A 57,671-nucleotide genomic window follows, 5' to 3' on the forward strand; every position below is an offset into this window, starting at 1 on the left:
CGATCCAGATGGTCAGCATGCCCCGCTCGGCGGGCCAGCCCACCAGCTGGGCCATCGCCACGAACAGCAGCAGCAGCGACAGACCGGTGATCACCTCGGGCATTACCAGCGGCGCCGTCACCATGCCGCCAAACAGAGTGCGACCACGGAAGTGGGGAATACGGGTCAGCACGAAGGCGGCCACCGTCCCCAGCGCCACCGCGGCAATCGCGGTGTAGAAGGCGATCTCCAGCGAGCGGAACACCGAGCCAATCAGCTGCTTGTTGTCGAGCAGGCCGAAGTACCACTTGAGCGACCAGCCACCCCACACTGTCACCAGCTTGGAGGCGTTGAAGGAGTAGATCACCATGATGACCATGGGCAGGTAGATAAACAGCAGCCCCAGCCAGAGCATCAATTTGGCAAAACCGAAACGTCTCATCATGCCTTGCCCTCCAGCTCTTTGGCCTGATTACGGTTGAACAGGATGATCGGAATGATCAGCACCGCCAGCATCACCACCGCCAACGCAGACGCTACCGGCCAGTCGCGGTTGTTGAAGAACTCCTGCCACAGCACCTTACCGATCATCAGGGTCTCCGGGCCGCCCAGCATTTCCGGGATAACGAACTCCCCCACCACCGGAATAAACACCAGCATGCAGCCGGCGATGATGCCGTTCTTCGAAAGGGGCACTGTGATCTGCCAGAACCGGGTCAGATTGCGGGCACCCAGGTCGGAGGCTGCCTCCAGCAGGCTCTGGTCATGCTTGACCAGATTGGCGTAGAGCGGCAGCACCATGAACGGCAGGTAGGAGTACACGATGCCGATATAGACCGCCAGGTTGGTGTTGAGGATCTGCAGCGGCTCGTCGATCACCCCGATCCCCAGCAAGAAGCTGTTGAGCAGACCGTTGTTGCTGAGGATCCCCATCCACGCATAGACCCGGATCAGAATGGCGGTCCAGGTCGGCATCATGATCAGCAGCAGCAGTACTGTCTGAGTCTCTTTGTTGGCCCGCGCGATGGAGTAGGCCATCGGATAGCCAATCAGCAGGCAGAGCAGGGTGCTGATAAAGGCCATCTTGAGGGAGCCCAGATAGGCCGCGATATAGAGCTCATCCTCCTGCAGCAACAGGTAGTTGCCCATGTTGAGCAGGATAGTGAGCTGATTGTCGGCCCAGCTCACCACGTCGGTGTAAGGGGGGATCGCCACATCCGCTTCGGCGAAACTGATCTTCACCACAATGATGAAGGGCAGCAGGAAGAAGAGGAACAGCCAGAAGAAGGGGATGCCGATCACCAGCCGGCGCCCCCCAACCCGCTTCAGTCGTTGCACGAACGTCATGATTGCAGCACCACGCCGCTGTCATCTTCCCAATAGAGGAACACCTGGTCATCCCAGGTTGGCCGCTTGCCGTGGCGTTCGGCATTGGCGATGAAAGCCTGAACGATTTTGCCCGAAGGCAACTTGATATGATAAACCGAGTGACCGCCCAGATAGGCGATGTCATAGACCTCACCCTTGGTCCAGTTGAAGTCCGGGTGCTCGATCTCCTCCGGCTTTTGCAGACTCATCAGCAGTTTTTCCGGCCGCAGGGCGTAGGTCACCTTCTTGTTCTCAGCGCGGGAGCTGATGCCGTGGCCCACATAGATGGGCTGATCCAGATCGGCGCAGGCGATGATGGCATGATCCTGCTCATCTTCGACCAGCAGGCCGTCGAACAGGTTGACGTTACCGATGAACTCGCACACCAGCCGACTGGCCGGAGTCTCGTAGATATCCATCGGGCTGCCGATCTGCTCGATGCAACCGAGGTGCATGATGGCGATCCGCTCCGCCATGGTCATGGCTTCTTCCTGATCGTGGGTCACCATGACGCAGGTCACGCCGACCCGCTCGATGATCTCCACCAGCTCCAGCTGCATCTTGGAGCGCAGCTTCTTGTCGAGTGCTCCCATCGGCTCATCGAGCAGCAGCAACTTGGGACGCTTGGCCAGCGAACGGGCCAGTGCCACCCGCTGGCGTTGACCACCGGAGAGCTGGTGCGGCTTGCGACGGGCATACTGGGCCATTTGCACCAGCTTGAGCATCTCCTCCACCCGGGCATCGACCTCCGCCTTGGGCAGGCCATCCTGCTTGAGGCCGAAGGCAATGTTCTGCGCCACCGTCATATGGGGGAACAGGGCGTAGGACTGGAACATCATGTTGATGGGGCGCTCGTACGGCGGCATGTCGGTGATGTCGACCCCGTCGAGGAACAGCCGCCCCTCGGTCGGGCGTTCGAAACCGGCCAGCATCCGTAGCAGGGTCGATTTGCCGGAGCCGGAACCGCCGAGCAGGGCGAAGATCTCCCCCTTGTGGATATTGAGCGATACGTTATCGACCGCCAGCGTTTCATCGAACTGCTTGCTTACCCGATCAATCTTCACCAGCACTTCTTTGCGCTGCTGGCTGCCCTCAAGGGCTTTCTTATAGGCACTGGAGGCTATCGCCATTACCAAACTCCCCAACGTGATACCGACCTCGTGGCCGATCCATAAAAGCGATTTGGCGCCCCCGAACGGGCACCAAGGTTAGGTACCGGACTTGATCTTGGTCCAACTCCGGGTGATTAAACGCTGTACCGAGCGGGGATGTGCTTGCTGCACATACAGCCGCTCGAGCACGGCCTGAGGGGGATAAACCTCCTCGTTGTTGCGCACCGCCTCCTCCATGAACTTACCCGCCCTTGAGTTGGGATTCGCGTAGCCCACATAGTCGCTGACCTTGGCGATCACCTCGGGCTGGAGGACGTAGTTGATGAGGGCGTGCGCCTCTTTGACATTGGTGGCATCGGACGGGATCGCCATCATGTCGAACCACAGATTGCCCCCCTCTTTCGGAATGCTGTAGGCGATCTTGACCCCCTTGCCAGCTTCATCGGCGCGGGCAGCGGCTTGCAGGATGTCGCCGGAAAAACCGGCCGCCACGCAGATGTCGCCATTGGCGAGATCGCCAATGTATTTGGAGGAGTGGAAGTAGGCCACATAGGGCCGCACCTTGAGCAGCAGTGCCTCGGCCTGCTTGATATCTCCCGTCGCATGACTGTTGGGATCGAGTCCGAGGTAGTTGAGGGCGGCAGGGATCATCTCGTCGGCAGAGTCGAGGAAGGCGACGCCGCAGCGAGAGAGTTTCGCCATGTTTTCCGGTTCGAAGATAGTGGCCCAGGAGTCAATCTTGTCGACCCCCAGCACCGCCTTGATTTTGTCGACGTTGTAGCCGATGCCATTGGTCCCCCACAGATAGGGCACCGCGTACTGATGACCCGGATCCACCTTGTCGAGCTGTTTGAGCAGCACGGGATCCAGGTTGGCCATGTTGGGCAGCAGGGATTTATCCAGCTTCTGGAAAGCTCCTGCCTGGATCTGCTTGGCCAGAAAATTGTTGGAGGGCACCACCAAATCGTAACCGGTACGCCCCGTCAGCAACTTGCCTTCCAGGGTCTCGTTGGAGTCAAACACGTCGTAGACGGTCTTGATCCCGGTCGCCTGCTGGAAATCGCTGAGAGTGGTCTCGCCGATATAGTCTGACCAGTTGTAGAAGTGCAACACAGGCTCCGCCTGAGCTGCACTCACCCATCCCATGGTCAGCGCGAGGGTTATCGACTTGGTTGTGTTCACGGGGTCAGTTCTCCTGTTCAGTGGTTAACCGTCTGCGCATCCATTCGCGCGGCCCATCCAGTTGGATGGCATCACTATCCTCCCGGCCGAACCGCAGACCGGGAGGGGCACTCGTCACTTACTTGCCGGACTTGATCTTGGTCCAGCTGCGGGTCATCACCCGCTGCACCTTGGCCGGCAGATCCGGGAAGGTGTAGATCTTCTGCAGGGTCGCCGCATCGGGGTAGATACCCGGGTCGGTGCGGATCGCCTCATCCACCAGCGGGGTCGCCGCCTTGTTGCCGTTCGGGAACTGCACCACGTTGGTGATACTGGCTATGACCTCCGGCTTCATCAGGTAGTTGATGAAGGTGTGGGCCGCCTCGGCGTTCTTGGCATCCGCCGGAATGGCGATCATGTCAAAGAAGCTGCCCGCCCCCTCTTTCGGAATGGTGTAGGTCAGCGTCACGCCGTTGTTGGCCTCTGCCGCCCGCGCCTTGGACTGCTGCAAGTCACCGGAGTAACCGACCGCTACGCAGAGGTTGCCGTTGGCCAGATCCGAAATGTACTTGGAGGAGTGGAAATAGGCGGTATAGGGGCGGATGGAGAGGAACAGCGCCTCGGCTTGCTTTAACTCGTCCGGTTTCTGGCTATCTGGCTTGAAACCCAGATATTGCAGGGCAGCCGGCAGCATTTCGGTCGGTGAATCGAGGAAGGAGACGCCGCACTCTTTCAGCTTGGCCATGTTCTCCGGCTTGAACACCAGATCCCAGGAGTTGACAGGAGCATCGGCACCCAGCACGGCCTTCACCTTCTCGGCGTTGTAGGCATAGCCGATGGTGCCCCACAGATAGGGGATGGAGTACTGGTTACCCGGATCGCTCGGCTCCAGCGCCTTGAGCAGGTTGGGGTCCATATTTTGCCAGTTGGAGAGCTTGGACTTGTCCAGTTTCTGGAACACGCCCGCCTTGATCTGCTTGGCCAGGAAGGGGTTGGACGGCACGACGATATCGTAACCCGAGCTACCCGCCAGCAACTTGGCTTCCAGCACCTCGTTGCTGTCGAACACGTCATAGACCACCTTGATGCCCGTCTCCTTCTGGAAGTTATCCAGGGTATCCGGCGCGATATAGTCGCTCCAGTTATAGACGTGCAGCACCTTCTCTTCAGCCATTGCTCCGGCACTTGCCATGACCAGAGCCACAGAGGCAGCGATCACTCCTGTTTTGAAAGACATCATCCTTGTCTCCTAAGCAAATTGTATGCGCATGCCAACCTGCCCGACCCACCTCAACCTTTCAGCTTTGCGGCTGTCAGATCCAGACTGCGCCTGGCCAGATCGACCAATTCATCAACCTGTTCCTCGGTGATGACCAAGGGGGGCGATATGATCATGGTATCGCCTACCGCCCGCATCACCAAGCCATTGTTAAAGCAGAACTCCCGGCAAGTCATCCCCGCATTTGCCTGGGCCGGGAAACGCTGGTTGGTCTGCTTGTCCTGCACTATTTCCAGCGCGGCCACCAGCCCGCGGCCACGGGTTTCCCCCACCAGCGGATGATCGGCCAGCTCCGCCCAGCGGCGCTGCAAATAGGGGCCGATGGTATCATGCACTCGCTTAACTATGCTCTCTTTCTGCATAAGCTGGATATTGGCCACCGCCACGGCGCAGGAGACCGGATGACCCGAGTAGGTGAAGCCGTGATTGAACTCGCCCCCCTCCTCCACCAGCCCCTTGGCAACCCGGTCGCTCACCATCACAGCGCCGAGCGGCAGGTAGCCGGAGGTGATCCCCTTGGCCAGGCACATCAGATCCGGCTTGATGCCAAACCCTTCGCTGGCAAACCAGTGGCCGGTGCGGCCAAAACCGCAGATAACCTCGTCGGCGATCAGCAGAATGCCGTAGTGATCGCAGATCCGCTGGATCTCCGGCCAGTAGCTGTCAGGCGGAATGATGACGCCGCCCGCCCCCTGGATCGGCTCGCCGATAAAGGCGGCCACCTTGTCCACCCCCAGCTCCAGAATCTTCTGCTCCAGCTGACGGGCCCGCTCCAGCCCGAACTCGTGGGCACTCATCCCCTGCCCCTCACCGAAGTGATAGGGCTGATCGATGTGCACTATGCCGGGAATGGGCAGGCCACCCTGGGCATGCATCCCCTTCATACCGCCGAGACTCGCCCCCGCCACGGTAGAGCCGTGGTAGGCGTTGTGGCGACTGATGATCACCTGTTTGTCAGGCTGACCCTTGCTGGCCCAGTAGTGACGCACCATCCGCAGCACGGTGTCGTTGCACTCGGAGCCGGAGCCGGTAAAGAAAACACGATTGAGATGAGCTGGGGTCACCTCGGCCAGCAGGGTCGCCAGCTCGATCACTGGCGGGTGAGCGGTCTGGAAGAACAGGTTGTAGTAGGGCAACTGCTGCATCTGGCGAGTGGCTGCATCCACCAGCTCTTGTCGGCCATAGCCCATGTTGACGCACCACAGGCCCGCCATGCCGTCGAGAATGCGGTGGCCGTCGGAATCTTCGAGATAGACGCCGCTGGCCTTGGTGATGATGCGCGAGCCCTTCTTGTTCAGGGCCTGAAAGTCGGTAAAGGGGTGCAGGTGGTGGCTGGCATCCAGCTGTTGCCACTCACGGGTTGTCTGCTGCATGTATTGCTCCTCGGTTCCTTCGATTTAGCAGGATTATTTTGTCAATTCATCAGGAGGGCTGGCATATCCGCAGTCACTGCCACTCACGGGTGTCAGCTGCATGTATTGCTCCCCTGCGCCTTCGATTTAGCAGGATTCTGGCGTCAAATAGTCAGGCGGGCTGGCACGTTCGCAGCCACTGCCACTCACAGGTGGCATATCGCCACCTGGCTCGTTTCCGGTGTCTTGGATACAGGGACCGGAGAGGCCGACTCTGGCCTCCCCGTTACAGGGGCTGGCCGCCCCCGGGGTCAGACGTTGAGCAGCAGGAACTCCCGCTCCCAGCGACTGATAACCCCGAAGTAGGTTTCATACTCTTTGCGTTTTACCGCAACGAAGGCACGGATAAAGCGCTCACCCAGCATCTCCTTGATGGGTTCGCACTGCTCGAGATGACTGAGCGCCTCCTCCAGCGAACGGGGCAGGCTATAGGGCAGCTCGTAAGCGCTCGACTTCATCTCCGGCAGCGGCTCCAGCTTCTCCATCATGCCGAGGTAGCCACAGGCCAGAGTGGCGGCTAGCGCCAGATAGGGGTTGGCATCGGCACCGGCAAAGCGGTTCTCTACCCGACGGGCGCTCGGATCGGAGAAGGGCACCCGCAGGCCGCAGGTACGGTTCTCTACGCCCCACTGGACGTTGCGCGGCGCGCTCTCACCGAAAGTCAGGCGGCGGTAGGAGTTGACGTTGGGGGCCAGCAGCGCGGTCACCGCTGGCGTGTATTTCTGCAGACCGGCGATAAAGTGCATGAACTGCTCGCTGTTGCCGCCGTTATCGGTACCAAACAGGTTGCGACCATTCGCATCTTCCAGGCTCTGGTGGATGTGCATGGCGGAGCCCGGCTCATCGCTCATCGGCTTGGCCATGAAGGTGGCATAGATACCGTGCTTGTGGGCCGCTTCACGCATGGTGCGCTTGAACAGGAACACCTGATCCGCCAGATCGATGGCATCACCATGCAGGAAGTTGATCTCCATCTGGGCAGCACCCGACTCGTGGATCAGGGTGTCAACCTCCAGCTCCTGCGCCTCGCAGTAGTCATACATATCTTCAAAAATCGGGTCGAACTCGTTGACCGCATCGATACTGAACGACTGGCGGGCGGTCTCCGGGCGGCCGTTGCGACCGACCGGTGGCACCAATGGATAATCGGGGTCTTCGTTGCGCTTGACCAGATAGAATTCCAGCTCGGGGGCCACCACCGGCTTCCAGCCCTGCTTCTCGTAAAATGACAAAACCCGACGCAGCACTGAGCGTGGCGCTATGTCGATCAACTTGCCGTTGATGTCAAAACAGTCGTGGATAACCTGCGCGGTGGGCTCCAGCGCCCAGGGGACAAAACGGATGGTGTTGGGGTCAGGATAGAGCTGCATGTCCCGCTCCAGCGGGTCGATCATGCTGTCATCATCCGGATATTCACCGGTCACCGTCTGGGTGAAAATCACCTCGGGCAGACGCATGCCCCCTTCGCGCAAAAACTTGTTGGCTGGGATGATCTTCCCCCGGGCATTGCCGGTGAAATCCGGGAACAGGCACTCCACTTCCGTGATGCGATTGCTCTCCATCCAGCCTTTGATACTGTCCATGTTAAACCCCGACTTTACGGTTGCCATTGGCAAGGGTGTCTAATATATGGAACACCCTTGTTATAAAATTGTAATCAACATCACCATAAAAGCCCGCCATCAAGGGCAATGTCAAGCGGGCGTGTTTAAAAAACTATAAATAACGGCGCATATAATGACCAAGTCGGCACCAAATACTAAACACATACTGTCCGACCGAGCGGGTGTTAAACCACCATCCCATTAACTGCAAAGCGGATGCCAACACCCGGGGTGCCGGATGGCAAAATCTGCTCAATTCCCCGCCAGAATGGGCCATTTTTTTGCAAGGGCGCACAATCCTTATGCTATTTGCTTTGCTTGGCTGCATTTTTTTGGTACAAGGCCCGCCCTGATTTGCACTCTCTTGCATGGAACTGGTGCAAATCGGGATACAAGGGCTTGGTCTGTAGGCAGACAGCCCCCATAAACAGGGATTATTGGGTTAGCAAACTGACTGGTAGTTAATCGTATGTGTGATTTCATGACTGAAGACCAACTGGCCTTTTACAAGGGGCAGATCGAGCGACAGATCGTCGAGCTCGAAGAACGCCTCAGCTCTCAGGCTAGCCAGGCCATCGCCACCGACACCAACGAGATGGCTGATGAAATTGACCGTGCCAGTATCGAGGAAGCCCGCCGTCTGGAGCTGAACCGCATCGAGCACGACAAGCTGCACCTGCGCAAGTTACGGGGCGCGTTAAAGCGAATGAACGAAGGGGACTTCGGTTACTGCGAATCTTGCGGTGACGAGATCTCCCTCAAGCGGCTGCATGCCCGTCCGGAATCCCGTTTCTGTGTCGAATGCCAGAGCACCAAGGAATTTAACGATACCCACGTGTTCCGCCGCGTCGCCTGATCCCGCCAGGCACTGTCACTGGTCTCTGGCGAACCCTCGTCAGCAAGATAGTGGCAAGTTCTGTTAGACTCCGGGCACGTCCCGGAATCGACAGGAGAACTGCGCGTGAAATGGCTCATCAAACTGTGTTTGTGTCTGCCGCTGCTGGCACAAGCACAGGTTTTGACGGTGAAAGTCCCCAGCCGTCCCATCAACAATCTCGATCAAGAGTACCAGCTCAAACTGCTGGAACTGGCGCTGACCCGTGCCGGGCAACCCTTTCGCATCCAGCCTGTCGACCTCGATCTCAACCAGTTCACCCTCCAGCAGCAGCTGAGCAAGGGCAAGACCATCAACGTGTTCTGGATGGGTACCTCCAGCGCACTCGAATCCTCCCTGATCGCCGTCCCCATTCCGCTGTTTCGCGGGCTGGAAGGATTGCGGCTGTCGTTCATCCACGCTGAAGCTCAGGAGAAGTTCAACCAGATCAACACCCTGGCCGACCTCAAACAGCTAAAGGCGGGGCAAGGGGTGGGCTGGGCCGATAACAAAATTCTGGAAAATGCCGGCATTCCCACCTACGCCGGCCGTTACAGCAATCTGTTTCGGCTGATCAACGACGGCGACAAGCTCGACTTCTTCCCGCGCTCGCTGGTGGAGATTTACGCCGAGCGCAGCGAACTGGTGGCGCAGTATCCCAACCTCGCCATTGATCAGCACCTGCTGATCCGCTACCCCTTTGCCCAGTTCTTCTTCGTCAGCCCCGAATACCCCAAGCTGGCCAAGGCGATCCAGACCGGGCTGGAGCGGGCCTACGCCGATGGCAGCTTTATGCAGTTCTTCCATGAAAATCCGAAGATCCGCGAAGCACTGGCCAGCGCCAACCTCGACCAACGGGTCACCATAGCACTGCCCAATCCGGACATGACCCCATTGCTAAAAAGCATTCCGGCCCAATATTGGGAGTATCCACCTCAGTGATGGCGCAGGATGATGATTATCACGCCCATGCAACTCGTTACTGAGGCCCGCAACCTGCTGGCGAGGAACAACATGAACAGATTACAAGGGTCGCTGCTGCTGGCGAGCTGTTTACTGGCGATGCCCGCCATGGCTGACAAGGCTGACCCCATCGGTGAGGTGAGCACCTCTTTCAAGCTGTTAGGCCCCAACCACAAAATTTTGGTAGAAGCCTTTGATGACCCGCGTATCGACGGGGTCGCCTGCTATCTGGCGCGCCCCAAGACCGGCGGCGTAAAAGGCGGACTGGGGCTGGCGGAAGATCCCTCCCACGCCTCCCTGTCGTGCCACCAGATCGGCCCCATCACCCTGCCCGAGAAGTTGAAAGCGGGGGAAGAGGTGTTCGACGTCAGCACCTCGCTGGTGTTCAAGGAGCAGAAAGTGGTGCGTTTTTACGACAAAAAACGCAATGCGCTGGTTTACCTGACCTACAGCACCAAACTGGTGGATGGTTCGTACAAGAGTGCAGTCAGCGCGGTTCCCATCATGCCATGGGGACAATGACCTGCCGGTTTGTCCGGTGATAGCTGACCCATTTTGTTGTAATTTAACGACACACACGCTGCGGAGCACACACCATGAAGGTCGCCGTATTCAGTACCAAGAGCTATGACAAAGAGCATTTCAACCAGGCCAACAGCCAGTACGGCTTCGATCTGGAGTTTTTCGATGTGCGGCTGGAGGCCAAAACGGCCCGACTGGCTCACGGCTTCCCGGTGGTGTGCCTGTTCGTCAATGACGATGCCGACCGCGAGGTATTGACCGAACTGGCCGCCAACGGCACCAAGGTCATCGCCCTGCGCTGCGCCGGTTACAACAACGTGGATCTGGCCGCCGCCAAGGAGTTAGGACTGAAAGTGGTGCGGGTGCCCGCCTACTCCCCCGAAGCGGTGGCCGAGCACGCGGTCGGCCTGATGATGACCCTCAACCGCCGCATCCATAAGGCCTATCAGCGCACCCGCGATGCCAACTTCTCGCTGGAGGGGCTGGTCGGCTTCAACATGTTCGGCCGCACCGCCGGCATTATCGGCACCGGCAAGATCGGCATCGCTACCCTGCGCATCCTCAAGGGCTTCGGCATGCGCCTGCTGGTGAGCGACCCCTACCCCAATCAGGCGGCCATCGAGCTGGGGGCCGAGTATGTGGATCTCGATACCCTGTTCCGTCAATCCGATGTCATCAGCCTGCACTGCCCGCTGTTCAGTGAGAATTACCATCTGCTGAACAAGGAGGCGTTCGCCAAGATGAAGGACGGGGTGATGATCATCAACACCAGCCGTGGCGGCCTGCTCGACTCCAACGCCGCCATCGAGGCACTCAAGACCTCCCGCATCGGCGCGCTGGGGTTGGATGTCTACGAGGAGGAGGAAGATCTGTTCTTCGCCGACAAGTCCAACGAGGTGATCACCGATGACGTGTTCCGCCGTCTGTCGGCCTGCCACAACGTGCTGTTCACCGGCCATCAGGCGTTCCTGACCCGCGAGGCGCTGCACGCCATCGCCGATACCACCCTCGGCAATATCCGCGCCATCGAGAGCCAGGGCCACTCCGACAACGAAGTGGAATAAGGGCTCATCCCTTCATCCTGTTCTTCATTGCTGTGCGCCGGGTTGTGAGACCCGGCGCCTTCGGGTAGGCTAGCCCCCCTTTTTTATTCAGGAGTCTGGCGCCCATGTTGATCGGATTTGCTCACTGTACCTCCGACTGTGCGTCGGGTTGTGAGACCCGGCACCTTCGGGTAGGCCAGCCCTCCTTTTTTACTCTGGAGTCTGGCACCCATGTTTATCGGATTTGATTACGGCACCTCCAACTGTGCCGTGGCCGTGATGGAACAAGGTAGCCCCAGGCTGCTCAATCTCGGCGCATCCCGCTATCTCCCCTCCACCCTGCATGCGCCCCACCGGGATGCCATCGCCGGTCTGTTGGCCGAAGGGCTGGCACCCGCCCAGCAGGCGGAGTACCTCAAGCTGCGTGGCCCCGTGGTCACCCGCGCCCAGATGGTTCGTCGCCAGATGCGTGAAGAGGGGCTGATCGACGAGCTCTGCTTTGGTGGCGCTGCGCTGGAGCGCTATCTGGAAGAGCCGGATGACGGCTACTACATCAAATCGCCGAAATCCTTCCTCGGTGCCTATGGCCTCAAGGCCCCCCAGATAGCCCTGTTTGAAGACATCGTCTGCGCCATGATGCTCCACGTCCGCCAGCAGGCGGAGCAGCAGCTCGGTGCCCCAATCCGCCAGGCGGTGATCGGCCGTCCGGTCAACTTCCAGGGTCTGGCAGGGGAAGATAGCAACAGCCAAGCCATCGCCATCCTGACCGAGGCGGCCCGTCTGGCCGGGTTCGAGCAGGTGGAGTTTCTCTATGAGCCGGTGGCCGCCGGTTTTGAATTCGAGGCGCGCCTCAGCGAAGACGCCGTGGTGCTGGTGGTGGATATCGGCGGCGGTACCACCGACTGCTCCATGCTGCGGATGGGCCCCAGCTACCGCGATCAGCTGGATCGCAGCGGCGACCTGCTCGGTCACAGCGGCCAGCGGATCGGCGGCAATGACTTCGATATCCGCCTGACGGTGGAGGGGATGATGCCGCTGCTCGGCATGCACGAGACCCTCAAAACCGGCAAGCCGCTGCCCCACCCGCTGTTCTGGGACGCCGCCGCCATCAACGATGTCAGCGCCCAGAGCCGTTTCTACAGCCTCGACACCGCTCGCCAGTTGCAGGATCTGCAGCTCGACAGCCAGCCCGGCAGCAAGCTAAAGCGCTTGGCCAACCTGCGGGCCCACAAGCTCAGCCACCAGCTGGTATGGCGCGCCGAGCAGGGCAAGATCGCCCTCTCGGAGCAGCCGCTGAATCGCCAGTCGCTGGCCGAGCTGGAAAAAGGACTGGAAGCGGAGCTGACCCGCGAGCAACTGGCCAACGCCTCTGCCCTGTTGCTGGAGAAAATTGGCGAGCTGATGGATGAAGCCATTGCCAATGCCGGTGTGCAACCGGATCGCATCTTCGTCACCGGCGGTAGCGCCCGCTCGCCGCTGATCGCCAGCTTTATCCGCCAGAAGCTCCCGGCTATCCCGCTCGAGGGTGGTGATGACTTCGGCTCGGTTGCTTCGGGTCTTGCCCGTTATGCCGAGCGGTTGTTCGCACAATAAGCAAACCGATGGCAACATCCACCCGGGTGTTGCCATTTCGCGACAGTGGTGCGGGACAAGGGGCGACAGAAGCAGTCGGTCACCCCCTCTAGCCCCCTGCGCCACAGCCAGTAAACAGGGTATTCTGGGCACTCCACCAACCGGAGCCCCCTCATGCCCAGATTGCTATCCCTGCTGCTCTCCCTGCTGCTGCTCGCGGGCTGCAGTTCAACCGCCTTTGTCCGGCAGGATCTGCAACATCACCACTGGGTACTGAGCAAGCTGGATGGCGAACCGGTCGCCGCCTTGCGCGACAATCCCCCCGATTTCGAGATAGGTGAACACTTCACCGTCAACGGCATCGCCGGTTGCAATCGCTACTTCGGTCAGGGCCATCTGAAAAATGACCGGCTGTGGGTCACCAGCATGGGCAGCACCGAGATGGCCTGCATGCCACCGCTGAACACCATAGAGCAGGCCGTGCTGACCACTCTTACCGAGGGCGCCACCGTTAGCGGATCCAGCCAGACCCTGATCCTGCAGGGCAAACAGCACCGTTTGGAATACACCTTGCGCGACTGGGTGCTCTAGCGCCCACAATCCCCATCACAAAGCCGCATCACAAACAGGAACATGTTGTCCGGCTGTGGCACACTATGAGGCAGAGTTCGCAATGGAGGCTGCCTCAGCCATGTCGATGGATCGCCTGTTTGACAAGATCAAACAACTCCCCACCATTCCCCAGCTGCTGCATGAATTGATGCAGAGCTTCAATGATGAAAATGCCCGCATCGACGAGATTGCGGCCAAAATCGCCATGGATCAGGTGATCAGCGTCAAGGTGCTGCGGATGGCCAACTCGGCTGCCCTGCGCCGGGGCAACGAAGTGACCTCCATCGAACAGGCGGTGATCCGGCTTGGCTTCAACCGGTTGCGATCTGTGGTGGTTGCCTCCGGCATCATCGGCAGCTTCAAAGCCCCTCCCAGCTTCAACAAAAACAAGTTCTGGACCGAGACCTTTCAGGTCGCCACCATTGCCAAGACCCTGGCGCAAGAGACCAAGGCACTGGATCCCGAGACGGCCTTTACCTGCGCCCTGATCCACAACATCGGTGAACTGCTGATCCAGAGCACCCTGCCGGAAGAGGCAGAACTGATCAATATGTCGATCCAGAACGGCAGTAGCCGGGTGGAGGCCCAGCGGGAGATGCTCGGCTACGACTATTCCCAGCTTGGCGCCGAACTGGCGCGACGCTGGAACCTCTCCGAGGCCTTCGTTGATGCCATTTCCCAGCAGCTTGACCCGCTCTCCCACGATCCGGTCAGCAAGGAGGCGGTGCTGATCCGCCTCGCCGTGTTTATCTCCTTCGCCTGGAATGCCGGGGTGCCTGCCCAGGCCATCATTGCCCGCTTCCCCAAACCGCTCGCCGACCAGTTGGGACTGGATCCCAAGTCACTGGCAGGCCAGCTCGAAACGCTTCACGAACAGGGTAATGCCCTCGCCGATCTTCTGACTCAATAAGCATCATGACCCATCCGTTTCTGTTTCATCCCCAGGTGGCGCCCTGGTTCAAAGAGAGCGCCGACGCACTGCAACTCACCCTCTTTAGCGAACTGGACGCCCCGATCCGCAAGGTGTGGCTACGCCACGAGCCGGACAACGAGGAGTACCTGATCCCGATGACACCGGTCTCCACCCGCGACCGGCTGCAGGTGTGGCAGGTCGAGCTGCCACTGGCCAAGGGGCAGGATACCCACCTCTACAGCTTCAAGTGCCTCACCGACGAAGGGCAGTGGTGGTTGCATGGCGCGGGCGTCAGCCCCGCCATGCCGCCACGGGAGCAGCATTTTCGCTTCAACAGCCTGCACCAGCCGCCGGCCTGGGTGCAGGATCAGGTGTTCTACCAAATCTTCCCCGACCGCTTCTGCAATGGCGACCCGTCGCTGAGCGTCAAGCATCACGAATATGAGTACCGCGGCAAGGCGGTGGTCAGCAAAGGGTGGGGGGAGCCGGTCAGCCGTCATGAAGAGGGCCACGGCGCCTGCGAATTCTATGGTGGCGATCTGGCTGGCATTGATGCCAAGCTGCACTATCTGCAATCCCTCGGGGTGACGGCGCTCTACCTCAACCCCATCTTCGATTCGCCGAGCAACCACAAGTACGACACCCAGGACTACTTCAAGGTCGATGCTCACCTCGGCAGCAACGAGCAGTTCGCCGAGCTGACCCGCAACCTGCACCAGCGCGGCATGAAGATCATTCTCGATGCGGTGGTCAATCACACCTCGACCGAGCATCCCTGGTTCTGCCCGCCGCTAGGGGCCAACAGCAACTCGGATTCCCCGTGGCGCAGCTTCTACACCTTTGACAACGAAGGGGATTACGTCAGCTGGAAGGGCATTCGCAGCCTGCCCAAACTCGACTTTGCCAGCGAACAGGTGCAGGACGCCATCTATCGCGCTGATGACGCCATCCTGCGCTACTGGATGCGGCCGCCCTACCATATCGACGGCTGGCGCTTTGACGTCATCCACATGCTGGGGGAGCGCGGCACCGCCGAGGGCAACCGCAGTCATGTGCGGGCCATTCGCGGGGCGGTGAAGCAGGAGAACCCGGACGCCTATGTGCTCGGCGAACACTTCTTCGAGGCGAGCCAGTGGCTGCAAGGGGATCAGGAGGACGGCGCCATGAACTACTACGGCTTCGCCCACCCGATCCGCGCCTTCCTGGCAGGACAGGATATCGCCTATCACCCCATCAAGATCAGCGCCGAAGAGCTGGACCGCTGGCTCAAGCTGGCGCGGGCCCACATCCCGTTCAAGAACCAGCTGGCCCAGTTCAACCTGCTGGACAGCCACGACACCGCCCGATTCCTCCACCTGCTGGGAGAAGACAAACAGCGGATGCGGCTGGCGGCGACGCTGTTGCTCACCTATATCGGTACACCCTCCATCTACTACGGCGACGAAGTGGGACTCTCTGGCGGCAACGACCCGGACTGCCGCCGCTGCTTCCCGTGGAATACCACAGACTGGGATCATGTGCTGCACGATTACTACCGCCGCCTGATCCAGATCCGCCGCCAGCGCCCCTCCCTGCGCCGTGGCGATATCCAGACCCTCTATGCCGGGCCCCACAGCTATGTGTTTGCCCGCACCCTGCAAAGCGATCAGGTGGTGGTTGCCTGCAACCGTCACCCGAGCGAGCCGCGCACCATCAGCCTGCCGCTGTGGCAAACCGCCAGCCCGGCCAGCCGCTTCACCGACGCCTTCAACGGCGACAAGTTCGAGGTGGTGCAGGGCGAGGTGCAGCTCACCATCCCGGCCAACTCGGCCAGGGTGTTGATCTCCAGCTGAGTGGGCCGCTGGCGCACTGAAACGCAAAACCGGAGCCCAAGGCTCCGGTTTTTTATTCCGCTCAATCCACGATGGCCTCTGGCCCGTTACGCAGCGGGGTCAGTAGTTGATGCTGACGTAGGGCACTTCCGGCACCTGCCAGCGCTGCTTGAGGTAGACGGTGAGCACAAAGAAGAAGTTGGCCAGCAGGTTGGCGAAGCGATAGAGAATGGGATCGAAGGCCACCTCGCTCTCCTCCAGCCTAACCAGCAGCCGCACCACCTTCTTGCTGCCGCAGCGGCACAGATGGAGGGTGGGAATGGGCTGCGGCCCCTGTGGCAGCACGAAACCGGTGACGCTCCCCCGGCTTGCCTCGTTGTAGTGGTCGTAACGGGCCTTGAGCCACTCAAGGTCTGCATCGAAGATCCCCAACTTACCGCGCACCGAGCCGTTGAGGTTGTAGATAAGCCGCTGCAACACCGCGAGATCCGCCAGCATGGGCTCGGTATCGGCATCCGGCGCAAGGTGTGACAGCACAGCCCCAACCTGACAGCAGAGTTCGTCTGTGGCGATTTCAAAATCACATTTGAGCGAGGTTTCGAAGATAAAGGGGTAGCAAAGCTCGCGCTTGTCTCTTGGCTTCTTGGGGTTCATGGGGCAACCTGATTGGAGAAAAAGCCAGTTTGCCAGCCCCGGGAAGGGCTGGCAAACGGCAGGTCATTACTTGCGTTACGCGCTGTGGCTCAGGCGTTCTTACTGGCGGGCTCTGTTGATGGCTGGAACTGGTTAATCATCCGCAGCGCCTCCAGCATCCGCTGGTTGAAGCTGGTGAAGCGATCGACCTGCAGCGGGTCCGCTTCACCTCTCGCGGCCAGCACGGCAGGAGTCAGCGCCTGTTGCTGGGATGCTGGCAGCAGGGTATCCGCCTGTTTCTGTACCTGATCCAGCTTGGGCAGGTAGTCGGCAAACGGCTTGATCAGATCCTGCAGGGAGTGCGCCCCCTGATAGGTCTGGCTCAGCTTGACGCTCTGCTTGAGCTTGAGGGAATAAGAAGCCAGCTGGCTGTCATCCAGTTTCAGCTCGCTCGCCTTATCCAGCAGATCCTCGAAGTTGCCGGAGAAGAAATTCCCGGCCAGCTCGTCGATTCCCTTGACCAGCTTGCCGATGGACTCCATCTCATCGCTGCTGAGATCCCCCTCCAGCGAGAAGCTGAAGCTTTGGCTCGACTTGAGGCTGAACTGGCTGCCACTCTCACTGCTCTGGGACTTGCTCTGCCAGCTGTCGTTGAAGCGCAGCACCACCTTGTCGCCATCCTTGGTCTGGATCTCCAGATAGCCCTGCTGGCGACTGGCCATCTCGGCTGCCCCCATGTCGGTCGGAGAGACCTTGCCGAAGAACTCCTTCTCGAACTCGTCGAGCCCCTTCTGGATCAGCTTGTAGCTCTGATCGATACCGGTCTTGATATCCTCATTGTCGGTTGCCCAGTCGCCGAGCTGCTTGCGGGCATCACCGAACCCCTTGTCTACCCCTTTGCGCGCCTGCTCCATCATGCCGGTCAGATCCTCATCGGATTTGCCATCGGCTCGCGCAGCGCCAAGTCGGCCAGTGACAAACTGCAGCACGTTGTCCGCCACCGACTGGAAGTCGAACAGGGTCTCCGGCGTGATCACCTCCGGCTCCTGTACCTTGGGCGCTTTATAACCCTGGCCATTGATCTCCAGCGAGAACTGCAGCGCCTGCTGGATAAGCACCTGCGCCCATTTGGGCGGCTTGTGTAAAGAGACCTCTTCCTCGTTCTTGACCTGTTTCGACTCCGCCTGTTGAGGCGATTTGGGAGAGACACCCACTCCCTTGGGTTGGGCTGCGCCCATGCCTTCGATCTGCATAATGTGTCCTCCCACCATGCTTGTAGATCTACTATCGGCCTGACTGAACACTTCTTGACCACAAAATACTGGACAATCTACTGCGGCCTTTTAAAATCCACACCCTTTGGGTGGCCTGTTGCCTTCCCCCGATTTCGATCCGGCCTGGCCGGTGTGCATGTGAGGTATATCATGACCCAATCCCAACGGGCTGACGCAGATTCTGTGGCGCCAAGAACCCCTGCCGACTATCAGGCCCAGCTCGATGAAAAGAGCGCTCGCCTCACCGAGCTGTTTGCCGGATTCACCCTCCCGGCGCTGGAGGTTCATGCCTCACCGGCAGAGTACTACCGGATGCGGGCCGAATTTCGCATCTGGCATGAGGGGGATGATCTCTTCCACTGCATGTATGCCCCGGCAACCAAAGAGATTATTCGGGTTGAGCACTTCCCGACCGCCAGCCGCCTGATCAATCAGCTGATGCCGGTACTGCTGGAGGGGCTGCGCCCCCATCCGGTGCTGCGCCGCAAGCTGTTCCAGATCGACTACCTGTCGACCCAGTCTGGCCAGCTCATCGTCAGCCTGCTCTATCACCGCAAGCTGGAAGCCGAGTGGCAACAGGTCGCCGACACCCTGCAAGCCGACCTGCGCGCCCAAGGGTTTGATCTGCGGCTGATTGGTCGGGCTCACAAACAGAAAATCGCTCTGGGCGATGACTTTGTTATCGAGCAGCTCAACGTGGCGGGTCGCCAGCTCACCTACAAGCAGGTGGAGAACAGCTTCACCCAGCCCAACGCCGTCATCAATGAGCAGATGCTGGCCTGGGCGCTGGCTGTGACCAAGGGGAGCGAAGGGGACCTGCTGGAGCTCTATTGCGGCAACGGCAACTTCTCCATCGCGCTGGCGCAGAACTTCCGCAAGGTGCTGGCTACCGAAATCGCCAAGCCAAGCGTCGACTCCGCCCAGTTCAACATCGCAGCCAACGGCGTCGACAACCTGATCATCCTGCGCATGTCGGCCGAGGAGTTCACCATGGCGATGCGTGGCGAGCGGGAGTTCAACCGCCTCAAGGGGGTCGACCTCAAGAGCTACCAGTGCAACACCATCTTCGTCGACCCGCCCCGCGCCGGTCTCGACGATGCCACCGTCAAGCTGGTGCAGGAGTACGACAATATCCTCTACATCTCCTGCAACCCCGAGACCCTGCAGGCCAACATGGCGGTATTGGGCGAGACCCACGAGATCGCCCGTTTCGCTCTGTTCGACCAGTTCCCCTGGACCCATCACATGGAAGCCGGGGTCTATCTGCGCCGCAAGGCCGGTTGATTCAAGCTGACGGAAAACAAAAACAGGGCCGCATGGCCCTGTTTTGCTATCTGGTCGCTCGCCGCCAAAAAGGGGCGCCCGCTTTGTTGTTATCTGGATGGTGCAGCTTGCAACACCCGTTGCCGAATGATCTGGGTAACCCCTTGTTCATCATTACCCGGCGCGATAAAACGAGCTAATTTTTTAATTTCAGGGTGAGCATTGGCCATGGCATAACTGTGATAGGTCTCTTTTAGCATTTCGACATCATTAAAAAAATCACCAAAGCTCATGCTCTGCTCGTAGTTGAAATCAAAAACAGTTTGCAGCTTTTTAATGGCCGCCCCTTTCGAGGCATCTTTGTGCATAAAATCGAGCCAAATTTCGCCGCTCACCACCACCTGATGGCTATCGCCAAAATGCGGGAATACCACTGGGTAAACATGCTGTTCAGCACCATTGAAATTAAGCACGGCGACCTTGATAAATTCATCGTCAATTGCCAATAAATCATCCACTTGCACCAGTGAGTGATAATAGTTGTTCATTTCATCAAGGGCCGCCTGACAGGTTGTTTCGGTATAGGCGGTATGCTTGCCACACAACACCAGATGAGAGCCCGCGATTTGACGCACTGCGGTAATCATCTGATAGGCATCTTGCTGGTCAATCAGGCTGCTATGTAACTCGTTCCCCTGATAGACCACATAAGTGCCATTTTCAGCAATAAATACCATCTGGTCTTTGATTGGCGAAAAAATATCCAGCAAGCTGTGATATTGCCGACCCGATGCCGCCGCAAACAGCACTCCCTGCTGTTGCAGCAAGGCGAATACTTCAAAAAAATCCACTGGCAACGCTTTCTGGCTATTTAATAAGGTGCCATCCATATCGACGGCAATAAATTTAATCTGCGTACTCACAAGCGCTCCTGTCGTCATTATTCATAAAAACATCGCAATAAAAATCAACGCCACCACATCCATGGCGGCGCCCCTAAATGGCGGCCTCAAGTCTACTGCTGTTAGCTGCCAATGCAGGAGGGGGCAAATCTTGAGTGACCACCGAACCAGTGGCAACCGGCGCAATAGTCACCATCGAGGTGGGTGAAGATAAACTCGGCGGGTATTCTTGTCACTTGAGTCGCGATTTTTATCAATAACGGCGGGAGGCTGCTGAAGTCTTGCGGGGCGTGCCATTGAGACGATTGGCGGGGAAAATGGGTGGCTCACCCTGACGGTGAGCCACGGCCATTATTTCTTCTTGGCGTACTTCATGGAGTCCAGCGCCACCGCCAGAATGATGATGCCGCCCTTGATGATGAACTGCCAGTAAGGGCTGACCCCGATATAGGTCAAACCGTAGTTGATCAGGGTGAAGATCAGCACGCCGGTGATCACACCCGCGACCGTCCCTACCCCGCCGGCAAACGACACGCCACCCACCACGCAGGCCGCGATGGCATCCAGCTCATACATGAAGCCGAGGTTGTTGGTGGCACTGCCCACCCGCCCCGCTTCCAGCATGCCGCCGAAGGCGTAGAAGACCCCTGCCAGCGCATAGATCATCACCAGATTGACTGCCACGTTGACGCCGGAAACCTTGGCCGCCTCGGGGTTGCCGCCGATGGCGAAGATGTTTTTGCCAAAGCGGGTCTTGTTCCACAGCACCCAGACAAAGACGCTGGCGATGGCCGCATAGAAGGTCAAGTACGAGAGCTTGAATCCTCCTATCCGGATAAACCCTTGGGCAAAGCTGGAGAAGCGGGGGTCAAACCCGGCCACCGGCGAAGCCCCTACCGAGTCAAAGTAGAGGGAGTTGATGCCGTAGACGATGATCATGGTGCCCAGGGTGGTAATGAACGGGGTGACGTTCAGATAGGCAACGATGAGACCGTTAACCAGTCCGATCAGCGCCCCCACCGCACACACCAGCAGGATCACCACCGGAATGGGCACCTCCCCCAGCGTGGGGAACACCTTGTTGACGTTGGTCAGCGCCTGCAACATGGTTGCCGCGATAAGTGCCGCCAGACCGACCTGACGACCGGCCGAGAGATCTGTCCCCTGAGTGATGATGATGCCCGCCACCCCCAGCGCTATGATGACCCGCACCGAGGACTGGGTCAGGATGTTGCTGAAGTTGGTGAGGCTCAGGAAGGAGGGCTCCTGGATCACGATGACCATGAGCAGCACCAGCAACACCAGGTAGATAGCGTTTTCCTTGAGCGCCTGCATCAGATTGAAATTTTTAGCCGACTCCATAAATGTCTTCCTGTCTCTAGAGGTACAGAGATGCCAGGCGCAGTATCTCGCTCTGGTCAGTTTCTTTGGTATTGACGATCCCGGCGACCCGGCCATTGCTCATCACCATGATACGGTCGGTGATCCCCAGCAATTCCGGCATCTCTGACGAGATGATGATGATCCCCTTCTCCTTCTTCGCCAGCTCCAGGATCAGCTGATAGATCTCGAACTTGGCGCCCACGTCGATGCCGCGGGTGGGCTCGTCGAGCATCAGGATCTCCGGCTGGGTCAGCAGCCAGCGACCGATGATCACCTTCTGCTGGTTGCCCCCGGAGAGAGAACCGATCTGGGTCTGCTGGGTCGGCGTCTTGACCCGCATGGAGTCGATCACCCACTGGGTATCGCTCTTCATCTTGGTGTCACTGAGCAGCCCCATGGAGCCTTTGTAGCTGTCCATGTTGGCGATCAGGGAGTTGAAGGCGATATCGAGACGGGAGTAGATACCGGTGGATCGACGCTCTTCCGTCACCAGCGCAAAGCCGTTGTGAATCGCTTCGTGGGCGTTGTGGTTGGCCACCTCTTTGCCATGCAGCTTGATGGTGCCCTGACTGCGATCGCGAATACCGAACAGGGTCTCGACGATGTCAGTGCGCTTGGCCCCCACCAGTCCGGCGATGCCGAGGATCTCCCCCTTGTGCAGGTTGAAGGTCACATCCTTGATGGAGGGCTGGTTCTTCGCCGTCAGGTGTTCGATCTCGAGGATCACCTCTTGCGGCTGGTTGGTTTTTTCCGGGAAGCGCTGGGTCAGTTCACGGCCGACCATCATGCCGATGATCTGATCCATGGTCATCCCCTTGAGCGGCCGGGTTGCCACCCACTGGCCATCCCGCAATATGGTGATCTCGTCACAGAGCTGGAAGATCTCCTCCATCTTGTGAGAGATGTAAACGATGCCGCACCCCTTATCCTTCAACTTGTTGATGATCTTGAAGAGGTGGTTCACCTCTTTCTCGGTCAGGGAGGAGGTGGGCTCGTCCATGATGACGATCTTGGCATCGTAGGAGAATGCCTTGGCGATCTCGATCATCTGCATCTGGGAGACCGACAGGGTCGCGACCTTCACCTTGGGGTCGATGTCGATGTCGAGCTCGTCAAAGATGCGTTTGGTATCGTCATACATCTTGCCGTGGTCGATGAACCACCCCTTGGTGGGGTAGCGGCCGAGCCACATGTTGTCCATCACGGTACGCTGCAACACCAGGTTGAGCTCCTGATGCACCATGGAGACGCCATTTTCCAGCGCCTGCTTGGAGGAGCTGAAGTTGATCTCCTGTCCCTTGAAGAAGATCTTGCCCTCATCCTTCTCGTAAATGCCGAACAGGCACTTGAGCAGGGTGGATTTTCCCGCTCCGTTCTCGCCCATCAACGCATGCACAGAATGAGGACGGACCCGTAAATTGACATTATCGAGTGCCTTGACGCCGGGAAAGCTCTTACTGACGTCAATCATCTCCAACAGCCATTCTGATTGTTGCTGTGTTGTCATATCAGCCATCACATCTGGTTGAAAAAAGGGCAAGGGGATCGCCCTTGCCCTGGAGGGGGGAATTACTCGAATTGAGACAGGTTGTCTTTATCCACACCAACGTAGGCAACGCGCACCACCTTGTTGTCGATCTTCCAGTTGGTGCCTTCACCCGCCGCTTTGCCTTCAGCCAGGTTCTTGGTCAGCTCGAAGGTGGCTTTGGCCTGGTTGGCCGCGTCGTTCAGCACGGTTCCCGCCATGGCGCCGCTCTTGACCATGGCCAGCGCTTCCGGCAGCGCATCGACGCCGAACACCGGAATGGCGCTCTTACCCTGGGCTTTCAGTGACTCGACTGCGCCCATTGCCATACCGTCGTTATTGGCGATGACCACTTCGATCTTGTTGGCGTTGGGGCCGGAGATCCAGGCATCCATCTTGTCTTTGGCCATGGCGGTATCCCACATACCGGTATCCATGTGCAGCTGCTCCGTCTTGAAGCCACCATCATTCAGGGTCTTGATGACATAGGAGGTACGGGCTTCTGCATCCGGGTGGCCCGGCTCGCCCTTGAGCAGCACGAACTGGATCACGCCATCCTTGTTCAGATCCCACTCCGGATGAGCTTTCCAGTGTTTGGCAATCAGCTGACCCTGGATGATCCCTGACTCCTTGGAGTCAGTGCCCACGTAGTAGGCCTTGTCATAACTGGCCAGATCGGTAGCGCTCGGCTCCTTGTTGTAGAACACCACCGGGATATCTTCACCGCGGGCCTTCTCGATCACCACAGGGGCGGCAGCGGGGTCAACCAGGTTGATGGCCAGCGCCTTCACCCCTTTGGCCAGCAGCACGTCGATCTGGTCGTTCTGCTTGGACTGGTCGTTCTGGGAGTCATTCATCAGCAGCTCAACCCCGGGGTTGGCCGCCGCTTCCTTCTCGATCGCCTTACGCACGACCGCCATGAAGTTGTCATCGTATTTGTAGACAGTTACCCCGATGCGGGTGTCAGCCTGAGCATTGGCACCAGCCATCATGCCCATCAGCAGGGCGGCAACTGTGGTCAGTTTTTTCATTATGTGTGCTCCGATGTGTCTATCTGTGTTGTAGGGTGGCGAGCAATTGAACAATCGCCTATCAATGTAATCAGTTTGTTGTCATTTCTTCTGTGATCATGACGACAAAATGAAAACGATTACACTCTGTTACACTGCGTCTTTTTATTTATTTTTCAAATGCATACAAACAAAAACAAGAATTGAGACTCAAGCAACCCCTTTTCATAATGGGCCAGTCGTTACCGGCCTGTTGTCAAAACGGTTCAACGAAAGGTGCAAAACCAGCGGTAACAACGTTCAAGCAACTGATACTCAGGCCGCACGCTCTGACTCCAGGAGTCATCTCCGCCCACCCCCATGTGGGCGCCATCGAGGCAGACCCACAACCCCTCTTCAGCCACCAGATCGCTCTGGTGACGGGCGGCCGCCAACTGTTGCTGACTGAAGCGGCTGGCACTGAAATGAAACGCCCCGCTCACCGTCATGCTGCCCAGCTGCAGCTGGCGGGTATCGCAGCGCAAGCCGTTGTCGCTAGGGAAAACATAAGGGGTGTGCATGGCCTCCAGCGGCAGGCTCCAGCGACCCAGATCGGCGCCCAACAGGCGATCCGGATAGTTCTCGTGCGGGCCGCGACCCAGCCATTCGGCCCGCGCCGGCACCTCGGCCAGATGGATCAGCAGGCCGATCCGTGGCAGCGAGGGCAACGCCTGCGCCAGCTCGGTCTCGATCTCCAGACTCATGGCACCGTCGTCGGCAAAGCGGTGATGCCAGTGACTCACCAGCAGCAACTCATCGTGGTGGAAGTAGCCGTGGCTGACCCGGATATCCCCTCCGGCGGCTGTGATCCCCAAACAGCGGTGCTGCCACTGCTCGAGGCCGCAACCCTGCCAGCGGGCAAGCCAGGAGTTGGGGTCAGCGTGATCCGCTTCGCTGGTGCCGATGTCGTTGTCGAGCGGCGCGCGGTAGAAGTGATCCATGATCGGTGCCAACAACTGCTCCTGCCCCGATTTTTGCCAACTGGTGATGCGGCCGCTCTGCTTGTCGAGCCGCCACTGACTGTTTGCGGCGCTGACCCGCCAGCACTCCGGTTGCTCGGTCAGGGTGGCGGCAGCGGCGGGAGCTGGCAGGGCAAGGGGGGTCGGCAGGGTGAACTGCTGACGGGCGACCTTGTGATCCGCCTGCGACCAGAGGGTGGCCTGTGGCTGAGCGATGGCCAGATCGAGCCAGGCCAGTGAGCCTGCAGCAAAGGCGGGCAGTGTCTCGCTCAGGGTCAACTCGATCACCCCTTGCGGCATCAGCGTGAGGGAGAGCTCCCCCTGCTGCTGCACATGGCCGTTCTCGCACAGCTGCCAGCAAAGCCGCTCGTTATCGGTTTCCCGGAACAGGTATTCGCTCTCGATCCGCACCCGCAGCGGGGTGTGCTCAAGCAGGGTGAAGCGAAACGGCTGCTGGGCTCGCTTTGCCTCAAACAGGGCGGGATGGGGGGTGCGATCCGGGAACAACAGGCCGTTGCAGCAGAACTGGCGATCGTTTTGCAGATCGCCAAAGTCGCCGCCATAGCCCCAGTAGTGGCGGCCATCGCTGGTGTATTTGTCGAGCCCCTGATCGACCCAATCCCAGACAAACCCGCCTTGCAGGCGTGGATGATCGCGAAAGGCCTGCCAGTAGTGGGCGTAGCCCCCGAGGCTGTTGCCCATGGCGTGGGCATATTCGCAGAGGATCAGCGGCCGGCTCTCGCCGGGCAGGCCGATCCACTTGGCCAGCGCCCACTTGGGCACCGCCGGGAAGGGTTGATCCTGATGGGTTCTGGCATACATGGGGCAGATGATGTCGGTGGCCGGAGTATCGGCCCCGCCCCCCTCATACTGCACCGGACGGCTCGGGTCGCTGCGCTTGATCCAGCCATACATGGCATCGTGGGCCGGGCCGTAACCCGACTCGTTGCCCAGCGACCAGATGATGATGGAGGGGTGGTTGAAATCCCGTGCCACCATGCGGGTGGCCCGCTCCAGAAAGGCATTGCTCCAGGCGGGATCCCGCGCCAGCCGCCCCATGGGGGTCATGCCGTGGGTCTCCAGATTCGCCTCGTCCACCACATAGAGGCCGAGCCGATCGCAGAGGCGATAGAAGTCGGGGTGGTTGGGATAGTGGGAGCAGCGCACCGCGTTGAAGTTGTGCCGCTTCATCAGCAGCAGATCCCGCTCCATGGTGGCGCGATCGATGGCATAACCTTTGGCGGGGTGGTGTTCATGGCGGTTGGCACCGCGAATGAGCAGCGGCTGCCCGTTGACCCGCAGCAAGCCGCCACGGATCTCCACCACCCGAAAGCCCACATCGCACGCCTCGCTCTCGATGGCTTGGCCCTGCTCATCCAGCAAGGTCAGGGTCAGACGATAGAGATGGGGTGTCTCGGCGCTCCACTTGCGCGGCGCAGCCACGTCGAGTAACAGCTCGGCGCGATCGTCGTAAGCCCCTTTTTCGTCAATGGCTTGGGTGCCGATCGGCTGGCGCAGGGTCGCAACCCGCTCGCTGCCGTCATAGAGATTGGCCTCCACTGACAGACCGGCCCCATTGGCCACTTGCAATGCAATCTTGAGACGGCCATCCCGATAGCAGGCATCCAGCTCAGGCGTCACCCGCATATCCATCAGATGGCGGGTCGGTTTGTGCAGCAGGCTGACGGAGCGGAAGATCCCCGACAGCCACCACATATCCTGATCTTCCAGATAGGAGCCATCGGACCAGCGCAGCACCAGCACCGCCAGCCGGTTGCGACCGGCTTGCAGGTAAGGGGTCAGATCGAACTCGGCGGGCAACCGGCTGTCCTGGGAGTAACCGACCCAGTGGCCGTTGCAGAAGAGGTGGAAGGCGCTGCTCACCCCGTCGAAGATGATCCGGCTCTGGCCGCTAGCCAGCCAGTCGGCAGGCAGCTCAAACTCGCGGGAGTAGCAGCCGGTGGGGTTCTCTGTCGGTACCCGCGGCGGATCGCAGGGAAAGGGATATTTGATATTGGTGTAGATGGGGCCATCGGTGAGCGGCCGCGCTGCCGGGTAGGCGGCATCCAGCTGCCAGTTGCCCGGCACGGTAATGGGGCTGGCATCCGCCAGATCCTGCTCCAGCCAGCTCTCGGGCACCCGCTCGGGGGCAGCAAAGAAGGAGAAGCGCCACTCCCCATCGAGCAAGAGACGGGAGGAAGAAGCCAGATCATCTCTGGCGTCCGCTGCGCTGCGCCAGCTGAACATAGGGGTATGGGCAGCCAGCCGGTTTACCGACGTAATCGCTTGGGTCTGCCAATCCTGACGCGCCACTATCTCCCTCAACATTCACTCTCTCCCCGCAGATTAGAAAACGTATGCAGTCTAGAGAAGTATGGCGCAGGGAACGGCGATCTCGCTCACACAGATGTAAACGATTACACTCATTTTGTTAAGTAAAACGGAGTAAAAATGATTAAAAACCAGTAAAACAATAAACAGGCAGGAAATGGCCCCGAACAGGGCCACAACAGGGGGCTATCCGGCCCGAACCGGTGCCACCGAGTGACGATTGATCAGGGTCGGGGTATAGATCCGGCTCTGGGTCGCCTCGCTCTCCCCTGCCGCCAGCTGAATCGCCAGCTTGGCCGCCTGGGCCGCCATCAATTCGATGGGGTAACGCATGGTTGAGAGTTTGGGTCTCAGGTATCTGGCATAGATGATGTCATCGAAGCCCACTACCGAGACCTCTTCCGGCACCCGCAGACCGTTATCTGCCAACACCGAGATAACACCGGCGGCCATGGCATCGTTATAAGCAACCACCGCGGTCACCTTGAGCCCCTTGGCCAGCAGGTTGAGCATGGCGCGCTCGCCACCCTCCTCGTTGGGAGTGCCGCTCTCGATAAGCTCCGCATCGGCAGCCAGACCCGCCGCCATCAGCCCGTCCTGATAGCCTTGCAGGCGCAAGGTGGCATCCTCGATGGCATGGTCCGAGCTGATAAAGGCGATATGGCGGTGGCCCAAGTCAATCAGATGACGGGTCGCCGTGGCCGCCCCCAGCCGGTTATTGAGGGAGATACAGCGCCCCTTGAGGGCCGGAATATCGCGGTTAATCAGCACCATACCCGGCACCCGATTGGCGTAGTCACAAAGCACCTCGTCACTGAGGGCCTTGCTGTGCACCACCAGCGCCTCGCAGCGCTTGCCGATCAGCAGCTCGATCGCTTCGCGCTCCTGACGTGCCTTGTGAAAACCGTTACCCATCAGCAGGTGAAGGTTCTGCTCTACCGCTACCGCCGAGACCCCCTTAACCAGTGCACCAAAGAAGGGATCCGCCACGTCACCCACCACCACTCCCATGGTATCGCAAGTCTGGCTCACCAGTGCCCGCGCGTTGGCGTTGGGGGTGTAGCCCAGCTCGGCCATGGCTTTCTGTACCACCTCGCGAGACGCGGCGCTGGCCTTGGGTGAGTTGTTCATCACCCGTGAAACCGTTGCCACTGACACATTGGCCAAACGGGCGACATCCTTGATGGTGCTCATGCTGTTTTCACTCATTTCACAGTGCAATAGAGCTGCATTATAACGAGCAAACCCTTTAAAAACAGTGATGAAGAACATATGTGCAGCCATGGCCATTTCGAAATGAGTGTAATCGTTTACACAATTTTGCAAGCAAGTTCACAGTTTGGTCGCTCCCCCCTCGCTAGACTCCTTTCAGACACTTTTCAGTGGAGAGCAAAATGAACGTTCTGGTCACCGGCGGCTGCGGATATATCGGCAGCCACACCTGTCTGGCCCTGCAAGCGGCAGGCATGAACCCCGTGGTGGTCGATAACCTCGGCAACAGCAAGCGCAGTGTACTGACGCGGATCGCCGCCATCAGCGGTCAGGAGCCCGCATTCTATCAGGGGGATATTCGCGATCCCGCCCTGCTGGATCGGATCTTCGCCGAGCAGCAGATCGACGCAGTGATCCACTTTGCCGCCCTCAAAGCGGTCGGCGAGTCGACCCGCATTCCACTGGATTACTACGAGAATAACCTGAGCGGCACCCTCACCCTGCTGCAGGCGATGAAACGGGCCGGGGTGCACAATCTGGTGTTCAGCTCCTCGGCCACCGTCTATGGCGATCCCGCCAGCCTGCCGATCCGCGAGGATTTCCCCCGCAGCGCCACCAACCCCTACGGACGATCCAAGCTGATCATCGAGGAAATCCTCGAAGATCTGCAGCTGGCCGAGTCCCACTGGAGCATGACCCTGCTGCGTTACTTCAATCCGGTCGGCGCCCATGAATCGGGCACCATGGGGGAAGACCCGCAGGGCATCCCCAACAATCTCATGCCATTTTTGACCCAGGTGGCCATCGACCGTCGCGACTGTCTCTCGGTCTTTGGAAACGATTACCCCACCCCGGACGGCACCGGTGTGCGCGACTACATCCACGTAATGGATCTCGCCGAAGGTCACGTCAAGGCACTGCAACACTGCGCCAACAAGGGTGGCGTGCACACCTACAACCTGGGCACCGGTCAGGGCCAGAGCGTGTTGCAGCTGGTCGCCGCCTTCTCCAATGCCTGCGGCAAGCCGCTGCCGTTTCGCATCGAACCGCGCCGCCCGGGCGACATCGCCGCCTGCTGGGCCGATCCGGCCAAGGCAGAGCGCGAGCTGGGCTGGCAGGCGACCCGAGATATCGACGCCATGTGCGCCGACAGCTGGCGCTGGCAATCGGCCAACCCGAATGGTTACGAGGAGTAGGCACTCCTGCTCCCCGTTAATAAACGACTATTTTTTCAATATCTTATTCAGGAGAGATGATGTTCAACCCCGTCGATCATCCCCATCGCCGCTTCAACCCGCTGACCGGTCAGTATGTGCTGGTCTCCCCCCACCGGGCCAAGCGCCCCTGGCAGGGACAGGTGGAGAAGGTGAGTCAGGCCCCCAAACAGGCCCACGATCCCGACTGCTTCCTCTGCGCGGGCAACACCCGGGTCACCGCTGACATCAACCCCGACTACAAGGGCACCTTCGTTTTTACCAACGACTTCGCCGCCCTGATGCAGGATACCCCGGCCGCCGACAACGCAGGGGACCCCCTGCTGAAGCTGGAAGCCGCCCGCGGCACCAGCCGGGTCATCTGCTTCTCGCCAAATCACGGCAAGACCCTGCCCGAGCTGCCGCAGCCCGCCATCGAAGGGGTGATCACCACCTGGATGGATCAGGTCGCCGAGCTGTCGGCCCAGTGGCAGTGGGTGCAGGTCTTTGAAAACAAAGGGGCCGTCATGGGCTGCTCCAACCCGCACCCCCACGGCCAGATCTGGGGCAGCGACTTCCTGCCCAACGAGATCGCCCGTGAAGAGCAGCACCAGCGCGACTGGCTGGCCGAACATGGCCGCCCCATGCTGCTGGAGTATGTGGAGCGGGAGCTGGCGGATCGCTCGCGCATCGTGGTGGAGACCGAACACTGGCTCGCCGTGGTCCCCTTCTGGGCTGCCTGGCCGTTCGAAACCCTGTTGCTGCCCAAGGCGCACGTCCCCTCCATGCTCAACCTGACCAAGGCCCAGCAACAGGATCTGGCGGTGGCGCTCAAGGAGCTCACCAGCCGCTACGACAACCTGTTCGAGTGCAGCTTCCCCTACTCCATGGGCTGGCACTTTGCGCCGCCCAAATCGGATTGCCCCGAGGCATGGCAGTTGCACGCCCACTTCTATCCGCCCCTGCTGCGCTCCGCCACCGTGCGCAAATTCATGGTGGGCTTCGAGATGCTGGCAGAGACCCAGCGCGACCTTACCCCCGAGCAGGCTGCCGAACGGCTGCGTGCCCTGAGCCCCATTCACTACAACCAGACCAGCCACACCAATGAGGAGGCCCTATGACCCCCAGCCAACGCGTCAGCACCGTTTTTGCCGAGCAATTTGCCAAAAAGCCCGACCTGCTGGTGCGCGCCCCCGGTCGCGTCAACCTCATAGGTGAACATACCGACTACAACGACGGCTTCGTGCTGCCTTGCGCCATCGACTACGAGACCTGCGTCGCCATCGGCCTGCGCGATGACCAGCTGGTGCAGGTGATCGCCGCTGACTACGACAACCAGCGCGACCAGTTCGACCTCGACCAGCCCATTGAGCACCACGCCGACCAGCGCTGGAGCGACTACATCCGCGGCGTGGTGAAATATCTACAAGCCCGTGGTTATGCCCTGCGCGGCCTTGATCTGGTGGTTTCCGGCAACGTGCCGCAGGGTGCGGGCCTCTCCTCCTCCGCCTCGCTGGAAGTGGCCATCGGCCAGGCCTTCAAAGAGGCGCTGGGGCTAGACATCACTCAGGCCGAGATCGCCCTCAACGGCCAGCAAGCGGAGAACAAGTTCGTCGGCTGCAACTGCGGCATCATGGATCAGATGATCTCCGCCAGCGGCAAAACCGATCATGCCCTGCTGCTCGACTGCCGCTCGCTGGAGACCCGCCTCATCCCCATGCCAGCGGATCTGGCGGTGCTGATCGTCAACTCCAACATGCGCCGTGGTCTGGTGGACAGCGAATACAACACCCGTCGCCAACAGTGCGAGACCGCCGCCCGTCACTACGGGGTCAAGGCACTGCGCGACCTGGATCTGGCCGGTCTGGAAGCGGGCAAAGCCGGGCTGGATGAGGCCTGTTACCGCCGTGCCCGCCACGTGGTCGGCGAAAATGCTCGTACCCTGGCGGCAGCCGATGCGCTGGCCAGCCACGATCTGACCCGCCTCGGCGAGCTGATGGCCGAGTCACACGCCGCCATGCGCGATGACTTCGAGATCACCGTGCCCGCCATCGACGGTCTGGTGGAGATCATCAAGGCCAGGATCGGCACCGATGGCGGCGTGCGGATGACCGGTGGCGGCTTCGGCGGCTGTGTGGTCGCCCTGCTGCGCCCCGAGAAAGTGGCTGAGGTGATCGCCGCCGTCGAGGCAGAGTACCCTGCTATCTCAGGCCGCAAGGCTGACTGCTACGTCTGCCGCGCCAGCGCGGGGGCGGGAAAACTATGAGCCCATTTATGATGCAGGCCGACGGCTACGTCTACCGGATCGGCAACACAGGTGCAGGCAAGTTATGAGCAGCGCCATGACCCCATTCGAGCTGGAAAACGAGGAGGGGCTGCGCCTGCGCGGCCTCGATTTTGGCGCCACCCTCACCTCCCTCACCCTGCTGGTAGCGGGCCAGCGCCGTGAAGTGCTGCTGGGCTGTGCCGACGACGCCTATCCCACCCAGCAGGTGTGGCTGGGGGCGGTGGCAGGGCGCTTTGCCAACCGCATTGGCGGCGCCGAGCTGGTGCGCGCTGGCGAGCGCTGGCCGCTGGATGCCAATCAGGCACCCAACTGCCTGCATGGCGGGCAGGCAGGCTTTCATCGTCAGCGCTGGCAGATCAAGGAGCTGGAGGCGGATCGGGTCAAGCTGATGTTGCTCTCCCGAGCGGGGGATCAGGGCTTTCCCGGCAATCTGCGGGTAACGCTGGAGTACCGGCTGGAGCAGAGCGATCTGGTGGTCGATTTTATGGCCAGCACGGATGCAGCGACCCCGGTCAGCCTCACCAGCCACACCTACTTCAATCTCGATGAGAACTCGGACGGTAGCGATGTGCGTGACCACCTCATCAGCATTAATGCCGACCACTTTCTGCCCAGCGACCCGAGCGGTTTGCCGATCGCCATCACTCCGGTGGAGGGGCCATTCGATCTACGCCACGAACGCCTTGTCGGCCAGGATTGGCTGAGCCATTCCCAGCAGCAACAGGCCAAGGGGTACGATCATGCCTTTGTGCTCAACGGCCCGACATCAGAATGGGCCGCTCGGGTGGTGTCGGGAGACAAGCAGCTGGCGATGGAGGTCTACACCAACCAGCCCTCGCTGCAGTTCTATACCGGCAACTGGCTGACCAATACCCCGAACCGCAGCGGCCAGTCGCACCGGGATCACGACGGCTTCTGTCTTGAGGCGCAACAGCTGCCGGACAGCCCCAATCGACCCGAGCTGGGCAACCCCTGGCTGCTGCCGGGCGGGCGTTATCACCACCAGACCCGCTACCGTTTTATCCGCGACTGACTTAAAGGTTTCACGATTTTTACATAGCCTCAGCAGTCACAATCGAGCAAGATAAGCCGCCCCGAATTCTCTGTCGGGGCTTTTTTTGCATCAACGTAGCAAGGATTCTGTTCGATGACTGACACTTATAGCCTGCTGGTCGCCTTTATTCTGGGCGTCGTCGAGGGGCTGACCGAGTTTCTCCCCGTCTCCTCCACCGGCCACATGATTATCGTCGGCCATCTGCTGGGCTTTGAAGGGCCCAAGGCCGCCACCTTCGAAGTGGTGATCCAGCTTGGCTCCATTCTCGCCGTGGTCGCCGTCTTCTGGCGCCGCCTGTTTGGCCTGATTGGCATCCACTTTGGTCAGAAGCCGTCTCAGGATCACGCCACCCTGTCGCTGGTCCACATCATCCTCGGCATGCTGCCTGCCATCGTCATCGGCCTCGCCGTACACAGCTGGATCAAGGCCAACCTGTTTGGCCCGGAGACTGTGATGTACGCACTGGTGGCCGGGGGCATCTTGCTGATCATCGCCGAGAAGTGCCGCCCTGCCGTCACCGCCGAAACCCTGGATGACATCAGCTACAAACAGGCATTCGGTATCGGCCTGTTCCAGTGTCTGGCCCTGTGGCCCTGTGGCCCGGTTTCTCCCGCTCCGGCGCCACCATCAGTGGTGGCATGCTGATGGGGATCAGCCGTCACGCAGCCGCCGAGTTCTCCTTCCTCATGGCGGTGCCCATGATGGTGGCGGCCAGCGGGCTGGATCTCTACAAGAGCCGCGACTTCCTCTCCATGGCCGACTTCCCGATGTTTGCGGTGGGCTTTATCACCGCCTTCGTGGTGGCAATGTTTGCGATCAAGACCTTCCTGGCCTTGATCCGCCGGATCGACTTTATCCCGTTCGCCATCTACCGCTTTATCGTGGCGTTCGCCGTCTATCTGGTGTTTGTCGCCTGACCGGCAGCCAGCAATGGAATGAAAAAAGGGACCAATTTGGTCCCTTTTTCTATGGCGTCATTGTGCTCAGTAGAGGTGCTGGCTGATGCCGTTGAGCAGCCGCGACAATCCCTTGGTGAACTGCACCGGCGCATCCTGCACCGTGTAGCAGAGGCAGCCATCGGGCGTGTGCGGACTGTGGGAGTGGCTGGCATCGCGCCAGATAAAATCCCCCGCCTGATAACAGGTATCGCCATCCTGAATATTGCCCGCCAGCAGCAGGGTCAGCTCATAGCCCTGATGGGTATGCTCAGGGATGCGACCACCCGCCTCGATATGGAGCAGGCTGGCGCGCGCGCCCATCTCGTCCAGCGGCAGACTCTGCTGACGAATGGCCCCGATATGGCGCCACTTGGGGGAGCGGTAGCGGGCCAGCACCCGCGGCAAACGGTAGGCGTGACCGGCCACCTCCAACTCGGTGGGCTGGGCTCGGGGCAGATCGATAACGGGTGCGGCAACCGATTCGGGCTGCGCCAGAATATCCGCCAGCATGGCGTCAAATCCGGCGTCCAGCGCCACGTCATCGCGGGAGGCCAGCTCGGGCTCTGCTGGCGAGGCAAGATATTGCTGCGCCAGCTCCTCTTCGAATGTTTTCAGTCGGGCAGCGCAATCGGGGCAGAGTTCACAGTGGGCGGAGAGCCCCACCGCCAGCGGCAGAGGAAGCTCGTCGGCGGCGAAGGCGCGCAGCATAGGGTCGGTCGGATGGGCTTTAATCATGGCCTTGCTCCACTTGCTCTTTCAGTTTCTGTAACGCCAGTCTGAGGCGGGACTTGATGGTACCGAGCGGCACGCCGAGTCGCTCCGCCAACTCCTGCTGGGAGAACTCCTGCAGATAGATGCCACGCACCACCTGCTGTTGTGGCTCCGGCAGGGTGCCCAGATAGTGGGCCATCTGACGGGTCAGCACCGCATCCTCACCACCGCTCAGGTGCTCCTCTTCGGCCTGAAACTCCAACACCGGCCACAGCTCCTCGGCACAGAGATCCTCCTTGCTGGCGCGACGGCGGCGCAGCATGTCGAAGCACTGGTTGCGCATCACGGTATAGATCCAGGTGGTCGGCGCCCCCTTCTCGGGGTGGTAGAGGCGCGCCTTCTGCCACACCAGCAGCAGTGTCTCTTGTACCAGCTCCATGGCGTTGGCCTCGCTGCCGAGATGGCGCAAACCGTAGCTACGAATGCGCGGCGCGAAGTGCTGGAACAGGTGGGCAAAGGCCGCCTTGTCGGCGTGCTCTGCCACCCGTATCAACAGGGCTTCCAGGTCGCCATTAGGGTTATCCATCACGGGTGATGTCCTGCGTATGGTCGAGTGTGGTTGGCCAGTATATGCCATTGCGCCATCCCTTTGATGTGCTGTCGAGCGTGCTGTGGTGATGACTATTACGACCTTGCAGCGCTGGCGGATCAGCAGGTCAGAAAAAATCAGTGGCTGGCCACCAGCACTCCCTTGAGCAGGGCCATGGCCGGTTGATTGTCGGCAGCCACCAGCAACAACTGCTTCTGCTCGGGGGGGATCGGCAGCACCTCCAGCCAGCGCTGGGCCACCCAGTTGCCATCATCCCAGCGGGGCTCGGTATAAAGAGCGGCATAGTCGGGGTAGTCGGCAAACACCTCCTGCAGCGCCTCCACCAACGGCTGCTGATCGGGATGGAGCCGCTGTGATGGCCAGGCCGTCAGCGGCGTCACCTCGCCGATGCGCAGGCCGTCTGGCTCCTGCCACAGATCATCTATCTGCACCCGCTCTATCCCCTGCACCGTGATCCCCAGCATGCCGTCCGGCAGCTGGTCGAAATCGATGATGGTGACCCGGGTGGCGATGGGCAGCATGTTGCGCAGGGCATCGGGCTGGCGAGGGTCCACCATGCAGAGGGCAAAGCCGGACTCCCCCGCCTCGGCAATCATCCGCTGGTATCTCGGTTCGAAGATCCGCAGCGGCATGATGCCGCCGGGCAGCAGGTGGGCAGAAAGGGGAAACAGCGCCAGTCGCATCGCAAACTCCTCGGTTGGTAACCTCTATTGATACGCCGGGCCAGAGGGAGGAGATCATTCCCGTCATCGGGAAAGGAAAAACCCTTAACAATCAGGGGAAAATAGCCTGGACAACCCGCTTCGATATGCAGTAGAAATGGATAAGCACCATATTACGGTCAATCTTCCGGATATTGGCGCCAAAAGCAGTGAAATATCCGCCCGACAGCGAGCGGCGGGTCATCCCTATAGTTTTCTCGGGCCGATGCGGGTAAAATTCACGCCCTTATATATCAGTCATTTTTCGACGCGCAACCTTGGTGGTCAGTTATGAAAGAGCATATTCATCATCTACTTGAACAAACGGTAGCCAATCTCAAGTCAGCAGGCATCCTGCCGGCGGACCTGGAAGCCCGCGTGCAAGTAGACCGATGCAAGGAAAAAGCTCACGGCGACCTGGCTACCAACCTGGCCATGCTGCTGGCCAAACCGGCCCGCAAGAACCCGCGTGAGCTGGCCACTGCCATCATCGAGCATCTGCCTGCCTCCGACCTGATCGCCAAGGTCGAGATCGCCGGTCCCGGCTTTATCAACTTCTTCTTCGACCAGCGCTGGCTGGCCGGTCAGGTCGAGGCCATGGTGACCTCTGCCAACGCCAACGTACGGTTGCCCGCGCCACAAACCGTGGTGGTGGACTACTCCGCCCCCAACGTGGCCAAAGAGATGGCGGTGCACCACATCCGCTCTACCGTACTCGGTGACGTAGCCGCTCGTGCGCTGGAGTTCCTCGGCCACAAGGTGGTGCGTGCCAACCACATCGGCGACTGGGGTACCCAGTTCGGCATGCTGATCGCCTATCTGGAGAAGATGGCCAACGAGCACGCCAGCGACATGGCGCTCAAGGATCTGGAAGCCTTCTACACCCAGGCCAAGCGTTGCTACGACGAAGACGAAGCCTTCGCCGAGCGCGCCCGTAACTACGTGGTCAAGCTGCAGGGTGGCGATGAGTACTGCCGCACCATGTGGAAGAAGCTGGTCGACATGACCATGGAACAGAACCAGATCAACTACGACCGCCTGAATGTCTCCCTGACCAACAAGGACATCATGGGCGAGTCCATGTACAACGACATGCTGGCGCAAATCGTTGCCGACCTGAAAGCCAAGGGGCTGGCGGTCGAGAGCGAAGGGGCCACCGTGGTCTTCCTGGACGAGTTCAAGAACAAGGATGGCGAGGCCATGGGCGTCATCATCCAGAAGAGCGATGGCGGTTTCCTCTACACCACCACCGACATCGCCTGTGCCAAATACCGTTATGAGACCCTGGGCGCCGACCGTGTCATGTACTTCATAGACTCCCGTCAGCACCAGCACCTGATGCAGGCCTGGACCATCACCCGCAAGGCGGGCTATGTGCCGGAATCCGTCCCGCTCGAGCACCACGCCTTCGGCATGATGCTGGGCAAGGATGGTCGTCCCTACAAGACCCGCTCCGGTGGCACCGTCAAGCTGGTTGACCTGCTGAACGAAGCGGAAGAGCGCGCCGCTGCCCTGCTGGAGAGCCGCAACAGCGACCTCTCTGCCGAAGAGAAGGCCAACGTGGTCAACGCCATCGCCATGGGCGCGGTCAAGTATGCGGATCTCTCCAAGAACCGTACCACCGACTACATCTTCGACTGGGACATGATGCTGTCGTTCGAAGGTAACACTGCCCCTTACCTGCAGTACGCCTACACCCGGATCCAGTCCATCTTCCGCAAGGCCAACATCGATGCCAGCACGCTGACCGGCAACGTGACCCTGAACGAAGAGGCCGAAGAGGTGCTGGCCCAGAAGCTGATCCAGTTCTCCGATGCGGTCAACGGCGTGGCAGACAAAGGCATGCCGCACCTGCTCTGTACCTACCTGTACGAGTTGTCCGGCAACTTCATGACCTTCTATGAAGCCTGCCCGATCAACAAGGATGGCGTGGACGAAGCAAGCCGTCAGAGCCGTCTGCTGCTGTGCGCCGCCACCGCCAAAGTGCTCAAGCTGGGCCTCGGCGTACTGGGTATCCATACCCTGGAGCGCATGTAATAGATGGCAACCCGGGATTATGTCGGCAGCCGCCCGCGACGTCGGGCGGGTGGCCGCAATACCAAGAAAGCGGCCCCTCGCCGCTTTCCTGTTATTCCAATCCTGCTGGTCGCAGCACTGCTGGCAGGCTTTGGCGGCTTCCTTTACATGATCAATGGCAAGGGCAACGACGCCCCCACCATTGAAGAGCAGGTAAAGGCCAACAAGCCAAAAACGCAGAATAACGGGCTGCCACAGGAGAAGTGGAGCTATATCGAGCGGCTGGAGAACAAGCAGGTCGATATCATAGAGCCACCGACCCAGCCAGGTGTGCTGCCACCACCACCGGCAGAGACCCTGACCCTGCAGCCGAGCAAACTGCCGCAACCGGTGCCGACCGACATCCCCCAGCCGGGTACTCCGATTGGCCAACCCAAGCCTTATCTGCCCAATCCGGCGACCACCCCCTCCACCTCGGGTGCACCGGTTGCCAGCGCGCAAGAGCAGGCGATCGACCGCAAGGCCGACCGGGAGCGGATGGAGCGGGAGATCCGCGCCGAGCTGGAACGGGAGCGCGCCGCTGCCGCCAAAGCCCAGCCCGCCAGTGCCCCAGCACAACCGGCCGCGACCGACAATGGCCGCTATATGATGCAGTGCGCCGCCTTGCGCTCGCAGGATTCTGCAGAGTCGCTCAAGGCCCGTATCGCCTTCACTGCTGGGCTCTCTTCCAGCTTGCAGGTGATCAATGGCGCCAACGGCACCGTCTACAAGGTGATGGTTGGCCCCTTCAACGGCAAGGCGGCCGCCGACGCGGCCAACAGCAAGCTGCAGGGCTCCGGCATCAGCGGCTGCATTCCCAAGAAAGGATAATTCTCTTACCGATGACACAGGGCCGGGTGGCAACATCCGGCCCTGTTCTTTTGGGGCCGCTCACCCCCTCGGCATCCCGTCACAGCGTTTATCCCGATAAAAGGCAGGGTTGAAAAGCCGCTTTGCCATCCCCATCTTTCTTGCCATGCACAGTCAGGCCGTCATTCGGCTCAAGCGAGGTAAGTAAAGTGACTACCATAGTTTCAGTTCGCCGCAACGGTCAGGTCGTCATCGGTGGCGATGGCCAAGTCTCTCTTGGCAACACCGTCATGAAGGGCAACGCCCGCAAGGTTCATCGTCTCTATAACGGCAAGGTGCTGGCCGGTTTCGCTGGCGGTACCGCCGACGCCTTCACCCTGCTTGAGCGTTTCGAAGCAAAACTGCAGGCCCATCAGGGTAATCTGGAGCGCGCCGCCGTGGCGCTGGCCAAAGATTGGCGCACCGATCGCGCCCTGCGCCGCCTCGAGGCGCTGTTGGCCGTGGCCGACGAACACAAATCTTTCATCATCACCGGCAACGGTGACGTGGTGCAGCCAGAGCACGATCTCATCGCCATCGGCAGCGGCGGCAACTTCGCCCAATCCGCCGCCATCGCCCTGCTGGAAAACACCGAGCTGGATGCCAGGAGCATCGTCGAGAAGTCCCTCAAGATCGCCGGTGATATCTGCGTCTTTACCAATGGCAACCACACCATCGAAGTGCTGGACTACGCAGCCAAATAACGGCGCGAGCCAACGACCACATTCTTCAAGGGGTGGGCCCTGCCCGCCCCGGATACAGGAACCCTATCATGTCCGAGATGACTCCAAGAGAAATCGTCCACGAGCTGGATCGTCACATCATTGGCCAGGCCGATGCCAAGCGTGCCGTCGCTGTTGCCCTGCGTAACCGCTGGCGCCGGATGCAACTCGATGAAGAGATGCGCCATGAAGTGACCCCGAAAAACATCCTGATGATCGGCCCGACCGGGGTCGGCAAGACTGAGATCGCCCGCCGTCTGGCCAAGCTGGCCAACGCCCCCTTCATCAAGGTCGAAGCGACCAAGTTCACCGAAGTGGGCTATGTCGGCAAGGAAGTGGACAGCATCATCCGCGATCTGACCGATGTCGCCATCAAGCTGGTGCGCGAGACCGAGATGGAGAAGATGAAATTCCGTGCCGAGGAAGCCGCCGAAGAGCGCATCCTCGACGCCCTGCTGCCCAACCCGCGCAATACCTGGGGTGAGGAGGAGAAAGCCGACAACTCCAACACTCGCCAGATCTTCCGCAAGAAACTGCGGGAAGGTCAGCTGGCTGACAAAGAGATTGAGCTAGAGCTCTCCGCCAGCCCGATGGGGGTCGAAATCATGACCCCGCCAGGGATGGAAGAGATGGCCAACCAGCTGCAAGGGCTGTTCCAGAACCTCGGCCAGAGCCAGAAGAAAAAGCAGAAGATCAAGGTCAAAGAGGCCATGAAGGCGCTGATCGAAGAGGAAGCGGCCAAGCTGGTTAACCCGGAAGAGCTGAAACAAAAAGCGATCGCCGCCGTCGAGAACAACGGCATCGTGTTCCTCGACGAGATCGACAAGGTCTGCAAGCGTGGCGAAAGTTCAGGCCCTGACGTTTCCCGTGAAGGGGTTCAGCGCGACCTGCTGCCGCTGGTCGAAGGTTGCACCGTCAACACCAAACACGGCATGGTCAAAACCGATCACATTCTGTTTATCGCCTCCGGCGCCTTCCAGATCGCCAAGCCGTCAGATTTGATCCCCGAGCTGCAGGGTCGTCTGCCGATCCGGGTCGAGCTGACAGCGCTCACCACCAATGATTTCGAGCGGATCCTGACCGAGCCGAACGCCTCCCTGACCGCCCAGAGCAAGGCGTTGATGGGCACTGAAGGGGTCAATATCGAGTTCACCAAAGAGGGCATCCGTCGACTGGCTGAAGCCGCCTGGCAGGTCAACGAGCGCACCGAAAACATCGGCGCCCGCCGCCTGCACACCGTGATGGAGCGGCTGATGGAAGACATCTCTTATGATGCCTCCGAGCAATCTGGTGCGACCTTCGTCATCGACACCGACTACGTCAACGCCCACCTCGGCGCCTTGATCGAAGACGAAGACCTGAGCCGCTACATCCTGTAAGCCTGCTCAACACCCCGCTGGTCGAACGCCTCCCCGTATGGAGGCGTTTTTTTTCATCTCCCCCCATCCCACTCCCTTCTTTAACTACCCCGACAACCTGCCAGATCCACTGCACCACTGGTCTACCTACTTAGATATAACTATTAATCTCAAGGGATTACCTCTGACGAGATATATAAATAGACACTTGATTTGCATCAATTGCCCGCCCCGACCGACTGGGTAGCCTAGCCCCAGAATGATGTTTTATTACTCCAAACTAGAGGCAATCATGAGCAAAGTCAGACTGGTCGTTGTGGGCAACGGCATGGTGGGGCACCGCTTCATCGAAGAGCTGATCGAGCGGGCCGACCCGGGCCGCTACGAGATCACCGTCTTCGGTGCAGAACCCCGTCCCGCCTACGATCGCGTCCATCTCTCCTCCTATTTCTCCCATCACACCAGTGAAGATCTCTCCCTCGTCAAACCCGGATTCTACGACAAGCACGGCATCCGCCTGCTGCTCGGCGAAGCGGTGAAAAAAATCGACAGGGCCAACCGCGAAGTGCACTCCAACAAGGGCACTGTGGTCGGGTACGACAAGCTGGTGCTGGCCACCGGCTCCTACCCCTGGGTGCCCTCCATTGCAGGCAGTCAGCACCACGAGTGCTTCGTCTATCGCACCATCGAGGATCTGAAAGCCATCCGCAACGCCGCCAAAAGCGGCAAGAACGGGGTGGTGATCGGTGGCGGCCTGCTTGGCCTTGAAGCCGCCGGCGCCCTCAAGGCATTGGGCCTCGAGACCCACGTGGTGGAGTTTGCTCCGGTGCTGATGGCCGAACAGCTCGACGGTCAAGGCGGCCAGCTGCTGCGCCGCAAGATCGAATCCATGGGCGTGCAGGTGCACACCAGCAAGAGCACCAGCGAGATCCTGATGAATGGCGGTGAGCAGGCGAAACACCGCCTCGCCTTTGCCGACGGCAGCCAGCTGGAAGTGGATGTGGTGGTCTTCTCCACCGGCATCCGCCCGCAAGACACCCTGGGCCGCTACGGTGATCTCGCCATCGCCGAGCGCGGCGGCATCGTCATCGACGATCACTGCCTCACCTCCGATCCCGATATCTACGCCATCGGCGAGTGCGCCGCCTGGCAGGGCCGCTTCTTCGGGCTGGTGGCACCGGGCTACAAGATGGCCCAGACCACCGTCGATCATCTGCTCGGCGGCGACAGCCGCTTCGAAGGGGCGGACATGAGCGCCAAGCTCAAGCTGCTCGGCGTCTCCGTCGGCTCCATCGGTGATGCCCACGGCCGCACCCCGGGCAGCCACAGCTATGTGTTTCAGGATGATCAGGCTGGCGTCTACAAGAAGATCGTGGTGAGCGAAGACAACAGCCGCCTGCTCGGCGCCGTGCTGGTGGGTGATGTGGAAGATTACGGCAACCTGCTGCAGATGATGCTCAACGCCCTGCCGCTGCCGAGCCACCCGGATACCCTGATCCTGCCCGCCTACGCCGGTGCCAAGCCGACGCTGGGGGTGGATGCCCTGCCGGAAAGCGCCCAGATCTGCTCCTGCTTCGACGTCTCCAAGGGCGACATCGCCCAGGCAGTAGCCGAGGGTCACACCACGCTGGCCGCCATCAAGCAGCATACCAAGGCCGGTACCGGCTGCGGCGGCTGTGTGCCGCTCATCAGTCAGGTACTCAACGCCGAGCTGGTGAAGCAGGGCATCGAGGTCAACAACCACCTCTGCGCCCACTTCCCCCACTCCCGTCAGGAGCTGTTCCATCTGGTCAAGGTGGAGGGGATCAAGAGCTTCGACGAGCTGCTGGCCAAGCATGGTCAGGGCTATGGCTGCGAGGTGTGCAAACCGACCGTCGGCTCCATCCTCGCCTCCTGCTGGAACGAGCATGTGCTGAGCCCGCGCAACACCCCGCTGCAGGACACCAACGACATCTTCCTCGGCAACATGCAGAAGGACGGCAGCTACTCCGTCATCCCGCGCATGGCCGGTGGCGAAGTGACCCCGGAAGGGCTGCTGGCGGTGGCCGAAGTGGCCCGCGACTACCAGCTCTACACCAAGATCACCGGTGCCCAGCGCATCGGCCTGTTCGGGGCCCAGAAGGATGATCTGCCCGCCATCTGGCGCAAACTGCTGGCGGCCGGTTTCGAGACTGGTCAGGCCTACGCCAAGGCGCTGCGCATGGCCAAGACCTGCGTCGGCAGCACCTGGTGCCGCTTCGGCGTGCAGGACAGCGTCGGCCTCGGGGTCTTCCTCGAAAACCGCTACAAGGGCATTCGCACCCCCCACAAGATGAAGTTCGGTGTCTCCGGCTGTACCCGCGAATGTGCGGAAGCCCAGGGCAAGGATGTCGGCATCATCGCCACCGATGCGGGCTGGAACCTCTACGTGGGTGGCAACGGCGGCATGAAGCCGCGCCACGCCGACCTGCTGGCCTCCGATCTCGACCGCGAGACCCTGATCAAGCTGATCGACCGCTTTATGATGTTCTACGTCACCAGCGCCGACAAACTGCAGCGCACTTCGGTCTGGCTCGGCAATCTGGAGGGGGGCGTCGACTACCTGCGCGAGGTGATCGTCGATGACAAGCTGGGGCTGGCCGAGACGCTAGAGCGCGATATCCAGACCCTGATCGACAGCTACGAGTGCGAATGGTCGCGCACCCTCAACGAAGAGGAGGCGCTCAAGCGCTTCAGCCACTTCATCAACAGCGACAAGCGCGATCCGGACGTTCAGTTCGTTGCCGAGCGCGACCAGCACAGACCCGCCACTCCGGCCGAGCGCATCCCCGTCTACCAGATCGAGGTGGAAACCAAATGATGAAACTTGCCTGCCAACGCAATGACATCCTGTCGGGCTGCATGGACGTTTGCGCCCTGCTCGATAGCCAGTTCATCCAACTCGACGTGGAGATTAAGCGATGAAATTAGCCTGCCAACTCAACGACATCCTGCCGGGCACCGGTGTCTGTGCCCTCATTGAAGGTCGCCAGATCGCCCTGTTCCGCCCGAGCGCGGCGGCCGAGGTGTTCGCCATCGACAACCGGGATCCCTTCTTCGCCGCCAACGTGCTGTCGCGGGGCCTGATCTGCGAACACGACGGTGAGCTCTGGGTGGCCAGCCCGCTCAAGAAGCAGCGCTTTCGCCTGAGCGATGGCCACTGCTTCGATAACCCGGCGATGTCGGTTCAAAGCTACCCCGTTGCAGTACGCGACCAGCAGGTCTGGGTCGCCGTCTAAAGCCGATTTCACTCTCTTTCGGGCTGCCTGAGGGCAGCCCTTTCAAGGACTCACAAGATGTACACGGAAACCATCAACAAGTGCGCTGCCAACGCGGCCCGCATCAACCGCTTCGAGCGCAGCGACAAACTCGGCTTCTGGCTCAGCTCCGCCATGGCGGGGGCCTATGTGGGCCTTGGCATAATCCTCATCTTCACCCTCGGCAATCTGGTTGATCCCGCCATCCGGCCGCTGGTGATGGGAGCCACCTTCGGCATCGCCCTGACCCTGGTCATCATCGCCGGCTCCGAGCTCTACACCGGCCACACCATGTTCCTCACATTCGGGGTGAAGAGCGGCAAGATCACCATGGCCGACCTGCTGCGCATCCTGCCCCAGACCTGGGCGGGCAACCTGATTGGCTCCGTCGTGGTGGCGCTCATCTACTCCTACGGCGGCAGCCTGCTGCCGGACGCGGGCAGCCTGGCTCACAAGGTGGCGCTGGCCAAGACTCAGGCGCCGGCGCTGACCCTGTTTATGAAGGGGATCCTCTGCAACTGGCTGGTCTGCCTCGCCATCTGGATGGCGCTGCGCACCGAAGGGGCCGCCCGCTTCATCGCCATCTGGTGGTGCCTGCTGGCCTTTATCGCCTCCGGCTACGAGCACTCCATCGCCAACATGACCCTGTTCGCCCTCTCCTGGTTTGGCGCTCACTCAGACGCCTACACCTTGGGCGGCATCGGCCACAACCTGCTGTGGGTGACCCTGGGCAACACCGTCTCCGGCGTTCTCTTTATGGGCCTCGGCTACTGGTATGCCACCCCGAAAGCTGAGCGCCCGGTCGCGGTGACCGACGCCACCAGCACCGCCAACCAGACCCAAACCGCCTGATCAGGAGGCCCCATGGACTACTTGCCCATCTTTTGCCGACTCGACAACAAACCCGTGCTGCTGGTCGGCGGCGGCGAGGTAGCGGAGCGCAAGGCGCGCCTGCTGCTGGATGCCGGTGCCCGCCTCACCGTAGTAGCGCCCGAGCTCGACCCCGAGCTGGCAGCCCTTGCCGCAACGGGTGAGCTCGAATGGCTGGCCGGTGAATTTGCATCGGAACAACTGGCGGGCAAGTGGCTGGTGGTGGCCGCCACCGATCGGCGCGAGGTGAATGCGCTGGTCTACCAGAGCGCCAATCAGGCGAGGATCTTTGCCAACGTGGTGGATGACCCGAAACGCTCCAGCTTCATCATGCCGTCGATCATCGATCGCTCGCCGCTAATGGTGGCCATCTCTTCCGGTGGTAAGGCGCCGGTGCTGGCCCGGCTGCTGCGGGAAAAACTCGAAGCCCTGCTGCCGCAACATCTGGGGGCCGTGGCGACCTTTGCCGGCAGCCTGCGGGATCGGGTCAAGGCCCGCTTCGCCACCATGGGAGAGCGGCGCCGCTTCTGGGAGCGGCTGCTCGGGGCTGACCGGCTCGGGCAGGCGCTGGCGCGGGGCGATAGCGCCTCTGCCCACCAGCTGGCCGACAACCTGTTTGCCGACGAAAGCCACACCGCTGGCGAAGTGGTGCTGGTGGGAGCAGGCCCCGGCGATCCGGGTCTGCTCACCCTGCACGCCCTGCGCCAGATGCAGCAGGCGGACGTGGTGGTCTATGACCGGCTGGTCTCTGACGAGGTGATGGCACTGGTGCGCCGGGATGCCAAGCGCATCTTCGTCGGCAAGCAGGCGGGCAACCACTGCGTGCCGCAGGATGGGATCAACCAGCTCTTGCTGGAGGAGGCGAAGAAGGGACAACGGGTGGTGCGGCTGAAGGGGGGCGACCCCTTTATCTTCGGCCGCGGCGGCGAAGAGCTGGAGACGCTGGTTGGTACTGGCATCGGTTTTCAGGTGGTGCCCGGCATCACCGCGGCCAGCGGCTGCGCCGCCTACGCCGGTATTCCGCTGACCCACCGCGATCACGCCCAGAGCGTGCGCTTCGTCACCGCCCACGGCAAAGGTGGCGCCCGAGATCTCGACTGGCCACTGCTGGCCAAAGACCAGCAGACGCTGGTGTTCTATATGGGGCTCTCATCTTGCGCCACCATCCGCGAACAGCTGCTGGCCCACGGCAAGGCGAGCAACACGCCGGTGGCGTTGATCGAGCGCGGCACCCAACCCTGCCAGCGGGTCATTCGCGGCACCCTCGATGAGCTGCCCACGCTGGCGGTGGGGGTCGAAAGCCCCGCGCTGATCATAGTGGGCTCGGTGGTGACTTTGGCCGACCAGCTCGCCTGGTTTGGCGAGGCGCCACAGCTCCAGCGAGCCCTCGCCTGAGAGATTCTCGGCAAACGATCATGAGGCCACCAGCAGGTGGCCTCACTTTTACCCCCCTCTTCTCCTATCACGGTCATAACCTGCTGTTTTAAGTCTGGTATCCTATGGGCATTGCGCCCTTGGCCACTCTTTCAGGAATTCATCCATGTCTCTTCCCATCAAGAACAGCGCCCGGCAGCGCGCGGAAGACAGATCCCGCATCCTTAGCCTGCTACTGACTGACGACGCCCTCACCGATAGCTTGCTCGACCCGCAGGTCGAACAAGATGCCGAGCAGCGGGACCAGACCAGCGAATTGAGCGGGCTGGCCAACAACTTGCCGGCAGCCGACGTCGCCGATGCGCTGGAGTCACTGCCGCCCGATGAGCGCCATGCCCTGTGGGCACTGGTGGATGAGGCACGCCGTGGCCAGATATTGGTAGAAGCATCCGAAACCGTCTGGGACAGCCTGATCAGCGGCATGAGTGACAAGGAGCTGCTGCACGCCCTGCGCACTCTGGATATCGACGACCAGATCTATCTGGGCCAATACCTGCCGCGCAACCTGATGGGACGGCTGCTTACCTACATGGCCCCCGCAGAGCGGGATCAGGTGCGGGAGGTGATCCGCTACGGTAAACATACCGTTGGCGCCATGATGGACTTCGAGATCATCACCATCCGCCCCGAGGTGAGTCTGGCCACGGTGCAGCGCTATCTGCGACTGCGTCGCAAGATCCCCGCCAACACTGACAAGCTGTTCGTCATCGACCGGCGCAACCACCTGCTGGGGGAGCTGCCCCTGACCACTGTGCTGCTCAACAAGCCCGCCACGCTGGTCAAGGAGGTCATGACGCAAGATCCGGTCACCTTTGATCCGGAAGACAACGACGAAGCTGCGGCCCGTACCTTCGAGCGGGATGACCTGCTCTCCGCCGCCGTGGTGGATGGCAAGGGCAAGCTGATGGGCCGTATCACGGTCGAAGAGGTGGTCGATCTGGTTTATGAAGAGAGCGATACCGATCTGCGCCGGATGGGGGGTATCAGCGAGGATGAAGATGTGTTCGCCCCGGTTGGCAAGGCGGTCAAGACCCGCTGGGCCTGGCTGGCCCTGAACCTCTGCACCGCCTTTGTTGCCTCCCGGGTGATCGGCATGTTCGAGCACACCATTTCGCAGCTGGTGGCATTGGCGGCCCTGATGCCCATCGTCGCCGGGATCGGTGGCAACACCGGCAACCAGACCATCACCATGATAGTGCGAGCGCTGGCACTGCAACACATTCAGGCGGGCAACCTCTCTTTCCTGTTAGTGCGCGAGCTGGGGGTGGCCCTGATTAACGGTCTGGTGTGGGGTGGCATTATGGGATTAGTGACTTTCTTGCTGTATCAGGACCCTGCGCTCGGGGGCGTCATGACCCTGGCCATGGTACTCAACCTGCTGGTGGCGGCCCTGATGGGAGTCATCATCCCCATGACCATGACCCGCCTTGGCCGCGACCCGGCGGTAGGGGCCAGCGTGATGATCACCGCCATCACCGACACCGGCGGCTTCTTTATCTTTCTGGGGCTAGCGACCCTGTTCCTGCTGTAACAAGCTACCTCTCCATCATCAAAAAACAGGCCCACCGAAGTGGGCCTGCTGCTATCTGTGTGGTCGGGAATATCGCGATAAAGGGCGCTACTCCCGCTCCTTCACATAAGGGGTGCCGAGCGCCTTGGGCGCCACTGCACGGCCGATAAAGCCCGCCAGCAGGAACACCGTCAGGATGTAAGGCAGTGCCTCGATGGCCTGTACCGGAATAGCGAAGTCACCGATAGTCACCCCCTGCAGCCGGATGGCGACGGCATCAAGGAAACCAAACAGCAGACAGGCTGCCAAGGCACTCCAGGGGCGCCACTTGCCAAACACCAGTGCCGCCAGCGCCATAAAGCCCTTACCCGCACTCATGTTGGGGATGAACTGCGCCGTCTGGGCTACCGCCAGATAGGTGCCGCCGATACCCGCCAGCAAGCCGCCGATGATCAGCGCTGTGTAGCGCATCCGCACCACCGAGATACCGGCGGTATCGACCGCTGCCGGAGCCTCGCCCACCGCCCGCAGCCGCAACCCGAAGCGGGTGCGGAACATCACCCACCAGGCCAGCGGGACGCAGGCAAATGCCACGTACTCCAGCAGGGAGTGGCCACTGAGCAGCTCGCTGTAGAGCTGGCCGATCACCGGCACATCATAGAGCTCCTTGGCATAGGGGAACTCGATGGGGGCGAACCGGGCATCGCCGGACAGTGCCGGGGTCTGGCCACCCTGATCGAACCAGTAACGGCCCAGAGTAACGGTCAGACCGGCCGCCAGAATGTTGATGGCCATGCCGCTCACCACCTGATCACCACGGTGGGTGATGGTGGCAAAACCGTGCATCAGGGCAAACAGGATGGAGACGCCCACCCCGGCCCCCAGACCCACCCAGGCAGAACCGGAGACCGCAGCCGCCGCACCACTGGCGAACGCCGCCGCCAGCAGTTTGCCTTCCAGCGCGATGTTGACCACCCCGGAGCGCTCGCAGAACATGCCCGCCATGGCGGCGAGAATGAGCGGCGGCGCGGTACGGATGGTGGCATCCAGCATCAGGATCAGAATTTCAAACATGATCAGACTCCCTTGGCTTGCGCGGCTGAACGGTTGGCAAACGCCAGATAGAGCTGCTCGATGCGCGGACGCATCATGTGCTCAAGGGCGCCACAGAACAGGATCACCAGACCCTGCAATACCACCACTATGTTGCGGTCAACCCCGAACTCGAAGCTGAGCTCGGCGCCCCCCTGATAGAGGAAACCGAACAGCAGGCTGGCGATGATGACGCCGACCGGATGGTTGCGCCCCATCAGCGCCACCGCGATACCGGTGAAGCCGAACCCTTCCACGAAGTTGAGTTTGATCTGGTGCAGCTCACCCTGCAGCACGTTGAGGGCAAAGAAGCCCGACAGCATGCCGGAGATCACCATGGCCAGGATCACCACCTTGGGATAGGAGATACCGGCATAGGCGGAGGCACTTTGGCTGGCCCCGACCGAGCGGATCTCGTAACCCCAGCGGGTGTGCCAGATAAAGACCCACACCAGTGCCGCGCAAATCAGCGCCCAGATAAAGCTGATGTTGAGCGGGCTGTTGGGCATCTCCATGCCGAAGGTGCTCGCCAGCGAACTCATCTTGGGCAGCCAGCTAGCCTCGGCAAACACCTTGCTCTCGGTCGCCATCGAGCCGGGCGGCTTGAATACCTCCACCAGCAGATAAGCCATCAGCGAGGCGGCGATGAAGTTGAACATGATGGTGGTGATCACGATGTGGCTACCGCGTTTGGCTTGCAGCCAGGCCGGAATAAAGGCCCAGGCCGCACCAAACAGACCACCGGCAATGATGGATAGCGGCAACAACAAGGCGAACGGCAGCACATCGCCGAGGGTCAGACAGACCAGACCGACCCCGAGGCCTCCGATATAGGCCTGACCTTCACCACCGATATTGAACAGACCGGCGTGGAAGGCGACCGCCACCGACAGACCGGTAAAGATAAAGCCGGTTGCGTAGTAGAGGGTGAAACCGACCCCTTCACCGGTGCCGAACGCGCCGTACCACATGATCTTGGCGGCATCGATCGGGTTGATGTCGAGGTAGTAGAACAGAATGGCCGACACCAGGAAGGCCAGCAGGATGTTGACCGCAGACAAGACGCCCACGGAGACCCAGGCAGGAATACGGACTTGGCTCATCAGTGGGCCTCCTTGGCAATCTGGTCAGGCACTGGTGTATTGACCATCATCAGACCGGGCTGACTACAAATGGATGTGATGCTCATGACTTAGCTCCTTGGGGCTGACTGGCAGCCACCTCGTCGGGAACTATGTTCGCCATCATCAAACCAATGGTGCGCTCATCAGCCTTGGCACCATCCAGCTCGCCGACGATGCGACCATCGGCAATCACCAGGATCCGGTCAGAGAGGCTCATGATCTCGTCCAGCTCCACCGAGACCAGCAGCACCGCCTTGCCCTTGTCACGCATGGCGATGATCTGCTGGTGGATATACTCGATGGCGCCGATGTCGACCCCGCGGGTCGGCTGGCCGATCAACAGCACATCCGGGTTCTGCTCCACTTCACGGGCGATCACCAGCTTCTGCTGGTTACCACCGGAGAAGTTGGCGGTCTTGTGATCGGGATGGGGTGGGCGCACGTCCCACTTCTCCATCTTGGCCTGACAATCCTGCTGGATCGCCTCCTTGTTCTGCAGCCACCCCCGGTTGTATTGCGGGCGGCGGTGATAACCGAGGATAAAGGCCTCTTTCGCCTCGAAGCGGTTGATCAGCCCCATCTTGTGGCGATCTTCCGGCACATGGCCAAGGCCGTAATTGCGCACCTGCTCGGGATCAGCCGGATGCTCTGCGCTCACCTTGTTGATCCCGCTCTGGCTGCTGATGGTAAAGCTACCCTTGCTCGGCTTGATGATGCCGCCAAGCAGGCTGAGCAACTCGGACTGGCCGTTGCCAGACACGCCAGCGATGCCGACCACTTCACCGGCCCGCACCTCGAAGCTGACCGATTTGACCCGCTCCACCTTGCTGGCGTCGAAGTAACTGAGCCCCTCGACCTTGAGCTTGGCCTCCCCCGGTTGGGTTGGCCCTTTATCGACCTTGAGCCGCACCTTGCGACCCACCATCAGCTCGGCAAGTTGTTCCTTGTCGGTATCCTTGGTGGCAACGTGCGCCACCATCTCGCCCCGGCGCATGATAGAGACCTGATCGGTAATGGCCAGGATCTCCCGCAGCTTGTGGGTGATGAGGATAATGGTCGCCCCCTGGTCCCGCAGTTTTTTCAGCACCTCGAACAGGTGATCCGCCTCTTGCGGGGTCAGTACCCCGGTCGGCTCGTCGAGGATCAGGATGCGGGCACCACGATAGAGCGCCTTGAGAATTTCGACCCGCTGTTGCAAGCCAACCGGCAGATCTTCGACCTTCTCGTGCAGCGGCACGTCGAGGCCATAATCCCGCGCCAGTTCGCCCAGCAGTTTTTCGGCCGACGCCACGCTCTGCTGAAGGTGCCAGCCGTTCTCAGCGCCGAGGATGACGTTTTCCAAAACAGTGAAGTTGTTCACCAGCATAAAGTGCTGGTGCACCATGCCCACGCCTGCGGCAATCGCATCTTGTGAGCCATGGGGTTTGAACGGTTTCCCGTCGATCAGCATCTCGCCTTTGTCGGCATGGTAGAAACCATAAATGATGCTCATCAGGGTGGATTTACCGGCGCCATTTTCGCCGACAATGCCGTGGATACTGCCTTTGCGAACCTTAAGGTCGATCAGCTTGTTGGCGTACACTTCGCCGAACCGCTTATCGATACCTCTTAATTCGATGGCATAGCGATCTGTCTGGTCCATGATGCAGCCCTGCGTTTCATGAAAGAAGACTAAAAACCGGCCCGTGCGGGCCGGTCGTGCGTTGAGAGTCGTAGCAACTATCTAATTAGTATTTGCAGGTGTTATCGCTCATGTAGTCATGAACTTTGATCTTGCCTGAAATGATGTCGGCCTTGATGGCATCCACCTTGGCTTTCATTTCCGGGGTGATCAGCTTCTCGTTGTACTGATCCAGTGCCCAATCCACACCGCCCTCAGCCAGACCGAGGTTCTGGATACCCGGCTTCCACTGGCCTTTGGCAGCGTCATCCCAGGTTTTGTATGCGGCCAGACCGACCGACTTGACCATGGAGGTCAGCATGGTGCCCGGTTGCAGGTGGTTCTGGTTGGAGTCTACGCCGATGGCCAGTTTGCCTTCGTCTTTGGCAGCCTGGTAAACACCGATGCCGGTACCGCCAGCAGAGGCATAGACCACATCAACACCCTTGGCGAACTGGGACTTGGCCAGCTCGGCACCCTTGGCCGGGTCAGCAAACGCCGCCGGGGTAGAGCCGGTCATATTTTGCAGCACGTCGATCTTCGGATTGACGTATTTGGCACCCTGCTCGTAACCGCACTGGAATTTGCGGATCAACGGGATATCCATACCGCCCACGAAGCCAACCTTGCCACTCTTGGAGGCGATGGCCGCCAGCGCACCCACCAGGAAGGAACCTTCATGCTCCTTAAAGATCAGTGACTGCACGTTCGGCTTATCAACCACCATGTCGATGATGGCGAACTGGATGTTCGGGAACTCGCCAGCCACTTTCTCTACCGCAGAACCCATGTTGAAACCGACCGCCACGATCGGCGTGTTGCCACGGCTGGCCAGACGACGCAGACCCTGCTCGCGCTGGGCTTCGTTCTGGGGTTCAAACTCTTTGATCTTGACCCCTTTGTCCTTGTTGAAGAGCTCGACGCCGTTACGGAACACGGCTTCGTTGAATGACTTGTCATACTTGCCCGCGGTGTCATAAATCACGGCTGGCTCGGCGGCAGCCTGAACAGAGAGGGCAGTCAGAGTGAGGGCGGCCACAGTGGCCAGCTTGAGCACTTTAGTCACGATCGTATCCTTGATTGTTATTAAGTGAGGGAACTTGCTTGCCTGTTAAAACAGGCTATCTAGCACGCAGGGTTACTCTAAGTCAGCCCCGATGCGGGTCAAGCAAATGATAAGGGAAAAACGTTTGCGTTAACGGTTTGAATTATAAGCAAATAACCTTATAAGGAGTTGTTTTTTAGCTACTTTTCAGTTTTTTATGCTGACAATTAAAAGACCCAAACGACATTTTGCTTATTGTTCAGCAAGTTACTGTAAACCGTTTTCCCCACTTATTCACCTCTCCCCCCGATCAGCCCGTGATCAGGCTCGCAAAATCCCCATAAACAGCGCGAGCAAGGGTTGGCTGCAGCTGGAAACCTCCCGGCGATCATCTTGCTGCGCCAGCCAAAAATGGCCGCACCGGCGCACCTGCAAGCCCCCATCTCGCCCCTCCCCCCGAGTTTGGATTTGGTCTGACAGGGGGATAGCCGTATAATCCCCGCCTGTATAAATAAACAGGAGTGGTGATGGACGTTTCAACCCTGCTCGACGGGCTCAACGACAAACAAAGAGATGCCGTTGCGGCCCCTCGTAGCAATCTGCTGGTGCTGGCCGGTGCCGGTTCGGGCAAGACCCGGGTGCTGGTGCACCGCATTGCCTGGCTGATGCAGGTGGAACGCTGTTCACCCTTCTCCATCATCGCGGTCACCTTTACCAACAAGGCAGCGGCAGAGATGCGCGGCCGGGTCGAGAAGGTGTTGGGCAGCATGCAACGCGGCATGTGGATCGGCACCTTCCACGGCATCGCCCACCGTCTGCTGCGGGCCCACCATCTGGATGCGGGACTGCCGCAGGATTTCCAGATCCTCGACTCCGACGACCAGTACCGGCTGATCCGCCGCGTCATCAAGGCGCTCAACCTCGATGAGAAGCACTGGGCCCCGCGCGCCGTGATGAGCTACATCAACGGCAAGAAGGACGAGGGGTTGCGCCCCGGCGACATCGATCTTTACGGCGACCCCGTCACCCGCACCTATCAAAAGATTTACCAGACCTATCAGGAGACCTGCGATCGCTCCGGTCTGGTGGATTTTGCCGAGCTGCTGCTGCGCGCCCACGAGCTGTGGCTCAACCGGCCGCACATCCTTGAACACTACCGCGACCGCTTCCAGAACATCCTGGTGGACGAGTTTCAGGATACCAACGGCATCCAGTACGCCTGGCTGCGGATGCTGGCGGGCAACAGCGGCAAGGTGATGATCGTCGGTGACGATGACCAGTCCATCTACGGCTGGCGCGGTGCCAAGATCGAGAACATCCAGCGCTTCCTGACCGACTATCAGGGGGCCGAGACCATCCGCCTCGAGCAGAACTACCGCTCCACCGCCAATATCCTCAAAGCGGCCAACAGCGTCATCGCCAACAACTCGGACCGGCTTGGCAAGGAGCTGTGGACCGAGGGGGCCGAGGGCGACCCGATTTCCCTCTACGCCGCCTTTAACGAGGTGGACGAAGCGCGCTTCGCGGTCGGCCGCCTCAAGGATTGGAAAGAAAAGGGCGGCTTGCTCGCCGACTGCGCCATTCTCTATCGCTCCAACGCCCAGTCACGGGTGCTGGAAGAGGCGCTGATGCAGGACGCCATGCCCTACCGCATCTACGGCGGCCTGCGCTTCTTCGAGCGGCAAGAAATTAAAGACGCCATGGCCTACCTGCGGCTGATCAACAACCGTGGCGACGACGCCAGCTTCGAGCGGGTGGTCAACACCCCGACCCGTGGCATCGGCGATCGCACCCTCGAGATCCTGCGCGGCAACGCCCGCGATCAGGGGCTCAACCTGTGGCAATCGGCCAAGGCGCTGCTCAATGACAAGGTGCTGACTGGTCGCGCTGGCAACGCGGTACGCGGCTTTGTCGATCTGATCGACGCGCTGGAAGAGCAGGTTGGCCTGCTGCCGCTGCACCAGCAGGCGGATATCGCCATCCAGAACTCCGGCCTCAAGGCGATGTATCTGGCGGAAAAAGGCGAGAAATCCCAGGCGCGGGTAGAAAACCTGGACGAACTGGTCACCGCCTGCCGTCAATACAAGCGCCCGGACGAGCTGGAGGATATGAGCGATCTCTCCGCCTTCCTCGCCCATGCGGCGCTGGAATCCGGCGAGAGTCAGGCGGACGAATATGCCGATGCGGTGCAGTTGATGACCTTGCACAGCGCCAAGGGGCTGGAGTTCCCGCTGGTGCTGCTGGTCGGCGTCGAGGAAGGAATGTTCCCCAGCCCGCAATCCACCGAGGAATCGGGCCGCTTGGAAGAGGAGCGCCGCCTCTGTTACGTCGGCATGACCCGCGCCATGGAGAAGCTCTACATCTGTTATGCCGAGAGCCGCCGCATCTATGGCCGCGAAATGCAGCACAGCGTGAGCCGCTTTATCCGCGAGATCCCCGCCGAGTGTCTGGAAGAGATCCGGCTGCGCACTCAGGTCAGCCGCCCGACCCAGTACGGCCGCTTTAGCCAGAACGAGGTGCAGCAGAGCTTCGACGCCAGCGGCATCAAGCTCGGCCAGCGGGTGCTCCATCCGAAATTCGGCGAAGGGATAGTGCTCAACTTCGAAGGGGTCGGCCAGCAGAGCCGGGTGCAGATCCAGTTCGACGACGTCGGCGCCAAGTGGCTGGTGACGGCCTATGCCAGATTGGAAGCGCTTTGATTTCTTCCGCCTTTTGATGCAACCAACCCGGCTTAGGCCGGGTTGATTTGTGATATTTATAATCACAACAGCCATAAGCTTGTGATAGTCAGAATAGGTTTGGAATTCGAACAGGCATTCCTAATCTGGCATCATCTCGTTGTATTTTCAGATAGGATCAATAATGACAATAAGCAAGAGCCACAAATACAATCAGTTAAAATGGCTTTACTCAGCATTAAGTGGCTTATGTGCCGCATATTTTTTAGCTTTATTTAGTGGTTCGCAGAACATTGATAACTCTATCTTACTATTACTTTCCACGATCTGTTTCGCAATATGCTTCCCTTTATATACAACGTTTGCATTAACTCATGTCTATATATATGAGTTAGATGCACCTATTGAAAAGTGTGATTATGTGTTGAATCAGCCATGGGTCATCAACATTACTATCATCAGTGCAGCGATCCTAATCGCAGGTTTCACTTTCCTTATAGGTTATTTTTCTTTGACTGTGATGTGTGCTTTTATCGCTGTAATATGCATTTGCTTTATTTCATTTGTTAAGTTAATTCTTGCTTTATCCAAAAGCACAATATCATCCAATATTGATACCGAAGTATCTCATTTCAACAGCGACACTGCCGAACCATCGACAATAATTTTACCACTACATTTACGAATATTTAGATGCATTTTGGGAGTGTTTGCACGTAGAGCAACTGCTATAGGTTTGTCATTGTTACTACTTGGAGCCAGTTATCTAATTGACTCATTTTTTTTCAGCACCTAATTTCCTATCGAAAAGTGCAGGGGTAATTACATTCATAGGTTTAATTATGACCATAAAGCACAGCTACTTATTTTACATTGGCAGTCCTGAACAACTTTTATCAAGAGATTATCAGGAAACTCAGTGCGGCCCATCAAGTAATTATTTTTTACAAAATAACAAGCACATGAACAACGTATTTTCAAAGGCAACTGACGAGGGCATAGGACTTATTTTGATATTAGTTGGAACGGCTATAGGGTCTTTCGGCTCGTACATACCACTAATATCAATACCAACAACAATATGGTCATATTAATAATTTCAGACCGTAGGCTCCACCACGGAGCCTACTCAGGTTCGATACTATAGTTACGAAAAATGAGGGATGACCTCATCTACGTAAACTCAATTTTAATCTGCAACTCTCTTGAATAACCGGATGAGAATGCGCCTTGGAAGATGGTTATTAAATTCAAGTCCGCGCCGAAAGAAACATCTAAAAATGCGACTCCTTCATAGCTTTGTCCTGAGTTGTTGTTAGCAATGATGTGTTCAGCCAATGCTTTAAGCTCAGGGAATGCAGTAATCTTATATAATGACTCTGATGCTTTCTCTATATCAAATACCCCACGTAATTTCATGTCAAAGCTAAAAACATCTCTTCTTTTTAAGTTTAAACCTAACTTAGGCGCTAAAGAGATCACTTCTTTGCTAATTGAAATAACAGTATCTGCAGAGACTTCCGTTCTATCTGATATATATATCCTATTTGCATTAAGATTGAGAAATGTCTTTATTATCCCATCTTTGACATTTTCCCACATACATTGAGAGTAATTAGAGAGTTTGATAAGGCGATTTGTGTTATCAATGGTGTATATACCTACATCGATACTATCCAAACCTAAAGTATTTGCAACAGACTCAGCATCACAAACGATTATCTCTGAATCATCAGAATTCATATTTTT

At 59.6% G+C, this 57,671-nt stretch carries 46 protein-coding genes and 1 pseudogene (2 of these 47 only partly in view); 24 read left to right on the forward strand and 23 right to left on the reverse strand.

The features are described from left to right. The 7 genes from BN1135_RS01670 to BN1135_RS01700 form a co-directional block, all read right to left on the reverse strand. Positions 1–424, reverse strand: the 5' portion of a protein-coding gene (locus BN1135_RS01670; RefSeq protein ID WP_392390301.1) for an ABC transporter permease subunit. Its footprint begins 422 nt before the window's first position; only the first 424 of its 846 coding nucleotides appear in the window; the start codon lies at positions 422–424; its stop codon lies beyond the left edge, outside the window. Further along, complete coding sequence (locus tag BN1135_RS01675; protein WP_042018330.1) at positions 421–1,326, reverse strand: ABC transporter permease subunit; 906 nt, start codon at positions 1,324–1,326, stop codon at positions 421–423. Before BN1135_RS01675 ends, BN1135_RS01670 begins: the two co-directional genes overlap by 4 nt. Continuing rightward, a complete protein-coding gene (potA, locus tag BN1135_RS01680) occupies positions 1,323–2,477 on the reverse strand; it encodes a polyamine ABC transporter ATP-binding protein (RefSeq protein WP_042018333.1) in 1,155 nt (384 codons plus the stop codon). The genes BN1135_RS01675 and potA overlap by 4 nt, the downstream gene beginning before the upstream one ends. 78 nt (positions 2,478–2,555) lie before the next feature. Beyond that, positions 2,556–3,605, reverse strand: coding sequence for a polyamine ABC transporter substrate-binding protein (locus BN1135_RS01685; protein ID WP_223290086.1), 1,050 nt, complete (start codon positions 3,603–3,605; stop codon positions 2,556–2,558). Between the two features lie 154 nt (positions 3,606–3,759). Further along, a complete protein-coding gene (locus BN1135_RS01690; RefSeq protein ID WP_082186702.1) occupies positions 3,760–4,857 on the reverse strand; it encodes a polyamine ABC transporter substrate-binding protein in 1,098 nt (365 codons plus the stop codon). Positions 4,858–4,910: 53 nt separating this feature from the next. Continuing rightward, positions 4,911–6,272 (reverse strand): aspartate aminotransferase family protein, encoded by a 1,362-nt coding sequence (locus BN1135_RS01695; RefSeq protein WP_042018337.1) that lies wholly within the window; start codon positions 6,270–6,272, stop codon positions 4,911–4,913. A 290-nt stretch (positions 6,273–6,562) separates the two neighbouring features. After that, positions 6,563–7,894: a glutamine synthetase family protein gene (locus BN1135_RS01700; protein WP_042018338.1), complete on the reverse strand. Its 1,332-nt coding sequence runs from the start codon at positions 7,892–7,894 to the stop codon at positions 6,563–6,565. A 490-nt stretch (positions 7,895–8,384) separates the two neighbouring features. Here BN1135_RS01700 and BN1135_RS01705 point away from each other — a divergent pair, with 490 nt between their 5' ends. From BN1135_RS01705 to malZ, 8 genes are all read left to right on the forward strand, one after another. Next, positions 8,385–8,771 carry a TraR/DksA family transcriptional regulator gene (locus BN1135_RS01705; RefSeq protein ID WP_042018339.1) on the forward strand — a complete coding sequence of 129 codons (387 nt, stop codon included), beginning with the start codon at positions 8,385–8,387 and terminating at the stop codon, positions 8,769–8,771. Between the two features lie 105 nt (positions 8,772–8,876). Beyond that, a complete protein-coding gene (locus tag BN1135_RS01710) occupies positions 8,877–9,731 on the forward strand; it encodes a type 2 periplasmic-binding domain-containing protein (protein WP_042018340.1) in 855 nt (284 codons plus the stop codon). 72 nt (positions 9,732–9,803) lie between these two features. Then, positions 9,804–10,274, forward strand: a complete 471-nt coding sequence (locus BN1135_RS01715; protein ID WP_042018467.1) for a CreA family protein — start codon at positions 9,804–9,806, stop codon at positions 10,272–10,274. Between the two features lie 74 nt (positions 10,275–10,348). Further along, positions 10,349–11,338: a 2-hydroxyacid dehydrogenase gene (locus BN1135_RS01720; protein WP_042018342.1), complete on the forward strand. Its 990-nt coding sequence runs from the start codon at positions 10,349–10,351 to the stop codon at positions 11,336–11,338. A gap of 210 nt (positions 11,339–11,548) precedes the next feature. Next, on the forward strand, positions 11,549–12,910 hold the full coding sequence (gene yegD / locus BN1135_RS01725) for a molecular chaperone (protein ID WP_042018345.1): 1,362 nt from the start codon (positions 11,549–11,551) through the stop codon (positions 12,908–12,910). 153 nt (positions 12,911–13,063) lie between these two features. Then, positions 13,064–13,480, forward strand: a complete 417-nt coding sequence (locus BN1135_RS01730; RefSeq protein WP_042018346.1) for an META domain-containing protein — start codon at positions 13,064–13,066, stop codon at positions 13,478–13,480. An 82-nt stretch (positions 13,481–13,562) separates the two neighbouring features. Beyond that, a complete protein-coding gene (locus tag BN1135_RS01735; protein WP_042018348.1) occupies positions 13,563–14,411 on the forward strand; it encodes an HDOD domain-containing protein in 849 nt (282 codons plus the stop codon). 5 nt (positions 14,412–14,416) lie between these two features. Next, positions 14,417–16,246: a maltodextrin glucosidase gene (gene malZ, locus BN1135_RS01740; protein ID WP_042018350.1), complete on the forward strand. Its 1,830-nt coding sequence runs from the start codon at positions 14,417–14,419 to the stop codon at positions 16,244–16,246. Between the two features lie 99 nt (positions 16,247–16,345). Here malZ and BN1135_RS01745 read toward each other — a convergent pair whose 3' ends face one another. Both BN1135_RS01745 and BN1135_RS01750 read right to left on the reverse strand, forming a co-directional pair. Then, the gene (locus BN1135_RS01745) at positions 16,346–16,879 is read right to left on the reverse strand and encodes an ATP--cob(I)alamin adenosyltransferase (RefSeq protein ID WP_042018352.1); all 534 of its coding nucleotides are present in this window, start codon (positions 16,877–16,879) and stop codon (positions 16,346–16,348) included. 89 nt (positions 16,880–16,968) lie between these two features. Further along, positions 16,969–18,111 (reverse strand): DUF5610 domain-containing protein, encoded by a 1,143-nt coding sequence (locus tag BN1135_RS01750; protein WP_042018354.1) that lies wholly within the window; start codon positions 18,109–18,111, stop codon positions 16,969–16,971. A 171-nt stretch (positions 18,112–18,282) separates the two neighbouring features. On the opposite strand from BN1135_RS01750, the gene trmA reads away from it, so the two are divergent. Next, entirely contained in the window at positions 18,283–19,416 is a 1,134-nt protein-coding gene (trmA, locus tag BN1135_RS01755; RefSeq protein ID WP_042018355.1) for a tRNA (uridine(54)-C5)-methyltransferase TrmA, read from the forward strand. A gap of 89 nt (positions 19,417–19,505) precedes the next feature. On the opposite strand, the gene BN1135_RS01760 is transcribed toward trmA, so the two are convergent. From BN1135_RS01760 to BN1135_RS01785, 6 genes are all read right to left on the reverse strand, one after another. After that, on the reverse strand, positions 19,506–20,318 hold the full coding sequence (locus tag BN1135_RS01760; protein ID WP_213391072.1) for an HAD family hydrolase: 813 nt from the start codon (positions 20,316–20,318) through the stop codon (positions 19,506–19,508). Between the two features lie 330 nt (positions 20,319–20,648). Then, a complete protein-coding gene (mglC, locus tag BN1135_RS01765; RefSeq protein ID WP_042012355.1) occupies positions 20,649–21,659 on the reverse strand; it encodes a galactose/methyl galactoside ABC transporter permease MglC in 1,011 nt (336 codons plus the stop codon). 16 nt (positions 21,660–21,675) lie between these two features. Next, positions 21,676–23,196, reverse strand: a complete 1,521-nt coding sequence (gene mglA, locus BN1135_RS01770; RefSeq protein ID WP_042018359.1) for a galactose/methyl galactoside ABC transporter ATP-binding protein MglA — start codon at positions 23,194–23,196, stop codon at positions 21,676–21,678. A gap of 53 nt (positions 23,197–23,249) precedes the next feature. After that, the gene (gene mglB / locus BN1135_RS01775) at positions 23,250–24,236 is read right to left on the reverse strand and encodes a galactose/glucose ABC transporter substrate-binding protein MglB (RefSeq protein ID WP_042018362.1); all 987 of its coding nucleotides are present in this window, start codon (positions 24,234–24,236) and stop codon (positions 23,250–23,252) included. A 245-nt stretch (positions 24,237–24,481) separates the two neighbouring features. Next, complete coding sequence (locus BN1135_RS01780; RefSeq protein ID WP_042018363.1) at positions 24,482–27,541, reverse strand: beta-galactosidase; 3,060 nt, start codon at positions 27,539–27,541, stop codon at positions 24,482–24,484. 189 nt (positions 27,542–27,730) lie between these two features. Further along, positions 27,731–28,738, reverse strand: a complete 1,008-nt coding sequence (locus BN1135_RS01785; protein ID WP_042018364.1) for a substrate-binding domain-containing protein — start codon at positions 28,736–28,738, stop codon at positions 27,731–27,733. A 200-nt stretch (positions 28,739–28,938) separates the two neighbouring features. On the opposite strand from BN1135_RS01785, the gene galE reads away from it, so the two are divergent. The 5 genes and pseudogenes from galE to bacA all read left to right on the forward strand — a co-directional run bounded on the left by galE (position 28,939) and on the right by bacA (position 34,207). Continuing rightward, positions 28,939–29,952, forward strand: coding sequence for a UDP-glucose 4-epimerase GalE (gene galE / locus BN1135_RS01790; RefSeq protein ID WP_042018366.1), 1,014 nt, complete (start codon positions 28,939–28,941; stop codon positions 29,950–29,952). A gap of 59 nt (positions 29,953–30,011) precedes the next feature. Next, a complete protein-coding gene (locus BN1135_RS01795; protein WP_042018367.1) occupies positions 30,012–31,070 on the forward strand; it encodes a UDP-glucose--hexose-1-phosphate uridylyltransferase in 1,059 nt (352 codons plus the stop codon). Further along, positions 31,067–32,215 (forward strand): galactokinase, encoded by a 1,149-nt coding sequence (gene galK, locus BN1135_RS01800; RefSeq protein ID WP_042018369.1) that lies wholly within the window; start codon positions 31,067–31,069, stop codon positions 32,213–32,215. Before BN1135_RS01795 ends, galK begins: the two co-directional genes overlap by 4 nt. A gap of 64 nt (positions 32,216–32,279) precedes the next feature. Continuing rightward, positions 32,280–33,269: a galactose-1-epimerase gene (galM, locus tag BN1135_RS01805; protein ID WP_042018373.1), complete on the forward strand. Its 990-nt coding sequence runs from the start codon at positions 32,280–32,282 to the stop codon at positions 33,267–33,269. 114 nt (positions 33,270–33,383) lie between these two features. After that, positions 33,384–34,207: pseudogene (gene bacA / locus BN1135_RS01810) on the forward strand (undecaprenyl-diphosphate phosphatase). A gap of 66 nt (positions 34,208–34,273) precedes the next feature. Here bacA and BN1135_RS01815 read toward each other — a convergent pair. The 3 genes from BN1135_RS01815 to BN1135_RS01825 form a co-directional block, all read right to left on the reverse strand. After that, entirely contained in the window at positions 34,274–34,963 is a 690-nt protein-coding gene (locus tag BN1135_RS01815) for a ChrR family anti-sigma-E factor (protein WP_042018375.1), read from the reverse strand. Next, positions 34,956–35,525: a sigma-70 family RNA polymerase sigma factor gene (locus BN1135_RS01820; RefSeq protein ID WP_042018377.1), complete on the reverse strand. Its 570-nt coding sequence runs from the start codon at positions 35,523–35,525 to the stop codon at positions 34,956–34,958. The genes BN1135_RS01815 and BN1135_RS01820 overlap by 8 nt, the downstream gene beginning before the upstream one ends. Before the next feature lie 140 nt (positions 35,526–35,665). Beyond that, the gene (locus tag BN1135_RS01825) at positions 35,666–36,232 is read right to left on the reverse strand and encodes an LON peptidase substrate-binding domain-containing protein (RefSeq protein ID WP_042018380.1); all 567 of its coding nucleotides are present in this window, start codon (positions 36,230–36,232) and stop codon (positions 35,666–35,668) included. 309 nt (positions 36,233–36,541) lie between these two features. On the opposite strand from BN1135_RS01825, the gene argS reads away from it, so the two are divergent. The 9 genes from argS to mgtE all read left to right on the forward strand — a co-directional run bounded on the left by argS (position 36,542) and on the right by mgtE (position 48,344). Then, the gene (argS, locus tag BN1135_RS01830; RefSeq protein ID WP_042018382.1) at positions 36,542–38,287 is read left to right on the forward strand and encodes an arginine--tRNA ligase; all 1,746 of its coding nucleotides are present in this window, start codon (positions 36,542–36,544) and stop codon (positions 38,285–38,287) included. A gap of 3 nt (positions 38,288–38,290) precedes the next feature. Then, positions 38,291–39,136 (forward strand): SPOR domain-containing protein, encoded by an 846-nt coding sequence (locus tag BN1135_RS01835; protein ID WP_042018385.1) that lies wholly within the window; start codon positions 38,291–38,293, stop codon positions 39,134–39,136. Positions 39,137–39,324: 188 nt separating this feature from the next. Beyond that, positions 39,325–39,858, forward strand: coding sequence for an ATP-dependent protease subunit HslV (gene hslV / locus BN1135_RS01840; RefSeq protein WP_042018387.1), 534 nt, complete (start codon positions 39,325–39,327; stop codon positions 39,856–39,858). A gap of 68 nt (positions 39,859–39,926) precedes the next feature. Next, positions 39,927–41,255 (forward strand): HslU--HslV peptidase ATPase subunit, encoded by a 1,329-nt coding sequence (gene hslU, locus BN1135_RS01845; protein ID WP_042018389.1) that lies wholly within the window; start codon positions 39,927–39,929, stop codon positions 41,253–41,255. A 271-nt stretch (positions 41,256–41,526) separates the two neighbouring features. Beyond that, positions 41,527–44,073, forward strand: a complete 2,547-nt coding sequence (nirB, locus tag BN1135_RS01850) for a nitrite reductase large subunit NirB (protein ID WP_042018392.1) — start codon at positions 41,527–41,529, stop codon at positions 44,071–44,073. 100 nt (positions 44,074–44,173) lie between these two features. Next, on the forward strand, positions 44,174–44,491 hold the full coding sequence (nirD, locus tag BN1135_RS01855; RefSeq protein WP_042018394.1) for a nitrite reductase small subunit NirD: 318 nt from the start codon (positions 44,174–44,176) through the stop codon (positions 44,489–44,491). 57 nt (positions 44,492–44,548) lie between these two features. Continuing rightward, positions 44,549–45,361, forward strand: coding sequence for a nitrite transporter NirC (nirC, locus tag BN1135_RS01860; RefSeq protein WP_042018396.1), 813 nt, complete (start codon positions 44,549–44,551; stop codon positions 45,359–45,361). A 12-nt stretch (positions 45,362–45,373) separates the two neighbouring features. Further along, a complete protein-coding gene (cysG, locus tag BN1135_RS01865) occupies positions 45,374–46,774 on the forward strand; it encodes a siroheme synthase CysG (protein ID WP_042018398.1) in 1,401 nt (466 codons plus the stop codon). 145 nt (positions 46,775–46,919) lie between these two features. After that, entirely contained in the window at positions 46,920–48,344 is a 1,425-nt protein-coding gene (gene mgtE, locus BN1135_RS01870) for a magnesium transporter (RefSeq protein WP_042018400.1), read from the forward strand. An 87-nt stretch (positions 48,345–48,431) separates the two neighbouring features. On the opposite strand, the gene BN1135_RS01875 is transcribed toward mgtE, so the two are convergent. The 4 genes from BN1135_RS01875 to BN1135_RS01890 form a co-directional block, all read right to left on the reverse strand. Continuing rightward, complete coding sequence (locus BN1135_RS01875; protein WP_042018403.1) at positions 48,432–49,397, reverse strand: ABC transporter permease; 966 nt, start codon at positions 49,395–49,397, stop codon at positions 48,432–48,434. 2 nt (positions 49,398–49,399) lie between these two features. Further along, positions 49,400–50,518 carry an ABC transporter permease gene (locus BN1135_RS01880; protein ID WP_042018405.1) on the reverse strand — a complete coding sequence of 373 codons (1,119 nt, stop codon included), beginning with the start codon at positions 50,516–50,518 and terminating at the stop codon, positions 49,400–49,402. A gap of 82 nt (positions 50,519–50,600) precedes the next feature. After that, a complete protein-coding gene (locus BN1135_RS01885) occupies positions 50,601–52,181 on the reverse strand; it encodes an ABC transporter ATP-binding protein (RefSeq protein WP_042018407.1) in 1,581 nt (526 codons plus the stop codon). An 85-nt stretch (positions 52,182–52,266) separates the two neighbouring features. Further along, on the reverse strand, positions 52,267–53,265 hold the full coding sequence (locus BN1135_RS01890) for a BMP family lipoprotein (protein WP_042018409.1): 999 nt from the start codon (positions 53,263–53,265) through the stop codon (positions 52,267–52,269). A 506-nt stretch (positions 53,266–53,771) separates the two neighbouring features. Between BN1135_RS01890 and uvrD the strand changes: the two genes are divergently transcribed. Next, positions 53,772–55,943 (forward strand): DNA helicase II, encoded by a 2,172-nt coding sequence (gene uvrD / locus BN1135_RS01895; RefSeq protein ID WP_042018412.1) that lies wholly within the window; start codon positions 53,772–53,774, stop codon positions 55,941–55,943. A gap of 1,152 nt (positions 55,944–57,095) precedes the next feature. On the opposite strand, the gene BN1135_RS01900 is transcribed toward uvrD, so the two are convergent. After that, positions 57,096–57,671, reverse strand: the 3' portion of a protein-coding gene (locus BN1135_RS01900; RefSeq protein ID WP_042018415.1) for a hypothetical protein. Its footprint extends 393 nt past the window's final position; the window shows 576 of its 969 coding nt (coding positions 394–969); its start codon lies off the right edge, out of view; the stop codon is at positions 57,096–57,098.

Origin of the sequence: Aeromonas sobria, from assembly GCF_000820145.1 — a bacterium.
GTDB classification, from domain to species: domain Bacteria; phylum Pseudomonadota; class Gammaproteobacteria; order Enterobacterales; family Aeromonadaceae; genus Aeromonas; species Aeromonas sobria.

Coding starts and splice junctions, on each gene's coding strand:
- BN1135_RS01675 (WP_042018330.1), bottom strand. CDS start 1,326: ATGACGTTCGTGCAACGACTGAAGCGGGTTGGGGGGCGCCGGCTGGTG.
- potA (WP_042018333.1), bottom strand. CDS start 2,477: ATGGCGATAGCCTCCAGTGCCTATAAGAAAGCCCTTGAGGGCAGCCAG.
- BN1135_RS01685 (WP_223290086.1), bottom strand. CDS start 3,605: ATGGGATGGGTGAGTGCAGCTCAGGCGGAGCCTGTGTTGCACTTCTAC.
- BN1135_RS01690 (WP_082186702.1), bottom strand. CDS start 4,857: ATGTCTTTCAAAACAGGAGTGATCGCTGCCTCTGTGGCTCTGGTCATG.
- BN1135_RS01695 (WP_042018337.1), bottom strand. CDS start 6,272: ATGCAGCAGACAACCCGTGAGTGGCAACAGCTGGATGCCAGCCACCAC.
- BN1135_RS01700 (WP_042018338.1), bottom strand. CDS start 7,894: ATGGACAGTATCAAAGGCTGGATGGAGAGCAATCGCATCACGGAAGTG.
- BN1135_RS01705 (WP_042018339.1), top strand. CDS start 8,385: ATGTGTGATTTCATGACTGAAGACCAACTGGCCTTTTACAAGGGGCAG.
- BN1135_RS01715 (WP_042018467.1), top strand. CDS start 9,804: ATGAACAGATTACAAGGGTCGCTGCTGCTGGCGAGCTGTTTACTGGCG.
- BN1135_RS01720 (WP_042018342.1), top strand. CDS start 10,349: ATGAAGGTCGCCGTATTCAGTACCAAGAGCTATGACAAAGAGCATTTC.
- yegD (WP_042018345.1), top strand. CDS start 11,549: ATGTTTATCGGATTTGATTACGGCACCTCCAACTGTGCCGTGGCCGTG.
- BN1135_RS01730 (WP_042018346.1), top strand. CDS start 13,064: ATGCCCAGATTGCTATCCCTGCTGCTCTCCCTGCTGCTGCTCGCGGGC.
- BN1135_RS01735 (WP_042018348.1), top strand. CDS start 13,563: ATGGAGGCTGCCTCAGCCATGTCGATGGATCGCCTGTTTGACAAGATC.
- malZ (WP_042018350.1), top strand. CDS start 14,417: ATGACCCATCCGTTTCTGTTTCATCCCCAGGTGGCGCCCTGGTTCAAA.
- BN1135_RS01745 (WP_042018352.1), bottom strand. CDS start 16,879: ATGAACCCCAAGAAGCCAAGAGACAAGCGCGAGCTTTGCTACCCCTTT.
- BN1135_RS01750 (WP_042018354.1), bottom strand. CDS start 18,111: ATGCAGATCGAAGGCATGGGCGCAGCCCAACCCAAGGGAGTGGGTGTC.
- trmA (WP_042018355.1), top strand. CDS start 18,283: ATGACCCAATCCCAACGGGCTGACGCAGATTCTGTGGCGCCAAGAACC.
- mglC (WP_042012355.1), bottom strand. CDS start 21,659: ATGGAGTCGGCTAAAAATTTCAATCTGATGCAGGCGCTCAAGGAAAAC.
- mglA (WP_042018359.1), bottom strand. CDS start 23,196: ATGGCTGATATGACAACACAGCAACAATCAGAATGGCTGTTGGAGATG.
- mglB (WP_042018362.1), bottom strand. CDS start 24,236: ATGAAAAAACTGACCACAGTTGCCGCCCTGCTGATGGGCATGATGGCT.
- BN1135_RS01780 (WP_042018363.1), bottom strand. CDS start 27,541: ATGTTGAGGGAGATAGTGGCGCGTCAGGATTGGCAGACCCAAGCGATT.
- BN1135_RS01785 (WP_042018364.1), bottom strand. CDS start 28,738: ATGAGCACCATCAAGGATGTCGCCCGTTTGGCCAATGTGTCAGTGGCA.
- galE (WP_042018366.1), top strand. CDS start 28,939: ATGAACGTTCTGGTCACCGGCGGCTGCGGATATATCGGCAGCCACACC.
- BN1135_RS01795 (WP_042018367.1), top strand. CDS start 30,012: ATGTTCAACCCCGTCGATCATCCCCATCGCCGCTTCAACCCGCTGACC.
- galK (WP_042018369.1), top strand. CDS start 31,067: ATGACCCCCAGCCAACGCGTCAGCACCGTTTTTGCCGAGCAATTTGCC.
- galM (WP_042018373.1), top strand. CDS start 32,280: ATGAGCAGCGCCATGACCCCATTCGAGCTGGAAAACGAGGAGGGGCTG.
- BN1135_RS01815 (WP_042018375.1), bottom strand. CDS start 34,963: ATGATTAAAGCCCATCCGACCGACCCTATGCTGCGCGCCTTCGCCGCC.
- BN1135_RS01820 (WP_042018377.1), bottom strand. CDS start 35,525: ATGGATAACCCTAATGGCGACCTGGAAGCCCTGTTGATACGGGTGGCA.
- BN1135_RS01825 (WP_042018380.1), bottom strand. CDS start 36,232: ATGCGACTGGCGCTGTTTCCCCTTTCTGCCCACCTGCTGCCCGGCGGC.
- argS (WP_042018382.1), top strand. CDS start 36,542: ATGAAAGAGCATATTCATCATCTACTTGAACAAACGGTAGCCAATCTC.
- BN1135_RS01835 (WP_042018385.1), top strand. CDS start 38,291: ATGGCAACCCGGGATTATGTCGGCAGCCGCCCGCGACGTCGGGCGGGT.
- hslU (WP_042018389.1), top strand. CDS start 39,927: ATGTCCGAGATGACTCCAAGAGAAATCGTCCACGAGCTGGATCGTCAC.
- nirB (WP_042018392.1), top strand. CDS start 41,527: ATGAGCAAAGTCAGACTGGTCGTTGTGGGCAACGGCATGGTGGGGCAC.
- nirD (WP_042018394.1), top strand. CDS start 44,174: ATGAAATTAGCCTGCCAACTCAACGACATCCTGCCGGGCACCGGTGTC.
- nirC (WP_042018396.1), top strand. CDS start 44,549: ATGTACACGGAAACCATCAACAAGTGCGCTGCCAACGCGGCCCGCATC.
- cysG (WP_042018398.1), top strand. CDS start 45,374: ATGGACTACTTGCCCATCTTTTGCCGACTCGACAACAAACCCGTGCTG.
- mgtE (WP_042018400.1), top strand. CDS start 46,920: ATGTCTCTTCCCATCAAGAACAGCGCCCGGCAGCGCGCGGAAGACAGA.
- BN1135_RS01875 (WP_042018403.1), bottom strand. CDS start 49,397: ATGTTTGAAATTCTGATCCTGATGCTGGATGCCACCATCCGTACCGCG.
- BN1135_RS01880 (WP_042018405.1), bottom strand. CDS start 50,518: ATGAGCCAAGTCCGTATTCCTGCCTGGGTCTCCGTGGGCGTCTTGTCT.
- BN1135_RS01885 (WP_042018407.1), bottom strand. CDS start 52,181: ATGGACCAGACAGATCGCTATGCCATCGAATTAAGAGGTATCGATAAG.
- uvrD (WP_042018412.1), top strand. CDS start 53,772: ATGGACGTTTCAACCCTGCTCGACGGGCTCAACGACAAACAAAGAGAT.